Source organism: Janthinobacterium sp. CG_23.3 (assembly GCF_046115965.1).
Lineage (GTDB): Bacteria > Pseudomonadota > Gammaproteobacteria > Burkholderiales > Burkholderiaceae_D > Janthinobacterium.
The window spans coordinates 1-48,550 of record NZ_JBJXIB010000028.1 but is presented as its reverse complement, the minus strand read 5'-3'; the positions used below and the strand labels follow the sequence as shown (position 1 = coordinate 48,550).

46 protein-coding genes are annotated in these 48,550 nt (G+C 66.8%); 14 read left to right on the top strand and 32 right to left on the bottom strand.

Annotation, left to right across the window (positions count from 1 at the left end; genetic code table 11):
• Positions 1-102: 102 nt before the first annotated feature.
• From ACFDR9_RS09605 to ACFDR9_RS09550, 12 genes are all read right to left on the bottom strand, one after another.
• The gene (locus ACFDR9_RS09605; RefSeq protein ID WP_035787603.1) at positions 103-1,614 is read right to left on the bottom strand and encodes a DegQ family serine endoprotease; all 1,512 of its coding nucleotides are present in this window, start codon (positions 1,612-1,614) and stop codon (positions 103-105) included.
• 307 nt (positions 1,615-1,921) lie between these two features.
• Positions 1,922-2,251: a sigma-E factor negative regulatory protein gene (locus tag ACFDR9_RS09600; protein WP_409030839.1), complete on the bottom strand. Its 330-nt coding sequence runs from the start codon at positions 2,249-2,251 to the stop codon at positions 1,922-1,924.
• 119 nt (positions 2,252-2,370) lie between these two features.
• The gene (gene rpoE, locus ACFDR9_RS09595) at positions 2,371-2,994 is read right to left on the bottom strand and encodes an RNA polymerase sigma factor RpoE (RefSeq protein ID WP_035787606.1); all 624 of its coding nucleotides are present in this window, start codon (positions 2,992-2,994) and stop codon (positions 2,371-2,373) included.
• A 48-nt stretch (positions 2,995-3,042) separates the two neighbouring features.
• On the bottom strand, positions 3,043-3,510 hold the full coding sequence (locus ACFDR9_RS09590) for a hypothetical protein (RefSeq protein WP_017876447.1): 468 nt from the start codon (positions 3,508-3,510) through the stop codon (positions 3,043-3,045).
• Between the two features lie 124 nt (positions 3,511-3,634).
• A complete protein-coding gene (fabF, locus tag ACFDR9_RS09585; RefSeq protein ID WP_026132822.1) occupies positions 3,635-4,882 on the bottom strand; it encodes a beta-ketoacyl-ACP synthase II in 1,248 nt (415 codons plus the stop codon).
• 29 nt (positions 4,883-4,911) lie between these two features.
• Positions 4,912-5,151 (bottom strand): acyl carrier protein, encoded by a 240-nt coding sequence (acpP, locus tag ACFDR9_RS09580; RefSeq protein ID WP_008449912.1) that lies wholly within the window; start codon positions 5,149-5,151, stop codon positions 4,912-4,914.
• 179 nt (positions 5,152-5,330) lie between these two features.
• A complete protein-coding gene (gene fabG, locus ACFDR9_RS09575) occupies positions 5,331-6,077 on the bottom strand; it encodes a 3-oxoacyl-ACP reductase FabG (RefSeq protein ID WP_409030838.1) in 747 nt (248 codons plus the stop codon).
• A 45-nt stretch (positions 6,078-6,122) separates the two neighbouring features.
• Positions 6,123-7,064 (bottom strand): ACP S-malonyltransferase, encoded by a 942-nt coding sequence (gene fabD / locus ACFDR9_RS09570; protein WP_026132823.1) that lies wholly within the window; start codon positions 7,062-7,064, stop codon positions 6,123-6,125.
• 120 nt (positions 7,065-7,184) lie between these two features.
• A complete protein-coding gene (locus tag ACFDR9_RS09565; protein WP_409030837.1) occupies positions 7,185-8,171 on the bottom strand; it encodes a beta-ketoacyl-ACP synthase III in 987 nt (328 codons plus the stop codon).
• A gap of 15 nt (positions 8,172-8,186) precedes the next feature.
• Positions 8,187-9,245, bottom strand: coding sequence for a phosphate acyltransferase PlsX (plsX, locus tag ACFDR9_RS09560; protein WP_017876453.1), 1,059 nt, complete (start codon positions 9,243-9,245; stop codon positions 8,187-8,189).
• Between the two features lie 204 nt (positions 9,246-9,449).
• Entirely contained in the window at positions 9,450-9,632 is a 183-nt protein-coding gene (rpmF, locus tag ACFDR9_RS09555) for a 50S ribosomal protein L32 (RefSeq protein WP_034749653.1), read from the bottom strand.
• A 181-nt stretch (positions 9,633-9,813) separates the two neighbouring features.
• Positions 9,814-10,311: a YceD family protein gene (locus ACFDR9_RS09550; RefSeq protein WP_409030836.1), complete on the bottom strand. Its 498-nt coding sequence runs from the start codon at positions 10,309-10,311 to the stop codon at positions 9,814-9,816.
• A 156-nt stretch (positions 10,312-10,467) separates the two neighbouring features.
• Here ACFDR9_RS09550 and ACFDR9_RS09545 point away from each other — a divergent pair, with 156 nt between their 5' ends.
• Together ACFDR9_RS09545 and ACFDR9_RS09540 are read left to right on the top strand one after the other, a co-directional pair.
• Positions 10,468-11,076, top strand: coding sequence for a Maf family nucleotide pyrophosphatase (locus ACFDR9_RS09545; protein WP_409030835.1), 609 nt, complete (start codon positions 10,468-10,470; stop codon positions 11,074-11,076).
• A gap of 95 nt (positions 11,077-11,171) precedes the next feature.
• Positions 11,172-11,930 carry an SAM-dependent methyltransferase gene (locus ACFDR9_RS09540; RefSeq protein ID WP_409030834.1) on the top strand — a complete coding sequence of 253 codons (759 nt, stop codon included), beginning with the start codon at positions 11,172-11,174 and terminating at the stop codon, positions 11,928-11,930.
• Here the strand turns inward: ACFDR9_RS09540 and ACFDR9_RS09535 are convergent, their stop codons facing one another.
• From ACFDR9_RS09535 to aceA, 3 genes are all read right to left on the bottom strand, one after another.
• Positions 11,931-13,217, bottom strand: coding sequence for an EAL and HDOD domain-containing protein (locus tag ACFDR9_RS09535; RefSeq protein ID WP_409030833.1), 1,287 nt, complete (start codon positions 13,215-13,217; stop codon positions 11,931-11,933).
• A 136-nt stretch (positions 13,218-13,353) separates the two neighbouring features.
• On the bottom strand, positions 13,354-14,379 hold the full coding sequence (locus ACFDR9_RS09530; protein WP_232429686.1) for a 23S rRNA (adenine(2030)-N(6))-methyltransferase RlmJ: 1,026 nt from the start codon (positions 14,377-14,379) through the stop codon (positions 13,354-13,356).
• A gap of 420 nt (positions 14,380-14,799) precedes the next feature.
• Positions 14,800-16,098 carry an isocitrate lyase gene (aceA, locus tag ACFDR9_RS09525; protein ID WP_409030832.1) on the bottom strand — a complete coding sequence of 433 codons (1,299 nt, stop codon included), beginning with the start codon at positions 16,096-16,098 and terminating at the stop codon, positions 14,800-14,802.
• 428 nt (positions 16,099-16,526) lie between these two features.
• Between aceA and ACFDR9_RS09520 the strand changes: the two genes are divergently transcribed.
• Positions 16,527-17,126, top strand: a complete 600-nt coding sequence (locus tag ACFDR9_RS09520; protein WP_409030831.1) for a PEP-CTERM sorting domain-containing protein — start codon at positions 16,527-16,529, stop codon at positions 17,124-17,126.
• Positions 17,127-17,218: 92 nt separating this feature from the next.
• On the opposite strand, the gene rraA is transcribed toward ACFDR9_RS09520, so the two are convergent.
• Positions 17,219-17,713 carry a ribonuclease E activity regulator RraA gene (gene rraA / locus ACFDR9_RS09515; RefSeq protein WP_017876461.1) on the bottom strand — a complete coding sequence of 165 codons (495 nt, stop codon included), beginning with the start codon at positions 17,711-17,713 and terminating at the stop codon, positions 17,219-17,221.
• Positions 17,714-17,749: 36 nt separating this feature from the next.
• Positions 17,750-18,958, bottom strand: coding sequence for an MFS transporter (locus tag ACFDR9_RS09510; RefSeq protein WP_409030830.1), 1,209 nt, complete (start codon positions 18,956-18,958; stop codon positions 17,750-17,752).
• Positions 18,959-19,068: 110 nt separating this feature from the next.
• On the opposite strand from ACFDR9_RS09510, the gene ACFDR9_RS09505 reads away from it, so the two are divergent.
• A complete protein-coding gene (locus ACFDR9_RS09505) occupies positions 19,069-19,890 on the top strand; it encodes an AraC family transcriptional regulator (protein WP_409030829.1) in 822 nt (273 codons plus the stop codon).
• Here ACFDR9_RS09505 and ACFDR9_RS09500 read toward each other — a convergent pair.
• The 3 genes from ACFDR9_RS09500 to ACFDR9_RS09490 are packed head-to-tail and all read right to left on the bottom strand — an operon-like array spanning position 19,887 to position 22,034.
• Complete coding sequence (locus tag ACFDR9_RS09500) at positions 19,887-21,488, bottom strand: PepSY-associated TM helix domain-containing protein (protein ID WP_409030828.1); 1,602 nt, start codon at positions 21,486-21,488, stop codon at positions 19,887-19,889. The genes ACFDR9_RS09505 and ACFDR9_RS09500 overlap by 4 nt on opposite strands.
• Before the next feature lie 17 nt (positions 21,489-21,505).
• Entirely contained in the window at positions 21,506-21,778 is a 273-nt protein-coding gene (locus tag ACFDR9_RS09495) for a hypothetical protein (RefSeq protein WP_409030827.1), read from the bottom strand.
• The gene (locus ACFDR9_RS09490; RefSeq protein ID WP_017876466.1) at positions 21,768-22,034 is read right to left on the bottom strand and encodes a hypothetical protein; all 267 of its coding nucleotides are present in this window, start codon (positions 22,032-22,034) and stop codon (positions 21,768-21,770) included. Before ACFDR9_RS09490 ends, ACFDR9_RS09495 begins: the two co-directional genes overlap by 11 nt.
• Positions 22,035-22,232: 198 nt before the next feature.
• Between ACFDR9_RS09490 and ACFDR9_RS09485 the strand changes: the two genes are divergently transcribed.
• The gene (locus ACFDR9_RS09485) at positions 22,233-22,868 is read left to right on the top strand and encodes a glutathione S-transferase (protein WP_409030826.1); all 636 of its coding nucleotides are present in this window, start codon (positions 22,233-22,235) and stop codon (positions 22,866-22,868) included.
• Between the two features lie 87 nt (positions 22,869-22,955).
• Here ACFDR9_RS09485 and clpB read toward each other — a convergent pair whose 3' ends face one another.
• From clpB to ACFDR9_RS09440, 9 genes are all read right to left on the bottom strand, one after another.
• On the bottom strand, positions 22,956-25,571 hold the full coding sequence (gene clpB / locus ACFDR9_RS09480) for an ATP-dependent chaperone ClpB (protein WP_409030825.1): 2,616 nt from the start codon (positions 25,569-25,571) through the stop codon (positions 22,956-22,958).
• Between the two features lie 224 nt (positions 25,572-25,795).
• A complete protein-coding gene (crcB, locus tag ACFDR9_RS09475; RefSeq protein ID WP_409030824.1) occupies positions 25,796-26,176 on the bottom strand; it encodes a fluoride efflux transporter CrcB in 381 nt (126 codons plus the stop codon).
• The gene (locus ACFDR9_RS09470) at positions 26,173-26,631 is read right to left on the bottom strand and encodes a molybdenum cofactor biosynthesis protein MoaE (protein ID WP_409030823.1); all 459 of its coding nucleotides are present in this window, start codon (positions 26,629-26,631) and stop codon (positions 26,173-26,175) included. Before ACFDR9_RS09470 ends, crcB begins: the two co-directional genes overlap by 4 nt.
• On the bottom strand, positions 26,628-29,204 hold the full coding sequence (locus ACFDR9_RS09465) for a DUF349 domain-containing protein (RefSeq protein ID WP_409030822.1): 2,577 nt from the start codon (positions 29,202-29,204) through the stop codon (positions 26,628-26,630). The genes ACFDR9_RS09470 and ACFDR9_RS09465 overlap by 4 nt, the downstream gene beginning before the upstream one ends.
• Positions 29,205-29,309: 105 nt before the next feature.
• On the bottom strand, positions 29,310-29,945 hold the full coding sequence (locus ACFDR9_RS09460; RefSeq protein WP_409030821.1) for a hypothetical protein: 636 nt from the start codon (positions 29,943-29,945) through the stop codon (positions 29,310-29,312).
• A gap of 370 nt (positions 29,946-30,315) precedes the next feature.
• On the bottom strand, positions 30,316-31,077 hold the full coding sequence (locus ACFDR9_RS09455) for a GNAT family N-acetyltransferase (RefSeq protein WP_409030840.1): 762 nt from the start codon (positions 31,075-31,077) through the stop codon (positions 30,316-30,318).
• Between the two features lie 49 nt (positions 31,078-31,126).
• Positions 31,127-32,116 (bottom strand): DUF2804 domain-containing protein, encoded by a 990-nt coding sequence (locus tag ACFDR9_RS09450; RefSeq protein WP_017876474.1) that lies wholly within the window; start codon positions 32,114-32,116, stop codon positions 31,127-31,129.
• The gene (locus ACFDR9_RS09445; protein WP_017876475.1) at positions 32,113-33,384 is read right to left on the bottom strand and encodes a winged helix-turn-helix domain-containing protein; all 1,272 of its coding nucleotides are present in this window, start codon (positions 33,382-33,384) and stop codon (positions 32,113-32,115) included. The genes ACFDR9_RS09450 and ACFDR9_RS09445 overlap by 4 nt, the downstream gene beginning before the upstream one ends.
• A gap of 3 nt (positions 33,385-33,387) precedes the next feature.
• On the bottom strand, positions 33,388-33,759 hold the full coding sequence (locus tag ACFDR9_RS09440) for a YajD family HNH nuclease (RefSeq protein WP_017876476.1): 372 nt from the start codon (positions 33,757-33,759) through the stop codon (positions 33,388-33,390).
• Positions 33,760-33,968: 209 nt separating this feature from the next.
• Here ACFDR9_RS09440 and ACFDR9_RS09435 point away from each other — a divergent pair, with 209 nt between their 5' ends.
• Both ACFDR9_RS09435 and ACFDR9_RS09430 read left to right on the top strand, forming a co-directional pair.
• Complete coding sequence (locus ACFDR9_RS09435) at positions 33,969-34,154, top strand: hypothetical protein (RefSeq protein WP_017876477.1); 186 nt, start codon at positions 33,969-33,971, stop codon at positions 34,152-34,154.
• 117 nt (positions 34,155-34,271) lie between these two features.
• The gene (locus ACFDR9_RS09430) at positions 34,272-35,162 is read left to right on the top strand and encodes a S41 family peptidase (RefSeq protein WP_232429790.1); all 891 of its coding nucleotides are present in this window, start codon (positions 34,272-34,274) and stop codon (positions 35,160-35,162) included.
• A gap of 3 nt (positions 35,163-35,165) precedes the next feature.
• Here ACFDR9_RS09430 and ACFDR9_RS09425 read toward each other — a convergent pair whose 3' ends face one another.
• Positions 35,166-35,795: a LysE family translocator gene (locus tag ACFDR9_RS09425; RefSeq protein WP_026132828.1), complete on the bottom strand. Its 630-nt coding sequence runs from the start codon at positions 35,793-35,795 to the stop codon at positions 35,166-35,168.
• Between the two features lie 132 nt (positions 35,796-35,927).
• On the opposite strand from ACFDR9_RS09425, the gene ACFDR9_RS09420 reads away from it, so the two are divergent.
• Positions 35,928-36,824, top strand: coding sequence for a LysR family transcriptional regulator (locus ACFDR9_RS09420; protein ID WP_017876480.1), 897 nt, complete (start codon positions 35,928-35,930; stop codon positions 36,822-36,824).
• 357 nt (positions 36,825-37,181) lie between these two features.
• On the opposite strand, the gene ACFDR9_RS09415 is transcribed toward ACFDR9_RS09420, so the two are convergent.
• The gene (locus ACFDR9_RS09415) at positions 37,182-37,313 is read right to left on the bottom strand and encodes a hypothetical protein (protein ID WP_017876481.1); all 132 of its coding nucleotides are present in this window, start codon (positions 37,311-37,313) and stop codon (positions 37,182-37,184) included.
• Between the two features lie 74 nt (positions 37,314-37,387).
• Here ACFDR9_RS09415 and ACFDR9_RS09410 point away from each other — a divergent pair, with 74 nt between their 5' ends.
• The 3 genes from ACFDR9_RS09410 to ACFDR9_RS09400 all read left to right on the top strand — a co-directional run bounded on the left by ACFDR9_RS09410 (position 37,388) and on the right by ACFDR9_RS09400 (position 45,287).
• Complete coding sequence (locus ACFDR9_RS09410; RefSeq protein ID WP_017876482.1) at positions 37,388-40,108, top strand: PAS domain-containing protein; 2,721 nt, start codon at positions 37,388-37,390, stop codon at positions 40,106-40,108.
• Positions 40,109-40,245: 137 nt separating this feature from the next.
• Positions 40,246-41,499 carry an exonuclease SbcCD subunit D C-terminal domain-containing protein gene (locus ACFDR9_RS09405; RefSeq protein ID WP_017876483.1) on the top strand — a complete coding sequence of 418 codons (1,254 nt, stop codon included), beginning with the start codon at positions 40,246-40,248 and terminating at the stop codon, positions 41,497-41,499.
• Positions 41,496-45,287: an AAA family ATPase gene (locus tag ACFDR9_RS09400; RefSeq protein WP_017876484.1), complete on the top strand. Its 3,792-nt coding sequence runs from the start codon at positions 41,496-41,498 to the stop codon at positions 45,285-45,287. The genes ACFDR9_RS09405 and ACFDR9_RS09400 overlap by 4 nt, the downstream gene beginning before the upstream one ends.
• Before the next feature lie 77 nt (positions 45,288-45,364).
• Here the strand turns inward: ACFDR9_RS09400 and ACFDR9_RS09395 are convergent, their stop codons facing one another.
• Positions 45,365-45,517, bottom strand: a complete 153-nt coding sequence (locus ACFDR9_RS09395) for a hypothetical protein (protein ID WP_198292017.1) — start codon at positions 45,515-45,517, stop codon at positions 45,365-45,367.
• Between the two features lie 207 nt (positions 45,518-45,724).
• Here ACFDR9_RS09395 and ACFDR9_RS09390 point away from each other — a divergent pair, with 207 nt between their 5' ends.
• The 3 genes from ACFDR9_RS09390 to ACFDR9_RS09380 all read left to right on the top strand — a co-directional run bounded on the left by ACFDR9_RS09390 (position 45,725) and on the right by ACFDR9_RS09380 (position 48,355).
• Positions 45,725-45,934: a hypothetical protein gene (locus ACFDR9_RS09390; protein ID WP_017876486.1), complete on the top strand. Its 210-nt coding sequence runs from the start codon at positions 45,725-45,727 to the stop codon at positions 45,932-45,934.
• Between the two features lie 153 nt (positions 45,935-46,087).
• A complete protein-coding gene (locus ACFDR9_RS09385) occupies positions 46,088-46,960 on the top strand; it encodes a hypothetical protein (RefSeq protein WP_409030820.1) in 873 nt (290 codons plus the stop codon).
• A 216-nt stretch (positions 46,961-47,176) separates the two neighbouring features.
• Positions 47,177-48,355 carry a methyltransferase gene (locus tag ACFDR9_RS09380; RefSeq protein WP_409030819.1) on the top strand — a complete coding sequence of 393 codons (1,179 nt, stop codon included), beginning with the start codon at positions 47,177-47,179 and terminating at the stop codon, positions 48,353-48,355.
• Positions 48,356-48,550: the final 195 nt, after the last annotated feature.

Genomic DNA, 48,550 nt, shown 5'->3' with positions numbered 1-48,550 from the left:
TTGCATGATTTTCTCCTAAGTTGATTCTTCGAACCTTCACTTTAGGATTAATTTGCGTCTTTTGCCGACCCGCCTTCATTCATAGTATCTACGAAATACCGTTTACTTGCCCGCCGACGGACGCAGCGACACGAACTGCGACACGTCGCCGCGCCGCACCAGCACCACCGACGACTTGTTCGGGTCGAGCTTGGCGACGACGGCGTTGAACTGCTTGGCGTCCCGCACCTCGATATTGTTCACTTGCTGGATCACGTCGCCCGGCTGCACGCCGGCGCGCGCGGCGACGCCGTCGGCCGCTTCGACCAGCACGCCGACCTCCAGCGACAACTCCTTCTTCTTGACCGGCGTCAGGTCGCTCACCGTCAAGCCTAGCGCGTTGCTCGGCGCTTCGTCGCCCGGCGTCTTGCCGCCGGCCTTCTTGGCCACCTTGTCGCCCTCCAGCTCGACGATGGTGACCGGCACGTCCTGCTGCGCGCCCTTGCGCCACAGCGTGACGGTGGCGCGGCTGTTGAGCGCGGTGCCGCCAACCAGGCGCGGCAGGTCGGACGAACGCTCCACCGCGACACCGTTGAACTTCAGGATGATGTCGCCGGCCTTGATGCCGGCCTTGTCCGCGGGGCCGCCCGGCTCGACCATCGACACCTGCGCGCCCTGGGCGTTCTTCAGCCCCAGCGATTCGGCCACTTCCTTGGTCAGCTCGCCGATTTGCACGCCGATACGCCCGCGCGTGACCTTGCCCGATTTCTTCAGCTGCTCGCCAACGCGCATCGCCTCGTCGATCGGCACCGCGAACGAAATGCCGTTATAGCCGCCGGACAGGGTGGCGATCTGCGAATTGATGCCGATCACCTCGCCGCGCATATTGATCAGGGGCCCGCCGGAATTGCCGGGATTGACCGCGACGTCGCTCTGGATCAGTTGCAGGTAGTCGCCGGTGTCGCGCGACTTGGCCGAGATGATACCGGCGGTGACGGTGTTTTCCAGATTGAACGGCGAACCGATCGCGATCACCCATTCGCCGACGCGTATCTTGTTCGAATCGCCCATGGACAGGCGCGGTAGGTTGCCGCCGTCGATCTTCAGCAAGGCGACGTCGGTGCGGGCGTCGGCGCCCAGCACCTTGGCCTTGAATTCGCGCTTGTCGGTCAACGTCACGTAGACCTCGTCGGCGCCGTCGACGACGTGGGCGTTGGTCAGCACGTAGCCGTCGGCCGAAATGATGAAGCCGGAACCGACGCCACGCTGGACCTGCTCCTCCTGCGGCACGGCGCGGCGCCCGCGCGGGGCCTGCTGGCGCGGCGACGGCGACGGCGCCGGGGCGGCGCCACCACCGAAGAAGCGGCGCAGGAATTCCTGCATTTCCTCTTCGCCCGGCGCGCCCTGCCCGCCCTGGCCCTGGCCGCGGCCCATTTTCATGCGCTCGGTGGTGCGGATGTTGACGACGGCGGGACCGACCTTCTCGATCAGGTCGGTGAAATCGGGCAAGCCGGCGACGGCGGCTGCCGCCTGCGCGGTGGGGGCCACGCCGAGTACGGCCGGCGCGAATACCATGCCGGCGCTGATCAGCAACGCGGAAAGAGTCTTGCCACCAACGGAGATTTTATTTTTCATGGACGGTATCGTGTGAGTATATTGGGTATCTTGGGCCTGGAATGGAAGAGTGCGCTGGGCGCCCTGTCGCTGCATGGCATAAGGCTATAGCCATGGTAAGCGAAAACAGAACTTGCCGCCCACACAAGGTATTGTGCGGCGGCGTTTTTTCAAGGGGGGCAGATGGTGGAATAATTAAAACCCACGGCGCAACCCCGCGGTCAGACCTGGAGGTCTGGCCCCAGGCTCTTTGCCTTGGCTTGATTTTCGGCGTGGCCGGCCCGCCAACTGAGCGGCCTTATCCAAACCGACGTTGGCGGCCACACCGTCAGGGTAGGCTGGTAACGCGGTCCGGCGCGGCGCTGGCGCCGTCGGCGCCGCTGGCTGGCGACGGCAAGGGCGCGCGCAGCGGCGGCTCGGCCGCCAGCAGCGGCGGCTCGGCCGCCAGCGCCGTCGCCATGCGCGCGGCGAAGCCCTCGCTCAATTCGCCGCCGCAACCGTCCGATCGCAGCGTATGGCCAATTTGATGATACGCACTCCAAGCCGCACGCCCCTCGGGCGTGTCGAGCGCCGCGAAGGCCAGCTCGACTTCGCTGGCCGCCAGTTCACCGTCGGCCAGGGCCGAGATCGTTTCGTGCAGCTGTTTTTGCGTGTCCATCACATTTTTCCTGCCATCTCAAGAGCGTTTCGTGCGAAAAAAACCGGGCGCGGACCAGAATTGCCAAAGTCGCATCTCAATTGCCAATAATCACAGTCTTATTGCAAATAATCACTGTCTTACCAACGCTTGTCAACCGGCATATCCAATAAAGGTCGTAATTTTTCCGCAATGACTTCGCGGGCGCGAAAAATACGACTGCGCACGGTGCCGATCGGGCAGGCCATGATGTCGGAAATTTCCTCGTAGCTAAGACCTTCGATTTCACGCAGCACGATGGCGGTGCGCAACTCCAGCGGCAGCAGGTCCATCGCGGCGTTGACGGTTTCGGCGATCTGCTTGCTGGCGAGCATGGACTCTGGGGTATTGATGTCGCGCAGGTTGTCGCCGTCGTCGAAGGCCTCGGCCTGCTCGGCGTCGGTGTCGGTGGACGTCGGCGTGCGCCGGCCCTGGGTGACCAGGAAATTTTTGGCCGTGTTGATGCCGATCCGGTACAACCACGTGTAAAACGCGGAGTCGCCGCGGAAATGCCGCAAGGCCCGGTACGCTTTAATAAAAGTCTCCTGTACCACATCTTCGGCCTCCGCCGGGTCGTGCACAAGGCGCGACACCAAGCGCATCAGCCTGCGCTGATACTTTGACACCAGGACGTCAAATGCCCGTTTGTCGCCCGACTGGACACGCTCGACCAGCAGCTGATCACACTCACGTTCTGTCCTCACTCCCGATGTCCTTGGTGGCATGCAGCGCGGGCGCCGTTATAGTTATAGAGTTGGCCCGTTGCAAGAAGTTCAGTCATTCTGATTTTTTTCTCCCACTTCCCCAGCGCGAGCGGCTATCCAACGGCAAGCCACGGCAAGCGGACGGAACGCCGCGCCGGCCACGTTGCCGGGCCACAGCAGCAGCGCCAACACGGCACCGTCATCGCCGCGCAAGCGCAGCAGCAACAAGCCGGGCCACAAGGTCGATCCCGGCATCAGAACGGCTGCGCACGCGGCCCCGCCGGCCATGCCTAGGTATACCGTCTGCCGAATTTGTCCGACACCGGAAATGTCAATCCGGCGCGGCTTTGTGTTTTGGTCCGGAAAAAACAGGCACAACAACCCGCCCAGCACGCTGGCGCCGGCACCAAGCAGGCCCAGCCTGTGGCCGCCGCCGGCCAGCGCCGCGCCGGCCGCCAGCGCGCAGACGGCCAGTGCGGCCGACAACAGGCGCAGGCAGACGGACGGACGCACGACGGCAGACACCGCAATCGACATGGCACTCTTAGAGAAAGGGAATACGTCAGGCGCGCCGGCAACATGCCGGGCAAATTCAGGTGCTGGCGAACGCCAGCACCGAATCAGCGCTCATCCGATTTGACCGGAGTGAGCGCTAAAAAGTTCAGATCTTACCGAACACCAGGGTACCGTTGGTACCGCCGAAGCCGAACGAGTTCTTCACCGCGATATCGATCTTCATATTCCGCGCCGTATTGGCACAGAAGTCAAGATCGCAAGCCGGATCCTGGTTGAAGATGTTGATCGTTGGCGGCGACACCTGGTGGTGCATCGCCAACACGGTGAATACCGCCTCCAGGCCGCCTGCGCCGCCCAACAAGTGGCCGGTCATCGACTTGGTCGAATTGACCACCAGCTTGCCGGCGTGCTCGCCGAAGGTGCGCTTGATACCCGCCACCTCGGCAACGTCGCCCTGGGGCGTCGAGGTGCCGTGCGCGTTGACGTAATCGACGCGGTCGCGGTTCACGCCGGCGTTGGCCAGCGCGTTGATCATCGACTTGCTACCGCCGCTACCGTCTTCCAGCGGCGAGGTCATGTGATAAGCGTCAGCGCTCATCCCAAAACCCAGCAGTTCGGCGTAGATCTTCGCGCCACGGGCCACCGCGTGCTCGTACTCTTCCAGCACCATGACGCCGGCGCCCTCGCCCAGCACGAAGCCGTCGCGGTCGCGGTCCCAGGGACGCGACGCCGTCGCCGGATCGTCGTTGCGGGTCGACAAGGCACGGGCCGAGGCGAAACCGCCCAGACCCAGCGGCGACACGGTCGATTCGGCACCGCCGGCAATCATGACGTCGGCGTCGCCGTATTCAATCAAGCGGCCGGCCGCGCCAATGCTGTGCAAACCGGTCGTGCAAGCGGTCACGATCGCCAGGTTCGGGCCCTTCAAACCATATTTGATCGAAAGGTTGCCAGAGATCATGTTAATGATCGAGGCAGGCACGAAAAACGGCGAAATGCGGCGCGGGCCACGCTTCTCGTACTCGGCCTTGGTGTCTTCGATCAACGGCAAGCCGCCGATGCCCGAGCCGATGATGACGCCGATACGCTCGGCGTTTTCCTCGGTGACGACCAGACCGGAGTCTTGCATCGCCTGGATGCCGGCGGCCATGCCGTAATGGATAAAGGTATCCATATGGCGGGCGTCTTTACCGGGGATGTAATCCTCGATATTGAAGCCTTTGACTTCGCCTGCAAAGTGGGTCGTAAAGGGTTGCGCATCAAACTTGGTGATGCTGGCGATACCCGATTTACCCTCGAGGATTGCGCTCCACGCCTCGGCAACGGAATTGCCGACAGGTGAAACGCAACCCAGGCCGGTGATAACTACGCGACGGTTTTTAGAACGGCTCAAGCGATTCTCCTGAAGTCGGTCAGACAGCTTTAGGCCTTGACGTGTGCAGTGGCGTAATCAATCGCCTGTTGCACGGTGGTGATCTTTTCAGCTTGCTCGTCAGGGATTTCCATTTCGAATTCGTCTTCCAGTGCCATGACCAGTTCGACGGTATCCAGCGAATCGGCGCCGAGGTCATCGACGAACGAGGATTCGATCTTGATGTCTGCTTCAGCTACGCCCAGTTGCTCAGCGACGATTTTCTTAACGCGTTGTTCGATATCCGACATGTTATGGCTCCATTGTGTGTGTTACGGAAAGTGCGCGCATTTTATCAGGTTTGCGCGTTCCAATACTAATTTCGGTGACTGCTGCTAACTCGACCGAACCTGCTGCTAAAAGATGTGATTGCCCGAAAAGGCCCGCCGCCCCCTGCCCGGCGGAACGGCCGACCAGCCGCGCCGCCGCATCAATTCATATACATGCCGCCATTCACGTGCAGCGTGCTGCCGGTGATATACGCCGCTTGCGGCGACGCCAGGAAGGCGCAGGCGGCGGCGACATCTTCCGGCGTGCCCAGGCGCGCCAGCGGAATTTGCGTCAGCAAGCTGGCGTGCTGCTCCGCGCTGAGCGCCTTGGTCATGTCGGTGTCGATGAAACCGGGGGCGATGCAATTGACGGTGATGTTGCGGCTGCCGATCTCGCGCGCCAGCGCCCGGCTCATGCCCTCGACGCCGGCCTTGGCCGCCGCGTAGTTCATCTGCCCCGGATTGCCCGACGACGCCACCACCGAGGTGATGCTGATGATGCGGCCGGCCTTGGCCTTCATCATGCCGCGCAACACCGCGCGCGACAGGCGCCCGACCGCCGACAGATTGGTCGAGATGACGCTGTCCCATTCCTCGTCCTTCATGCGCATGGCCAGCTGGTCTTGCGTGATGCCGGCGTTGTTGACCAGGATCGACAGGCTGCCGTAGCTTTTCTGCACGTCGTCGACCACCGCGGCGCAGCGCGCCGGGTCGGTGACGTTGAGCACGACGCCCTTGCCGCAGTCGGCGCCGATGGCGGCCAGATACTCGGAAATGGCGGCGGCGCCGGCCTCGGTGGTGGCGGTGCCGACCACTTTGGCGCCCTGCCGGGCCAGTTCCTCGGCGATGGCGCGGCCGATGCCGCGCGAGGCGCCGGTGACCAGGGCGACTTGATTAACTAAATTCATGGATGTCCTTCACTAAATGTGGATACTGCATCAAGCAGGCGAAAATCAGTTGAGCGATGTCAGCAAGCGTTCCAATGAAGCCTGGTCGACGATGGCGTCACCGACCAGGGTGGCGTCGATGCGCTTGGTCAAGCCCATCAGCACCTTGCCCGGGCCGCACTCGACCACCTGGGTGATACCGTCGGCGGCGACCTTCTGCATCGTCTCGACCCAGCGCACCGGACTGGCGGCCTGGCGCACCAGCGCGTCCTTGATGCCGGCCGGATCGTTGACGACACTGACGTCGACGTTGTTGATCAGGGCGATCCGCGGCGCGTTGAAGTGCAGTTCGGCCATGTACTCGCGCAAGCGGTCCGAGGCCGGCTTCAGCAGCGACGAATGGAACGGCGCCGACACCGGCAGGCGCATCGCCCGCTTGGCGCCCCTGGCCTTGGCCAGTTCGCAGGCGCGCTCGACGGCGGCGGTGTGGCCGGCGATGACCACTTGCGCGGGCGCGTTGAAGTTGACCGGTTCGACCACCCAGGCCGGGTCGGCGGCGACCGCCTCCAGGCAGGCGGCGCGCACGTCGTCGTCGGACAGGCCGAGTACGACGGCCATCGTGCCCTGCCCGACCGGCACCGCCTCCTGCATCGCCTGGGCGCGGAAGCGCACCAGCGGCAGCGCGTCCTTGAAGGCGATCACGCCGGCGGCCACCAGGGCCGAATATTCGCCCAGGCTGTGGCCGGCGACCAGCGTCGGCAGCGCGCCGCCGGCGGCGATCCAGGCGCGGTAGACGGCGACGGCGGCCGTCAGCATCACCGGCTGGGTGTTGGTGGTCAGGTCGAGTTCTTCTTTCGGACCTTCGGCGATCAGCTTGCCCAGGTCAAACTGCAGCGCGTCGGACGCTTCGGCAACGGTTTGCGCAACCACCGGGTTGCCGGCGAAACCGTCGAGCATCGCGATTGCCTGCGAACCCTGGCCGGGAAAAACAAATGCAAATTGAGTCATGCTGGTCTCTTTCCAGTTTGGGGACAGACCACGTTTTCCAAGCAATTTATTGCTTGGAAAACGTGGTCTGTCCCCGGTTTTTTTTACATGCGGGCGGGTCCTGGCGGGAACGCCAAAACCCTACATCCTCGCCAAGACGGCGCCCCAGGTGAAGCCGCCGCCTACGCCTTCCATCATCACGTTGTCGCCTTTTTTGACGCGGCCGTCGCGCACGGCGATGTCCAGCGCCAGCGGGATCGAGGCGGCCGAGGTGTTGCCGTGCTGGTCGACGGTGACGACCATTTTTTCCAGCGGCAGGCCGAGCTTCTTGGCGGTGCTGTTCATGATGCGGATGTTGGCCTGGTGCGGGATCAGCCAGTCGATCTGGTCGGCCGTCATGTTGGCGTGCGCCAGCGCTTCGAGCGCGACTTTTTCCAGCACCGAGACGGCCAGCTTGAACACCGCCGGGCCGTCCATGTGCAGGAAGGCGCTGCCCGCCACCGCGCCGCCGGCGACGCTGCCCGGCACGCTGAGGATGTGCGACTGGCGCCCGTCGGCGTGCAACTTGGCGGCCAGGATGCCCGGCTCGTGCGAGGCCGCCATGACGATCGCGCCGGCGCCGTCGCCGAACAGCACGCAGGTGCCGCGGTCGTCGAAGTTGAGGATGCGCGAAAACACTTCGGCGCCGATCACCAGCACGTTTTTGTGCATGCCCGACTTGATGAAGCTGTCGGCGGTGGCGACCGCGTAGACGAAGCCGCTACAGACGGCCTGGACGTCGACCGCGGCGCAGTGGTTGGTGATGCCGAGTTTGTTTTGAACGATGCAGGCGGTGCTGGGGAAGCTGCCGAAGAAATCCGGGGTCGAGCTGGCGACGATGATCAGGTCCAGGTCGTTCGCCTGCAAGCCGGCCATCTGCAGCGCGCTCTTGGCCGCCGCGACGCCCAGGTCGGAGGAGTTTTGCTCCGGCGCCGCGTAGTGGCGCGCCGAAATGCCGCTGCGCGAGACGATCCACTCGTCCGAGGTTTCAATGCCCTTGGCCGCGAGTTGCTCGGCCAGGTCCTGGTTGGTCACGCGCCGTTCGGGCAGGTAGCTGCCGGTGCCGATAATTTTGCTGTACAAAGTCATGCAATTACCCGTCCACTAAATAGTTGAGCTTGGTTCTTCCTGCGTTGGCATGCGCGGCATCAGCTCGGCGATCATCGTCGACAGGTGCGCTTGCACGTCGTTTTTTGCGGCATCGAAAGCGCGCCGGATGGCCCACTCGTACGAATAGGCGTCGGCGCCGCCATGGCTCTTGATGACCAGGCCGCGCAGGCCCAGCAGGCCGGCGCCATTGTAGCGCGACGGATTGAGGCGGTTGGAAATCGACTTCAAGGCGCCGCGGCCGACCAGCGCGCCGAGCATCGTCAGCGGCGTGCGCTTGAACTCGGTGGTGACGACGTTCTTGAAGAAGCGCGCCATGCCCTCGACCGCCTTGAGCGTGACGTTGCCGACGAAACCGTCGCAGACGACGATGTCGACCGTGCCCTTGAAGATGTCGTTGCCTTCGACGTTGCCGAAGAAGTTCAGGGCGCCGCGCTCATGGTCCGCCCGCAACAGCTTGGCCGTTTGCTTGACCACGTCGTTGCCCTTGATGTCCTCGGTGCCGACGTTGAGCAGGCCGATGGTCGGGCGGGCAATGCCCTCCATGGCGCTGACCAGCACCGAACCCATAATGGCGAACTGGTGCAGATGGTGCGGCTCGCAATCGACGTTCGCGCCCAGGTCCAGCATGTAGGTCGGGCGGTCTTTTTGGTTCGGCAAGATGCTGCAGATGGCGGGCCGGTCGACCCCGGCCATGGTTTTGAGCACGTAGCGGGAAACGGCCATCAGGGCGCCGGTGTTGCCCGCCGAGACGCAGGCCTGGGCCTTGCCGTCCTTGACCAGCTCGATCGCCACGCGCATCGACGAGTCCTTCTTGCGGCGCAGGGCGACTTCGAGCGGATCGTCCATCGTGATTTGTTCGGAAGCGTGCACAATCGACAAGCGCGGATGCGCGTCGACCTTGTGCCTCTTTAATTCGGCGCGAATAACGTCCTGCAAACCGACCAGAATCAGTTCAGCCTCGGGTTCGTTACTCAGAAAGGAAATTGCCGCAGGAATGGTGGCGGAGGGACCGTGGTCGCCGCCCATGCAGTCGATAGAGATTTTGATTGTCATTGTTTTGATTCAGTACCGCTGGGGAAGTGCCGCGGCAAGATGACCATACGACTTGGGCGTATGCGAAAGCAGGAGCCAGCCAGAGTCAGCGTGATTCAAAATGACGGTATGCAAAAGAGGATTGCAGCCGATGAAAAAGAAAAAACGGCGCCACGTCGAAAAACCACGCAACGCCGCTTTCATCTTACCCAACAAAAACGTCGATTACTCGTCGTTTTTGGTTTTGAGCACTTTGCGACCACGATAAAAGCCGTTAGGGCTGATATGGTGACGCATGTGTGTTTCGCCAGTAACTGGCTCGACGCTCAATTGCGGCGCGACCAAAAAGTCGTGCGAACGGTGCATGCCGCGCTTGGATGGGGTTTTCTTGTTCTGTTGAACTGCCATGGTAATGACTCCTAATACATAAGTTCTAAAATTTTAGCACAATCGACTAGCAAATACATGCGAATCGAGTATCCCAGCGGCAAAGTAGTTACTTTACCGACATCGTTTAACACCTACTACATTGCCCTACACACTGCCATACTCGATTACTACACGCGTTTGACACGTTCTTTGTTGCTACTTATTCTGGTTTAAAGTCTTTCAGACCCGCGAACGGCAACTTCTTTTCCGTCGTGGCCGAGTCGAGCAGGGCCGAATCCGGACAGACCTCGTGCTTGGGCACCTGCGGCAGCGCCAGCAGGGCCTCGTCTTCGATCAACGCGGCGCCATCCATGGTGCGGCTGCCAACGATGACGTCGATGCTTTCGTCGTTGATAATTTCTTCGATCTCATCGGCGTGCTCGTCGTCTTTGGCGAGCACCAGGATGGTCGAGGCGTCAATGTCGTACGCATACGGACTCAGGCAGCGCTGGCATTCCAGCTGGACGGTGCCGGTGACGCTCAGCGTCAGCTGCGGATAACCCAGCTTGCTGGTGCCACCGTCGATGCGCCAGGCAAGCGAGCCCGACGAGTCAGCGCAATCCTTGATCAACCGGGTCATTTCGGCGACAGGCGTGACACCCTCGCGGCTCCCGTTGATGCGACAAAAGTCAAAGGCGTCGATCACAAAAGCATTCATTGGTAGAAAATTTCCCCGGAAAACCTGCGATAATAACAGGGTTTTGATCGCCGAGTCAAAGGCTGAACAGATTATTTCAGTTCCCGGCGCGCAGCCAGACGCCGAGTTTATGGCATTTTTCCATCCGCGGCAATCTTTGTCGCCACCGAACACGCAATGATACCAACTTCACACCCTTCCCGCTTGATTCTCGCGTCGACCTCGACCTACCGCAAGGAATTGCTATCCCGCCTGCGCCTGCCCTTCGAGGTGGCCGCGCCCGACCTCGACGAAAGCCCGCTGGCCGGCGAAACGCCGAGCGCGACGGCGCTGCGCCTGGCGCACGCGAAGGCCGCCGCGGTGCTGGCCAAGACGCCCGGCTGCATCGTCATCGGCTCGGACCAGGTCGCCACGCTGGACGGCGCGCAGATCGGCAAACCGGGCAACCACGCCAACGCCCTGCTGCAACTGCAAACGATGCGCGGGCGCCGGGTGGTCTTCCACACCGCGCTGTGCGTACTGGACGGGCGCGACAGCGTACCGCTGGTGCAACTCCAGGACGTCCAGACCATCGTCACGGTGCGCGACCTGCCGGACGCCGAACTGGACGCCTACCTGCGCATCGAACGGCCATACGACTGCGCCGGCAGCGCCAAGAACGAAGGCCTGGGCATCGCCATCCTGGAAAAAATCGAGAGCACCGACCCGACCGCGCTGACCGGCCTGCCGCTGATCGCGCTGACCGGCATGCTGCGCAACGCCGGCCTGGCTTTTTTCGCCGAATAAGCGCCAAACCAAGGGCAGGTGCCGCGCTCGGGCCAGAGGGTCCGACCCCTTGGCGGCGCCGCCGGCTTTCACCACGCTATTAGACTGAACACTCCATGACCAACACCACCGGCACTTTGTACCTGATCCCCAACACCCTCGGCAGCAGCGACGACGCCGACGACGCGCTGGCCCACATCATTCCCGAGAACGTACGGGCGATCACCGCGCGCCTCGACTATTTCGTCGCCGAAAACGCCAAGACCGCGCGGGCTTTCCTGAAACTGATCGCCATCAAGCATCCGCTCGCCAAGCCGCTGCAGGAGATCGCCATCGCCGAGCTGAACGTCAACACGCCGGCGCAGGCGCTGGCGGGCCTGCTGGCGCCACTGCTAGCCGGCCGGGACGCCGGCCTGGTGTCGGAGGCCGGCGTGCCGGCCGTGGCCGACCCCGGCGCCGACCTGGTGCGCCTGGCGCACCAGCGCGGCATCACCGTCAAGCCGCTGGTGGGGCCGTCGTCGCTACTGCTGGCCGTCATGGCGAGCGGCCTGAACGGCCAAAGCTTCGCCTTCAACGGCTACCTGCCGACCGACGCCGCGTTGCGCGCGAAACGCATCAAGGAACTGGAAAACCGCTCGCGCGGCGAAAAGCAGACCCAGTTGTTCATCGAGACACCCTACCGCAACGCGGCGATGCTCGACGCGCTGGTCGGCAACTGCCAGGCCGGCACGCTGATCTGCGTGGCAACCGACCTGAGCCTGGAAACGGAGTCGATCAAAACGATGACGGGCGCGCAGTGGAAAAGCCTGCTTGGCGCGGGCAAGGCGCCCGAGTTCCACAAGAAACCGACGGTATTCCTGCTGCTGGCGCAGTAGTCAATGCGCCAGGCTGACGCCGTCGACATAATCGTTGACCCACTCGAATGCGGCAATCTGGATCGCGTTCAAGTCGGCGGCCGACAGGCGCAGGCCGCGCAGGATGGCGACCAGCTCCGGGCCGCACTCGGCGTTCTCGACGCGCTCGACCAGGTTCAGCATGCTGCCATAGTCGCCGCGGCGGAACAGCAAGGCGTCGCGCACCTCGTTTTGCACCTTGACGGTGGCGACGACGTCGCTCATCCGTATTGAGAACAGCGCGTCCATCAGCGACATGATGCCGACGGTAAAACCGACGTCGGCGCAATTGCGCTGGCCCGGACGCAACTTCTCCATCATCAGTTCAAGCAGCTTGCCGCGCGTCGTCGCCAGCTGCAACAACGGCGACGTGAATTGCTGGGCCGCGCCCGGCTTCACATACAGCAGGATCTGCAGCCAGCGCTGCAACTGGCGCCGGCCCAGCACGATCAGGGCCTGGCCCAAGGTATCGATGCGCACGCGCGCGCCGACCGCCGGCGTGTTCACCAGGCGCAGCAGGTTCAGGCTGATCAGCGCGTCGTGCTTGATGCAGCGTTCAAGTTCGACGTTGTCGGCCTCGGCGTTGACCAGGTCGAGCAAACGCAGGATCGCCAGCTCGAACGGGGCGATTTTCTTGCCGCTCAAAATGACAGGGCGGGCGAAATAATATCCCTGGAAAAATTCAAAGCCCAGCTCCAGGCAGTGCTTGAACTGGGCCAGCGTTTCCACTTTTTCGGCCAACAACTTTTGCTTCGAGCCGCTGAGCAACAGCGCCAGCGTCGTCAGCGCGTCCGACGGCATGTGCTGGATATCGACCTTGATCACATCGACCAGCGGCGCCAGCTTTTGCACGTCCTCCGAGGCCGACACCACGTCGTCGAGGGCGAACTTGAAACCGGCCGCCTTCAGCTCGCGCACGCGCGCCAGCACCTCCGGGGTCGCCTTGACGGTTTCCAGGATTTCCAGGATAACTTTACTATTCGGAAGAAAACGGATGAAGTCGCTCATCAGAGCGACCGTATCGACATTAATATAGGCCAACTGCCGCCCCACCACCCGCTCCATACCCAGGTCGGACGCGTGGGCGATCACGGTGGCGGTGGCGGCCGCGTCGTCGACGACGTCGGCGGCATCGCAGTGCGCGTTACGAAACAACAATTCGTACGCCACCAGGCGCTGGTCGCGATTCAGGATAGGCTGTCGCGCCAGGAAGAAATGGTTGAAAAATGGTTGTCGCACTGGCACTAACGTCGCTGCATCGGTCGTCATGGGATACCCCGCCAACGATAGTCACGCTTGGCCGCATCATGGTTGCAGCTTGACCGGGGGCTGGCGGACTGCGCCCTCCCCTGAGTCAAAACTATACGCCACATTAGCGATTTAACAGGTTTTATTGATAAGCGACTTAAGGACGACGCGGTCCGGTGTTGCGTGGCGGCCTCGCGCCGCTGCCGGCCGGACGCGCGGCGCCGCCGGTGGCCGGGCCGCTCGGACGGCCGCTGGTGGCGGCGGGACGCGGCGTCGAACCGTCCTTGCGCGCCGGCGCCGCGCCTGGCTGGCGCAGCGAACCGCCCGCGCGCGGCAACGACGACAAGGCCCGCACCGGCCCGGTGCCCTTGCCGCGCATTGGACCGGAGCCGACTTCCAGCTCGAATTTCGCGCCATCGTCGCGGCCCAGCACCTTCACCAGGTACGGCATGATTTCACGCAGCATCGGCTCCAAGGTGTACGGCGGATTGATTACATACATGCCGCTGCTGTGCAGGCCGAAACCGTCCGGCGCGGGCGTGTTGACGGTCAGCGTCACGTGTAGCCAATTGGTGGCCGGCAACTGGCTCAGCTTGGGCGCGAACTGGCGCGACTCCATGCGCTGCAGCACCGGATACCAGACCGCGTAAGTGCCGGTCGGAAAACGCACCAGCGCATCGGCCAGCGTGTCCTTGACCTTGCGGTAATCCATCTTGTCTTCGTAGGGCGGATCGATCAAGACCAGCGCGCGGCGCGACGGCGGCGGCAGCAAGGCCTTCAGGCCGAGGAAACCGTCGGCCTTGGTGATCATCACGCGGCGGCCGCGCGAACTCGGGCGCTGGCCCTGCTCGGCGGCGTGCGCCTCGACCTTGCGAAAATTATCGGCCAAAATCTTGGCGTCGGCCGGATGCAACTCGAACAGGCGCAGGCGATCTTCCTCGCGCATCACCTGGTCGGCGCAATACGGCGAACCCGGGTAATAGCGCATCTTGCCGCTTGGATTCATCGCCTTGACCAGATTGACATACTCGGCCAGCGCCGGCGGCAGGTCGGTGCGGTCCCACAGCGGCGCGATACCGGTTTCGAACTCGGCGTTCTTGGACGCGTAACCGCCGTCGAGCGCATACACGCCGGCGCCCGAATGGGTATCGATATAGCTGTAGGCCGTATCTTTCTGATTCATGTACTGCAGCAGCTGGATCTGCACAAAGTGCTTCAATACATCAGCGTGATTACCAGCGTGAAAGGCGTGGCGGTAACTCAACATAAGCTTGGTAATTCCATAAAAATATAATGATCAGAGGGGCGCTGCAGATCCCGCCAGGCGAGGCATCGGAACAAAGGGATGGTCAAGAAAAAGCAAAGGGCAGCGAAAACAGCGCGTAATTACCAGCATTATCCACCAGAACGGCCGGCAACGACAAAAAAAGCCGCAGCGCGGGGCAACGCAACAACCCCGGGGGCAGGTCGCGAAATGACGGTGTTGCCGCATCGACCCCGGGCCCAGGGCTCGAAAGCGAACGCCCCGCGAACCCGCCACCGCATTTCAAGCCAACAACAAAAGCGCCATGTCGAGACCGGCCCCCGGGGGTGTAGGCTTGCCTCAGGCAACTTTTTTGACGTCGAAGAATTGTTCGGCTTCGGTCGCGCAATGCAGCGCCGGGGTCGAACTTTGCCCTTGCCGGATCGCTTGGGTGACGGCGTCGAAGTAGCCGGCGCCCACTTCGCGCTGGTGTTTAACGGCGGTGAAGCCTTTTTCGGCGGCGGCGAATTCGGCTTCTTGCAGTTCGACGAAGGCGCTCATATGTTGACGGGCGTAGCCGTGCGCCAGGTTGAACATGCCGTAGTTGAGCGCGTGGAATCCAGCCAGGGGGATGAACTGGAATTTGTAGCCCATCGCGCCCAGTTCTCGTTGGAACTTGGCGATGGTGGCGTCGTCGAGGTTCTTTTTCCAGTTGAACGATGGCGAGCAGTTGTACGCCAGCATTTTTCCGGGGAATCTGGCGCGCACGGCTTCGGCGAATTTTTTCGCGAAGGCCAGGTCCGGTTTGCCGGTTTCGCACCAGACCAGGTCGGCGTACGGCGCGTACGCCAGCGCGCGCGCGATCGCCTGGCCGATGCCGGGACGGGTTTTGTAGAAGCCTTCTACGGTCCGCTCGCCGGTGCGGAACGGCCGGTCGTTGTCGTCCACGTCCGAGCTCAGCAGGTCGGCCGCTTCGGCGTCGGTGCGGGCGATCACCAGCGTCGAGGTGCCCATGACGTCGGCCGCCAGGCGTGCCGCGGTCAGTTTTTCCACCGCTTCGCGCGTTGGCACCAGCACTTTGCCGCCCATGTGGCCGCATTTCTTGACCGGCGCCAGTTGGTCTTCGAAGTGGACGCCGGCGGCGCCGGCGTCGATCATCGATTTCATCAGTTCGTAGGCGTTCAGCACGCCGCCGAAGCCGGCTTCGGCGTCGGCCACGATGGGCGCGAAGAAGTCGATGACGTCCTTGCCCTCGGACCATTGGATCTGGTCGGCGCGGGTGAAGGTGTTGTTGATGCGTTTGACGACGCTCGGCACCGAGTTCGCCGGGTACAGCGATTGGTCCGGGTACATTTCGCCGGCGTTGTTGGCGTCGCCGGCAACTTGCCAACCCGACAGGTAGATGGCTTTCAAGCCGGCCTTGACTTGTTGCATGGCTTGGTTGCCGGTCAGCGCGCCCAGGGCGTTGACGAAGGGTTCGTGCTGAAGCAGCGTCCACAGCTTTTCCGCGCCGCGCTTGGCCAGCGTGTGCTCGATCCGCAGCGAACCGCGCAGGCGCACCACGTCGTCGGCCGTGTAGTTGCGTACCACGCCCTTCCAGCGCGGGTTGCCATCCCAGTCTTCTTGCAGTTCCGCCACTTGCTGTTCACGCGTTGCCATGGTTGCCCTCCTATTCACACAAAAAATTGAAAACAAAATCCGTTCAACAAATGATAGGCCATTTGTGCGTAGCAGCAATAGTCTTCTATAAGACATACAAGTGAAAGAATTGTCTTACTATTCATGCACTTAAAATTGCGGTTTCACGATGTGGCACTAAATTCCTGGTAGTGGGAGGTGAAGGAATATCCTCCCGCCGAAATTTTCCATAATGTGAAACAAGCCGCGCGCATCGTGAAAAAACCGCACCCGCACAAGCCCCCCCCCCCGAATAGCGCCAGCCTATGTTGCAGGAAACGCCAGCCGCCCGCGGCCCCAAAAATATTCAACAAAACTATGCTTAAGGTCAAAAAATACTGGTATCATTGCTAACATCAATTGACATACATCAACTTTTATTTACCACGGCACATTACGGGGAAAACATCATGTACAAACGAATTCAAGCTATCATCGCCTCCGCGCTGTTGATCGCCGGCTTCGCCGCCGCTCCAGCTTTCGCCGCTCCGGCAAGTTTGCCGTCATGCAGCGCCACCACGCTGACCGACACCCAGCCGGGTTATGTCGCCTGCATCGGCGCCAACAGCGGCAACATGGACAACCAGCTCAACACCATTTACGCCAAGATGGCCACCAGCGTCGCCCGCGGCGGCTTCGGCTTCTCGACCAACACCTATTTCAGCAGCGAAAATTTCAGCGCCCTCAAGAATCCATTCTCGCAAAACGAAGGCAACAACGATGACGGCGTCATCAACTTCGACAAAGCGCTGACCGGCTCGTTTGTACTGGGTCTGAAACAAGGTAACGCTTACTCGCTGTACCTGTTCAACGGCAACCTGGTCGCCGGCGGCATTTCCAGCATTAAATACGACACCAACGGCGTCAAGGCCGATAGCCGTTCGGCCCTGTCGCACGCCGGTTTCTTCGGCACGCCAGTGTCGGCCGTGCCTGAAGCCGATACCTACGCCATGCTGCTGGCCGGCTTGGGCATGATCGGCTTCGTCGCCCGCCGCCGCAAAGCCAAGTAATCATCGCTCTAGCGCGGCAGCCGCCCGGCCGCGCGAAAAAAATGCCCCGTCGTCATACGGGGCATTTTTTTGTCCGGCGCAAGCGCGCCGGCTTAGGCCAGCTTCTGTTGCGCCACCAGGATGCCGTCGGCGTCGGCGTAGATCCAGTCGCCCGGGTTGACCGGCACGCCGCAGATGTGGACCCGCACGTTGCGCTCGCCCGCACCTTTCTTGCCGCTTTTCCGCGGATGGGCGGCCAGCGCGCGCACGCCGATTTCGCAGGCGTCGATTTCCTCGCTGTCACGGATGCAGCCGTCGACGACGATGCCGGACCAGCCGTTATCCTGCGCCAGCAGGCCGAGCTGTCCACCCACCAGCGCGCGGCGCAGGCTGCCGCCGCCGTCGATGACGAGGACGTTGCCGTTGCCCTGGGTTTCCAGCATCGCGCGCACCAGCGCGTTGTCCTCGAAGACCTTCAGGGTGGTGACGCGGCCGCTGAAGCGCACTTGTTTGCCGAAATGGCGAAACAGCGGCGGCAGCACGGCCAGCCTGCCGTCCTCCAGCAATTGGCCGTTGTCGTCGCACAGGTCGGTGGTAGCAAAAGTCATGGTCAGGTCCGCTCGGTTATCAAGATGCCGACAATTCTAAGCGTTTTGCAGTTGCACCGCGCGGGTTTTGCCGCCCAGCCCCACCGCCGTGACGATCGCCAGCCCCTGGAACAGGGCGATGCAGACGAAGACCCAGGCCGGGCGGTTGGCGTCCATCAACGCGCCGAACAGCAGCGGGCCGAGCGCCAGACCGCTGTCGAGGCCGGAATACACGACGCCGTAGACGCGGCCGGTGGCGTGCTTCGGCGCCGCCGCCTTGATCATCAGGTCGCGCGACGGTCCGGCGATGCCGGCGGCGAAACCAATCGCGCCCATCAGCGCCACGGCGGCCCAGGCCGGCACGACGGCGGCGGCCAGCAACAGCGCCAGCAGCGCCGCGACGGCGAACGCGACGGCGATGGTGCGGTCGTGCTGGCCGCTGTTGGCGCCGAGGAATCCGCCCAGCGCCATGCCGAGCGCCGACGCCAGCATGTAGGCGGTGTAGGCGCTGGTGGCCCACGCCAGCGACATGCCGTACAACGCCACCAGGCTGACCGAGGCGAAGCTTTGGATGCCGCCCAGGGCGACGGCGGTGATCAGGAAGAAGGCAAAGCACATCCACACCGATTGCAGGCGCAGGAAGGCCAGCGTGCCGGCGCCACCGCGCCCGGCCGGGTGGGCGGCGACGACGTCGGGGCGCAGCGCGTCGCGGTTCAGGAACAACACCAGCAGCACGGCGAACGGCAGCAGCGCCGCGTACAGCAGCGCGTGGCGCCAACCGGCCTGGCTGGCGACGAAGGTCAGGAACAGCGGCGCCGCGGCCCAGCCGATGTTGCCGCTGATGCCGTGCACCGAGAAGCCGTGCGCCAGGCGCGCCGGCGACACGCGCTGGTTCAGCAAGGTGTAGTCGGCCGGGTGGAACACGCTGTTGCCGATCCCGGCCAGCATGGCGCCCAGCAGCAGCGCCGGGTAGCTGTTGGCGCCGGCCAGCAGCAGCGCCGACAGGCCCAGCATGGCGACGCCGGAAAACAGCACGGCGCGCGCGCCGACGCGGTCGACGACGAAGCCGGCCAGCGCCTGGCCGACGCCGGAGACGACGAAAAAAAACGTCATCAGCAGCCCCAGCTCGGCGTAGCTCAGGCCGAAGGCCGGTTTCAGCCATGGAAACAACGCGGCCAAAATCAGATGGTAGAAATGCGACACGCCGTGCGCCAGGCCGACCAGGCCGATCACGCGCGCGTCCTGGCGCAAGCTTATTGTGCTCATATTGACCCCGGCATCTAGTATGTAGGTCTAGTGTAGATAAAGTGGCATCGACTGTTTCGAGATAAAGGGACATAATTTATCGAATTTACGCCAACCCGAACAGGAAGCGCATGGCCATCCCGATTCTGACCCACACGCGCCCGTGCCCGCCCGGCAAGGCCCCGACTCCGGAGCGGCCGGTGACGCTGATCGCGCGCGACCTGCAGGCCGACGAGTTCCTCAGCCCGCACCAGCACAGCTGGGGACAGGTCACGTTCGCGCTGGAGGGCGTGCTGCGCGTGACGGCCTTGAACAGCAGCTGGATCGTGCCGCCGCTGCGGGCGATCTGGATCGCGCCGCACGTGGTGCACGAGGTGACGGTGTTGGAAAAAGCCCGACTGCGCCCGCTGTGCGTGCTGGCCGAACGGGCGCCGTTCGCCGGCACCGATTGCAAGGTGTTGGAAGTGTCGAGCCTGCTGCGCGAGCTGATCGTCGCGCTGGGCCAGCTCGATCCGGGCGAGGCGCCGGCGCGCGAGGCGATGCTGGCGGCGCTGATCCTCGACGAACTGGGGCGCTCGGCGACCCGGCCGATCCGCGTGCCGCTGCCGGAGGACAAGCGGCTGAAGGCCCTGTGCGGCGGCTTGCTCGACAACCCCGGCAGCAACCTGACGCTGGAAGACTGGGCGCGTCAGGTCGGCGCGTCCGAGCGCACGCTGGCGCGCCTGTTCGAGCGCGAGCTGGGCCTGAGCTTCGGCCAGTGGCGCCAGCAGGTGCGGCTGGCGCACGCCGCGCCGATGATCGCCCGCGGCATGCCGCTGGCGCAGGTGGCCGAGGAACTGGGCTACGCCAGCCAGTCGGCGTTCTCGGCCATGTTCAAGAAAACCTTCGGCAGCTCGCCGTCGGCGTTTTTCGCCGACGGCCACGGCGGCCGAGGCGCAACGCCGGCATGTTAGCGTTGCGGCGCCGCGCGGGCGTCGGCGGCGGCAAAAGGAAGGGCGCCGGCGGCGGCGGCGACCGGCAAGGCCCACACGCTATGCGGGTCGCCGCCCAAGCCGCGGCGCAGCGTCGCCCGCGCCATGCGCCAGTAGCAAGCAGCCGCCAGCAGCGCCACGGCGTCGACCGCGAAGACCCGCCACTGGCCCTGCCACAGCGTGCGCAGCAGATGCTCGCCGCTGGCCCAGCCGTTGGCCAGCGGAATGGCCGCGGTCAGCAGCGCGCACAGCAGCAGCAATTCGTGGCCGGCGCGCGCCGGCGGCCGCGCCAACGCCCACGCCACGCTCAGCAGGAACACGCCATAGTAGCCGCGCTCCTCCCACACGGCCAAGCCGCCCCAGCCTTGCGGCGCCAGCTTGTTGGCCAGGAAGATCGCCGAGATGCCGGCGATGCAGCCGAGGCAGACGCCCAGCGTCAACTGCGCCATCAGACGCGTGTTGCGGGCCTGCTCAAGCTGGTGGCGCTTGCGGCGCCCCTCGACCCACAGTAAATTGCCGCTATAGAACAGGAAGGCGCCCGCCAGCCCCAGCGCGAAGTACACCCATTGCATCGCGGCGCCGCCGAAATTGCCGAAATGCAGAACCGACAGGCCGCGCAGGAAAGCGTTGCCCGCGCTCATGTTGTCGGGCCGTACCACGCGCAACACCGCGCCGCTGCTGCCGTTCAAGGCCACCCCGGCCTGGTTGTTGAGGGCGCGCCCGGCGTGGCTACCGTACACTTCGACCTGGACACTGCTGTCGCCGACGTGGTCGTAGCGCATCGACTTCGCCTCCATGCCCGGCGCCGCCGCCTGCGCGCGCGCCAGCAAGACCTGCGCCGGCAGCAGCGGCGCGCGCTTGCCGGTCTCGACGGGGTGCGCCGCCAGGCTCAGCTCGGGCTGTATGATATTGAGCAATTTGCCGTCGAACACCAGGAATTGGAACGGCGCCAGCATCAGCGTGCCAATCGTCAGCACCGCCCCGCTCCAGGCAAAGATCACGTGGAACGGCAGCGACAGCATGCCGATGGCGTTGTGCGCGTCCTGCCAGAACAGTTTCAGATTCTTGCCCGCCCGCAGCGCGAACAGGTTTTTCGTCATCGCCGGCGCGTAGATGAGCACGCCGCTAAGCAGCGCCACGCCGTACAGCACGCACACCACGCCCAGCACGTAGATACCCCACGAGCGCGGCAACCCGGCGGTGTAATGCAACTGATACACCAGCGCGGCCAGCTCCGACTGCGCCGCGTGCTCGACCAGGCGGCCCTCTTGCGACAGGCTGAAGCGGTGCGTCAGCGCCGCGGCCGCCTTGCGCTCCTCGTACCACGCCAACACCAGGCGCGGCTCGTCGGGACCCGGCAGTTGCAGGCGGAAGCCGTCGGCCGCCGCGGGATGGGCTTGCAACACCGCGTCGATCAAGGGCTGGGCCAGCGCCATCGATTGCGGCGGCAGGCCGCGCGCGTCGTGGCGCTCCCACGCATGCAGCTGATCGGTAAACACCGTGATCGACCCGGCGTAAAAGGCGATGAACAGCGCCAGGCCCGCCACCAGCCCGACCCAGGTATGTACTTTGAGAAACACGCGTAAGGTCGACGATGTCATACGGGCAGACTCACCAGACCGGACGTTTTAACGAGATGCATCAGGGCGAAGCACAGCGCCGTCGCCCCGCCCATCCAGGCCCAGGCGCGCAGACCGCTTTGAAACAGGAAGGCGGCGGCGATGCAGCCGACCCAGATCGGGAAAAACAGCAGTAGCATCGGCAGCGTGCGCGCCTCCCAGCTGCCCGGCCCGAGCAGCGCGACCAGGCCAACCAGGCCGACCGCCAGGGGAAAGCCGAGCAAGCCGGCCGCCAGCGATTTAGCCCACATTGCGCGTTCTCCGGTACAGGTCCACGTACGGCAAGGCCACCAGCGCCAGCATCAAGACGGCCAGCGCGGCGAACAGGCCGGCGCAGAAACCCAGTGGCGCGGCGGCCGCGGCGACGGCGCCGGCGCCGCCCAGCGCCCCGGCGGCGCGCAGGCTGCGCGCATGGCCGAGCCCGCCGCGCCACAGCCGCTGGTGCGGCGAGGCCAGGTAAAAGCACAGGGCGGCAAGCCCGGCGACCAATAGATACGCATTGTTCATAGTCTCTTCCGCTGAAAGCCGATACCTGCGCGCGGCAGGCGGATATTGCAATAAAGTTACAATTGTAAATGAGAATGAGAACTATTGGCAATTCAAATAGCACGATCGTAGGAAATATCGATGGCGCTGCGGCTGCGTTAAGTTCGTGTCATCATTGCGTGCCACACAGATCCCCCCACCACACGACAGGAAAAAAACATGCAACTCATTGGAATGCTCGATTCACCCTACGTGCGCCGCGTCGCCGTCTCGCTGCAATTGCTCGGTCTGCCGTTCGAGCACCGTTCGATCTCGGTGTTCAGCACCTTCGACCAGTTCCAGGCGATTAATCCAGTGGTCAAGGCGCCCACGCTGGTGTGCGACAACGGCGTGGTACTGATGGATTCCTCGCTCATCATCGACTATGCCGAAAGCCTGGCCGCGCCGGGGCGCACGCTGGTCCCGGCGGGGATAGACCAGCGCCAGCGCGCGCTGCGCCTAACCGGCTTGGCGCTGGCGGCGTGCGAGAAGAGCGTGCAGATCATTTACGAACGCCAGTTGCGTCCGGCCGAAAAGCTGCACCAGCCTTGGGTGGCGCGGGTGACCGGGCAGATGCTGGCGGCATGCACCGAGCTGGAGGCGGAGCTGCTGCGCGCGCCGCTGGCGGTGGCCGACGGCGCCATCGACCAGGCCGGCGTGAGCACCGGCGTGGTCTGGCATTTCATTCAGGCGATGGTGCCGGAGTTGGTGAACGCGGCGGATTTCCCGGCCTTGCAGCGCTTTTCCGCGCAGGCCGAGCAGTTGCCGGCGTTTGCGGCGGCGCCGCACGGCGCGTCGGTGTACCGGCAGGGTTAAATTGGCGAAGGCGCCGATGGGCCGTTGGCATCATTCAAACCAAAGGCGTAGAGCCCCTGGTTTTTTGAACGTCCGCGGCGCCTTCGCTTACTGCTTGCCGATGTCGACGGCGGGGCTGTCGCCGAACACCAGCGTGCCGTTGCGCGCGCCGATGCGCACCACGTCTTTCGGGCCGAACTTGCCTTCCAGGATCAGCTTCGACAGCGGATTTTCGATCTGCTGCTGGATCGCCCGCTTCAGCGGCCGCGCGCCATACACCGGATCGTAGCCGGCCTCGGCGATCTTCTGCAAAGCCTCTTCCGTCACCTCCAGCCGCATCTCCATCTTGGCCAGGCGCTGCTCCAGTATGGTCAACTGGATCTTGGCGATGGCGCCGATGTTCTTCTCGTCGAGGCCGTGGAAGACCACGATTTCATCGATGCGGTTGATGAACTCCGGCCGGAAATGCGCGCGCACCTCGGCCATCACCGCCAGCTTGACCACGCCCGGGTCGTCGCTCTCCATCGCCTGGATTTTATGCGAGCCCAGGTTCGAGGTCATGATAATGACCGTGTTCTTGAAGTCCACCGTGCGCCCCTGCCCGTCCGTCATGCGCCCGTCGTCGAGCACCTGCAGCAGCACGTTGAAGACGTCATGGTGGGCCTTCTCGACCTCGTCGAGCAGGATCACGCTGTAGGGCTTGCGCCGCACCGCCTCGGTCAGGTAGCCGCCCTCGTCGTAGCCGACGTAGCCCGGCGGCGCGCCGATCAGGCGGGCCACCGAATGCTTCTCCATGAACTCGCTCATATCGAGCCGTATCATCGAATCCTCGGTGTCGAACAGGAAGGTCGCCAGCGCCTTGCTCAACTCGGTCTTGCCGACCCCGGTCGGCCCCAGGAACATGAACGAGCCGTACGGCCGGTTCGGGTCGCCCAGCCCGGCGCGCGAGCGGCGGATCGCGTCGGCCACGGCGGTGATCGCCTCGTCCTGGCCGACCACGCGCTCGTGCAGCTTCTCCTCGATGTGCAGCAGCTTCTCGCGCTCGCCCTGCATCATGCGCGAGACCGGAATGCCGGTCGCGCGCGAGACCACCTCGGCGATTTCCTCGGCGCCGACCTGGGTGCGCAGCAGCTTCGGCTTGCCGCTCTTGTCGGCCGCCGCCAGTACGCCGCTGTCGGCCTGCTTCAGCTGGGCTTCCAGCTCCGGCAGGCGGCCATACTGCAGCTCGGAGACGCGGCCCCAGTTGCTCTCGCGCGTGGCCTGTTCCATCAGCAGCTTGAGCCGCTCGATTTCCGCTTTGATGTGGGTGCTGCCCTGCACCACGGCTTTTTCCGCCTTGAGGATTTCCTCGAAGTCGTTGTACTCGCGCTGCAGCTTGACGATTTCCTCGTCGATCAGCGCGAGCCGGCGCAGCGAGCCCTCGTCCTTTTCCTTTTTGACGGCCTCGCGTTCGATCTTCAACTGGATCAGGCGGCGCTCCAGCTTGTCCATCACCTCCGGCTTCGAGTCGATCTCGATCTTGATCTTCGAGGCCGCCTCGTCGATCAGGTCGATCGCCTTGTCGGGCAGGAAGCGGTCGGTGATGTAGCGGTGCGACAGCTCGGCGGCGGCGATGATGGCGGCGTCGGTGATCTCGACCTTGTGGTGCAGCTCGTACTTGTCCTGCAAGCCGCGCAGGATGGCGATGGTGGCCTCGACGGTCGGCTCGTCGACCAGGATTTTCTGGAAGCGCCGCTCCAGCGCCGCGTCTTTCTCGATGTACTTGCGGTACTCGTCGAGCGTGGTGGCGCCGACGCAGTGCAGCTCGCCGCGCGCCAGCGCCGGCTTCAGCATGTTACCGGCGTCCATCGCGCCCTCGGCCTTGCCGGCGCCGACCATCGTGTGCATCTCGTCGATAAAAACAATGGTCTGGCCCTCGTCCATCGCCAGCTCCTTGAGCACCGACTTCAGGCGCTCCTCGAACTCGCCGCGGTACTTGGCGCCGGCCAGCAGCGCGGCCATGTCGAGCGACAGCACGCGCTTGCCCTTGAGCGACTCCGGCACCTCGCCGTTGACGATGCGCTGCGCCAGCCCCTCGACGATGGCGGTCTTGCCGACGCCCGGCTCGCCGATCAGCACCGGGTTGTTCTTGGTGCGCCGCTGCAGCACCTGGATGGCGCGGCGGATTTCGTCGTCGCGGCCGATCACCGGGTCCAGCTTGCCCATGCGGGCGCGCTCGGTCAGGTCCAGAGTGTATTTTTTCAGCGACTCGCGCTGGCCCTCGGCCTCCTGCGAGTCGACCTTGTTACCGCCGCGGACGGTCTGGATCGCCGCCTCCAGCGCCTTGCGGCTCAGGCCGTTTTCGCGCGCCAGCTTGCCGGCGTCGGACTTGTCGTCGCTCATCGCCAGCAACACCATCTCGCTGGAGACGAACTGGTCGGCGCGCTTTTGCGCCTCCTTGTCGGCCAGGTTCAGCAGGCCGACGAATTCACGGCTGACATTGACGTCGCCGCCGCTGCCCGACACCTTCGGCAGGCGCTCCAGCGAGGACTTCAAGGCGCCGCTCAGGCCACCGACGTTGACGCCGGCGCGCTGCAGGATGGAGCGGGCGCCGCCGTCGTCCTGGTTCAACAGGGCCGTCAGCAGATGCACCGGTTCGATGTAAGGGTTGTCGTTGCCCACAGCCAGGCTTTGGGCGTCGGCCAGTGCTTCCTGGAGTTTGGTGGTCAGTTTGTCTTGCCGCATGATGATGCTCCGCTGATGATTATCTTAGCAATCAAATTGGGCCATGCGGGGTGTTTTCAAGTGTGGCGGCATACGCCATAAGAACTAGCCGGGCGCTAGAGAGCGGCGGCAATGCCGCCAAGTGAAGCTTCCGTAGGTCGGACTAGCACAGCGTAACCCGACGCCTAGCCGCCGCCGACGCCAGTCGGGTTTAAGCTTTGGCGGGCTAACCCGGCCGACGACAATCAGGCGCCGGCGGCCAGCGCGCGCCAGGTGGCGACGCCGAGGATGCAGCAGCCGATCGAGCCGAGCAGGTGCAGCGCGCTGTGGCCGAAGGCCCAGCCGTATTCGCCGCGCTGCAGGTAGGCCACCGCTTCGCCGGAGAAGGTCGAGAAGGTGGTCAGTCCGCCGAGGAAACCGGTGATGACGAACAGCCGCCACGCCGGCGGCAGCGCCGGGTGGCTGGAGAAGAAGGCGATGGCGACGCCGACCAGGTAGCCGCCGCCCCAGTTGACGGCCAGCGTGGCCAGCACCAGGCGCGAGTGCATATTCGCCAGCCCCACCGACACGCCCCAGCGCAGCCACGCGCCCAGCGCCGCGCCGGCGCCGACCGCGAGCCAGTTCAAGCCCGGGCCCACTTCGACAACGCCGCCTCGTCGCTCACGCGGGCGTCGACCCAGCGCGCGCCGTCGGGGGTCTGTTCCTTCTTCCAGAACGGCGCCTCGGTTTTCAGGTAGTCGATGATGTACTCGCAGGCGGCGAAGGCCACGCCGCGGTGCGCCGCAGTGGTCAGCACCAGCACGATCTGCTCCATCGGCTTGAGCGGGCCGACGCGGTGGATGACCAGCGCGTCGAACAGCGGCCAGCGCCGCATCGCCTGCTCGATGATGGCCTCGATCGACTGTTCGGTCATGCCCGGGTAGTGTTCCAGCTCCATCTCGGCGACGGCCGCGCCCTCGTTCAGGTCGCGCACCGTGCCGACGAAGCTGACCACCGCGCCGACCTTCGGGTTGGCGGCGCGCAGGCGCGCCATTTCGGCGCTCAGGTCGAAGTCCCCGGTCTGCACCCGCACGCGGCTCATTTGCCGTCCCCGGCGGCGGCGCCGCCGATACGCCGCAGCAGCACTTCGATGCGGTTGGCGGTGCGCTCGTCGGCCAGCGCCGGGATCGCGCACAGCTGCAGCAGTTGCGACGCCTGCGTCATCGGCTTCTGGCCCGACTTCAGCGACGATTGCAGCACCTCGACCTGCATCTTCAGGCGCTCGCGCGCGAACCCGGCGCCGCTGTCGACGCCGGCCACGATCTCCAGCCGCAGCACCTCTTCCAACAAGGTGGCGCGCTGCGATTCGAGCACGGCGGCGTAGGCCGCGCGCCCACCGTCGAGCGCCTGGCGGGCGGCGCCGAAACGCGCCTGCAGGCCGCGTTCGAACGGCGCCTCCAGCGGCGGCAGCGCCTGCCAGCGGGCGTCCCATTCGGCGCCGTCCGGGCCGCCCTCTTCCGCGGCCACGGCGTTTTCCAGCGCCTGGCACAGGCGCAGCTTGTCGCGCAGGGCGTTGGCCTGGGCCGCGCCGGCGCGCTGGGCGATGGCGTCGGCCTGGGCCTGCACCGTGGCCACCGCGGCGTGGTAGCGCTGCTCGATTTTCTGTTCGCTGGCGCGCGGCACCGGGCCGGCGTGCTGCCAGGCGTCGCGCGCCCCGCGCAGCACTGCGGCGATGGCGGCGGCGCGGCTTTTGTCGTCGCCGCCGTCGGGGATCACGGCCGTTTCAAGGCCGGCGCAGACGGCTTCCTTGGCGTGCAGGTGCTCGCGCCGCTCGTGGTCGGCGGCGTGCGCGGTTTCCTTGCGCTTGGCGAAGACCTCGTCGCAGGCGGCGCGGAAACGCTGCCACAGCGCCTGCTCGGCGCGCCGCTCCAGCGGCAGCGCCTTGGCCAGCTCCTGCCACTTGTCCTGCAGCGCGCGCAGCATGTCGACGGTGTTGCGCTCCATCGGTTTCAGCAGGCCGACTTCGACGATGAGCTGCTCGCGCCGCGCCGTTTCAATCTGCCGCTGCTCGGCCAGCGGCGCCGCCAGCGCGTCCAGCGCCAAGCCGAATTCGCCGTCGAGGCGCTTCTTTTCCTTGCGGTCGATAGTGCCGAGGCGGCTCCACGACAGGCGCAGCCGCTGCCCGGCGGCGGCGATCTGCTTCCAGTCGTCGCTCTGGGCGGCGGCCAGCGCCTGCGTTTCGGCGATCAGTTCCTGCGCCTTGGCGGCGTTAGCGTGGCGCTCGTCGGCCAGTTGTTTGAAATGCAGGGCGGCCGGCGCGTAGGCCAGCGAGCAGGCGGCGTCGAAACGCTCCCACAGCGATTTCGGCGCGTGGCCGGACAAGGTGTCGAGCGACTTCCAGCGCTCGCGCAGGCTGCCGACCTTCTTGGCCTGTTCGGCCATCGCCAGTTCCTGCGCCGGCATGTCCTCGGCCGCCTTGACCAGTTCCTCGCGCGAGACGTTGCCGCCCCAGCGGGCCCAGTCGGCCAGGCGTTTGAATTCGGCGCGCACATGGGCCAGGCGTTCGGACTGGGCCGGCGTCAGGCGACCGGACTTGCTATCGCGCAGGACCTTGTCGTGCTCGGAGGCTTGCTGCAGCAAGCCCTGTTGCAAGGCCGCCTCCATGCCGTCGAGCGCGGCCAGGAAGTGCTGGTCGGCGTCCTTGGCCGGCGCGGCCGGGCGCGCCTCCCGCGCGGCCTTTACTACCGGGCGCTCTTCGCGCAGCGGTTGTTGCGGCGCCGGCACGCTGGCGGCGAGCGCGTCGAATTGCTGCTGCAGCCCGGCGGCCAGCTCGTTGGCCGGCAGGCGCGGCAAGGCTTGCCAGGCGCGCTTGAGTTCGTCCAGGTTCAGGCCGGCGGCGTCCTGCGCCTGCCAGTCGGCCAGCGCGGCCTGGCGCGCGTCGAAGGCGGCCTGGTGTTGCGTCAGCGCGACAACGGCGCTCTGGGCTTGCGCCATCGCGTCGGCGAAGTCGCCGTGCAAGTGCTTCGGCAGCGACGCGTAGTCGGCGGCGGCGGCGCGCGCGGCGTGCGCGGCGGCGATGCGCTCGAGCGCGGCGGCGGCCTGGTCGGCGGCCAGCGCGGCGCCCGGCAGTTGCCGCAGCTCGGCGAGCGCGTCGATGGCGGCGCGTTGCAGCGACACTTGCGCCTCCAGGCGCTGCCCCAGCGCGGCGCGGGCGGCGGAAAACTCATCGGCCAGCGCCGGCGCGGCCTTGATGACCAGCCATTGGCGGTCCAGCTCGGCCACCTGGTTAGGGCTCAGTTGCGCGTCGCGCAGCAGGCGCTGGGCGTGGTCGATGGCGTTGCGGGCTTTTTGCTGTTCGGCCTGCTCGTGGCGGATCAGGTCCAGGCGCCCCTGCATCAGCTTGGCCACGCGGCGGTCGGTGTTGCGCATCGCCTGGTGGACTTGTTCCAGCGCGCCCTGGCTGCGCACATGCTCGGCGGCGATCAGGCGCGCGTCGGCGTAGTCGCCGCCCAGGATGAGGGCGACGGCCGCCGCCTCGTCGCCGGCCAGGGCCTGGGCCGCGGCCACCTGCTCGGCGCGCCGCGAGGCGGCCTGGGCCGCGGCGGCGGGCACGGCCACGACAGGCTGCGGTTCGGACGGTTTGCTAGCGGAGCGCTTAAAGAGGAAATCGAACATGGGCGTGTTTTGAATGGATCAAAACCGCCATCATAACAAAGCCGCGCGCGTGGCACGGAGCCAAAACGCCGCGGCGCGCGTTGAAAGGCGGGTTGCGGGCCAATTTTATTCGGCGGCGGCGCGCTTGAGCGCGTGGGCGCGGCGCGGCAAAGGCAGCGCCGCCAGCGCCTCGGGCGGCTCGAAGCGCGACCGCTCGTCGGCGCCGGCCGGCTGCGGCGGCAACGGCAGTTCGAACACGGGGGCTTTGGCGCGCCGCGTTTCGACCACCCGCGCGTCGTGCAGCAGGAACTGGTTGGCGATGCTAAACCAGGCTTCGCCGCAGATGGCGCTGCGGGCGATGCCGAACAGTTCGCGCTCCTCGCGTTCGAGCCGCTGCAGCAGCGCGGTGCAAAAGGCGTCCATGCTGGCGCACAACTGCGCCACGTGCTCGTCGTTGTTGGCCGTCATGCTGCCGGCGCGCGCCTGCATCGCCTTGACGATGTCGAGCGCGGCGTTGTTGAGCGTGCTCAATTCGTCGAGCAGGCGGTCGGCCTGTTCGGTGGCCTGGCGCAGCGCCGGGATCAGGTACATTTCGATTTTGCGCCAGTGGCAGGCCTGGTACAGGCGATTCAGGCAATCGCAGGCGTATTGCAACTGCGCCAGGCTGATGCTGTTTTGGTGCCGCAGATTGGCTTGCACATAGTGTTGAAACGACTGCAGGCTGACGCGCACGCTGGCCTGTTCCACCGATAAAGCAACCAAAGTATATGTAGCCGTTAACATTCTTACTCCCAAGCAAACCGGCTGCCGCGGGGGCGGCAGGGGTGGGTGATTCGCGGCTTCGACGCAAGTGCGGCACGTGCGTCGAAACCCGGAATGGAAAGTATAAGTAAAGCTGACTACGGTGAATTTGATATCAAACAAACCACGGCCAGTGAATCGTGCGGCGCTGGACGGGGCCAAGCTTGCGTAGGTTGGATAGCCAAGCGCAATCCGCGACGCCGCGCCGCCGGCGCCAGTCGGGGTACGCCGTTCCGGCTAAGCCGACCTGCGAACATCCTTCACCGAGCGGTATGAGGGCCGGGGTTGCGCCGTACCGGAGTGTGGTTTATTTGCCACGTTTTGGGCAATATTACTCTTCTTGCGCTTGCAGTTTCAATAGCAGATTGACGGTGCCGGGGTCGGACGAGGCGTGCACCTCGCCGCCAAAGCGCCGCACCAGCTGCTGCATGCCGTCGTTCTGGGCCAGCGCTTCGCCGCGCAGTTGTTCGGTGCCGCGGCTGCCGAAGTAATCGATCAGCTTGCCAAACAGAATAGACCCAAGTCCGCGCCCTTTCAAGTCCGATCGCACCGCAATCGCGAAATCGGCGCCGACGTTGTCCGGGTCGGCCACCGCGCGCACCACGCCCAGCGTCTCCAGCGCGCCGTCCGGCCCGGCGCGGGTGGCGATGAAGGCCATTGCGCGGTCGTAGTCGATCTGCGTCAGGCGCGCCAGCTGGGCCGGCGCCAGCTCGCTGACGGCGGTGAAGAAGCGCAGGCGCACGTCCTCCGGGTCGAGCCGCTTGAAAAACGCCAGGTGCGCCGGCGCGTCCTCCGGGCGGATCGGGCGCAGCGTCAGCGCCCCGCCCTGCCACTGCAATCGCTGCTCCAGCTCGGCCGCGTAGGGGCGGATCGCCAGGCGGTCGGCGCGCCCGCCCGGTTGCAGGCGGATGCGGGCGTCGAGGGCGATCACGCCGTTGGCGTCGGCCAGCAGCGGGTTGATGTCGAGTTCGGCCAGCTCGGGCACGTCGGCGGCGCCGCCCAGCGAGACGAACTTGGAGAAACCGATGCCGTGCGCGCTGGCCCAGTCCAGCACGCCGGCGACGAGCGCGCCGGACTGCGACACGATGGCGATTTTTCCGGGCCGGGCGCCGCCTGCGACGCGCCAACCCCACGCCTCCCCCCTACCAGCGCGACTCGTGGTCCTCGGTCACGCCGACCAGTTGCGAGACGATGCGCTTGGGCGCGTCCAGGCTGGCCCGCACCCAGCCGCTGAAGGTGCCGATCGGCTGCACGTAGCGGCTTGCCGCGATCAACAAATTCTTGTCTTCGGCGCGCGCGCCCTCGGGCTTGAAGTGCAGCTCGAGCAGGCCGTCGTCGGTGTAGATGTGCCACGGCGCCAGCGGCGCGGCCGGGTTGAAGTTGAAATGCGCGGCGCCCAGCGCGAACAGCTGGCCGTCCAGCCACAGCGCGTTCTCGTTGGCGCCGAAGTAGCCGGCCTGCAGGTTGAAGCCAACATCCAGGCTGTGCGCCGAGGCCCAGCGCCAGGCGGTGTGGCGCGCCAGCAGGCCGTTCGAGTAGTCGAAGCTGGCGACGCCGCCGTCCAGCTTGTAGCGCGCCGCGCCGCAGCGCGCCTCGCCCCACAGCGGCAAGCCGGTCGACTTCTGGGTGGCGTGCACCGAGCCGCCGGCGGCCGGCCCGAACGCCAGCAGCAGCGGCATCAGGTCGGGGCCGAACTCGGCCTCGATCGCCAGGCCGGCGCCGGCCAGCTTGAGCCGGTACAGGCGCTGCCCGACGCAGGCGATGCTGATGTGCCTGGACAGGAAGCGGAAGCGGCTGGCGCCGTCCGCGTGCGCCGCCACGCTGGCGCTCAGGCCGGGCACGCCGTCCTGCGAGAACTCGGCGACGATGCGCCGCTCGCGCCGGTCGAAGGCGTAGGCGAAGGCGGTGTTGGTCCAGCCGACGTCGACGATGGCGACGCCGCAGAACAGCTCCGGCGTGGCCAGCGCGACGTAGTGCCAGCGCTTGTGGTGGAAGCGCCGCCACCAGCGCCCGCGCGCGTGCGGCGGCGCCAGCTCGTGCCAGTCGAAATGCCCGACATGGCCGGCGTAGCGGCCGAATTTGGGCTGGCCGTCGGCCGTGAGGATGTTTTCCGGCGCGGCGGGCAGCATCATGCGGTGGCTTCCGAATCAAGGTTGAGCGGGACGGCGCCGACATCGACATCGGCGGCGTTGAGCGCGGCGCGCAGGGCCGCCGCGAAAGCGTCCGGCAGCGTCTGCGTGACGCGCACGCGCGGGCAGCCGTGCCAGTTGGCCAGGCGTTGCAGCGCGCCGGCCACGTCGGCGGTGAAGCGCGCGCTCAGGCGCACGCCAGGCTCCAGCGCCAGCGACTTCAGCTCGAAAACGCCGTCGCCGCGGTGCGCCTTGGCGTCGACCCGCCCGACCAGCGCGCCGCGGCGCAGGATCGGCAGCGTGAAATAGCCGTAGCGGCGCTTCTCGGCCGGCGTGTAGCACTCCAGCCGGTAGTCGAAGCCGAACAGTTCGAGCGCGCGGCGGCGGTCCCACACCACCGGGTCGAACGGCGACAGGATCGTCGTCACGCTCGACGCCAGCGCGCCGGCGGCGGCGCTTTCGGCCAGCGCCAGGTGGTCCGGGTGCAGGTAGACCGGCTGCTCCCAGCCCTCGACCCGGGCGCGCAGCAGCGCGCCCTCCGCCACCAGCGCGTCGAGGTCGGGGCGCGCGCCCTTGGTGCGGAAGTAGTCGGCGATCCAGGACGCCTTCGCCAGGCCCAGCGCCTTGACGCTTTGCAGCGCCAGCGCGCGCCCGCTCGCCGCCATCGACGGCATCCGTTCGTCGTGCCAGCCGGGCAGCACGCGCTCGGCCAGGTCGTAGTAGCGCTGGAAGTTGTGGCGCCGCGCGATCATCAGCACGCCGGAGGTAAACAACACTTCGAGCGAGCGCTTCTCCGGCTTCCAGCCCCACCAGGCGCCACCCTTGCCGTCGCTGCGCTCGAAGTCGGCCGAGCGGGTGGCGCCGTGGGCGCGAATGTGTTCGAGCACGGCGTCGACGTCGGCGCGCCGTTCGTTCATCCACTTGACCGAATACTTCCAGCCCATCGCCGCCGGGTCGAGCATGCGGTGGCGGTACAGGCCGTAGTCCTCGACCGGCACGAAGCACGCCTCGTGGGCCCAGTATTCGAACAGCGCGCCCTCGCCCAGCAACTGCTCCAGCCACGGCTGCGGATAGTCGCCCAGGCGGCTCCACAGCACCAGGTAGGGGCTGCGCGCGACCACGTGGATGGTGTCGATCTGCAGCACGCCCATCTGGCGGATCGCCGCCAGCAGGTCGGCCTTGACGGCCTTTTTGCGGCGCGGCTGCGCCAGACCCTGGGCGGCCAGGTGCAGCGCGCGCGCCGCCGCCAGCGACAGCGTCAGTTCGGCCAAGGCCTACTCCTTCTTCTTGATCAGGCCGGCCAGCGCGGCGAAGGGATTGTGCGTGGCCGGCGCCACCTCGGCCGATTTTAGCCCGGCGCCGCGGTCTGCTTCCAGGTAGCGCGAGTGCTCGTTGTCGTGGCAATACAGGCACAGCAACTCCCAGTTGCTGCCGTCGGGCGGGTTGTTGTCGTGGTTGTGGTCGCGGTGGTGCACCGTCAGTTGCTGCACGTTGGCGCGGGTGAACTCGCGCATGCAGCGCCCGCAGATCCACGGGTACATCTTCAGCGAGCGCTCGCGGTAGCCGCCCTCGCGCAGGTCGGCGGCGCGGCGCGCGTCGGCGACGATCTTGTCCAGTTTTGCCGCATCCGGCTTTTTGCTTTGCATGACAGCCTTCAATTGAGCTTGATTAACGTTGCTTCGATCCGGCCAGAACCCGGAACATGCATAGAATAAGCGAATATTTGAAGCTATTGGGGATACTGCCTTCATTATGAAGGCACAAGTATGCAAAAAAGCTGTCGCGTTTAGATTGCCGATGCGACAACGGCCATATTGACAGCGTTTACGCCGACGCAGCGCCGCGCTGGCCGCGCTTGCAGTGCCTCGCACCAGCGAAAAGACCGTACAAGCACACGACGGCGTCGGATGGCGTCAAGCTGGAGCTGTATGCGGTGCCGAAGGCGCCTTCCGCCTACACCCTGGTGCAATTGGCGCAGATCCCGGCCAACTGCCGCGCCACGCCGCCGGCCAATCCGGCGACCACGTTCAAGACCATGTAGGACATCTTCGACCTGGATTACGCCTCCTTCAAGGAGCGCCATATCGATTGGGCCGCGCGCTATGCGGCGCTGGCGCCGAAGGCCGCGCTTGCCGCCGACGAGCTGGCGTTGCAGGCGGTGCTGGTCGAGGCGGTCCAGGGCTTCAACGACGAGCATGTGGCGCTCGCCCGTTTCGACGGGGCACAACCGGTGTTTTACGTCGAGGCGTCCGGCGCACCCACATTAACCATGCTGAAACAGGCGTACGACGCGCAGGACGAGGTCGGCAGCTACGGGAAATTCGAGTCGGCGTTGCGCGCCCACATGCAGGACGGCGTGCAGAAACGTTTGAGCGGCGGCAGCCAGGGCCGCGTGCTGAACGGCGCGATGGTCTGGGGCCAACTGGCCGGAAACATCGGCTATATCGGCATCTCGAGAATGGGCGAGTTCAGCGATAACGCCGATACGGCCACCGATCTGGCGGCGATACGCGCCGAAATGGACCGCGCCATCGCCGGGCTGGCCAACACCAAGGCCGTCATCGTCGATGTCGCCATCAACGATGGCGGCTACGACCTGGTGAGCGCCGAAATCGCCGGCAGCTTTGCCGACCGCCGCCCCGCCTTCACGGTCCGGCAACGCCGGCCGCAAGGGCGCACGCCCAGCGAGTGGTTTGTCGAGCCGAAAGGCGGCGCGCAGTACCGCAAGCCGGTGTATCTGCTGACCACCGACCGTACCGTCAGCGCCGGCGACACGCTGGCGCTGATGATGCGCGAGCTTCCGAACGTGACCCAGGTCGGCCAGCCCACCAGCGGCTCGATGTCAAACAAGCTGCTCAAGTCCTTGCCCGGCAATTTCGTGGTGTCGCTCTCCAACGAAAGCTATATTGACCCGAGGGGCAATCTATATGAGGGCCGCGGCGTTCCGCCCAAGCTCGCCCTGCCGGTCTTTTCCGCCGGCGATCCCGCCAGCCTGTTTGGCGGCCACGACGCGGCGCTGGAGCGGCTCATCGCGCTGGCCAAGCGCTAGCGTTTACGCCGGCCGCGCCGACAAGCCCAGCAGCGAGCAGCCGAGGCCGATGAACACGGCGCCACCGGCGCGGTTGGCCAGGCGCGCGCGCGACGCGCCCATCGCCCGTTTGCCGATGGCGCGGGCCAACAGCGCGTAGCACAGGTGCGACAGCAAGGTGCAGGCGACGAAGGTGCTGATCAGGAGGGCGAACAAGGCCGGCTCGTTATCGTGCATGAACTGCGGGAAGACGGCACTGAAAAACAGGATGGACTTGGGATTGGTGAGCGCTACCAGCAGGCCGCGCAGAAACAAGCCGCGGCGCGTGGCGACGGTTGCGGCCCCGGCGGCGGCAGGCTGGAGCGGCGCGGCGCGGCGGCGCCATTGGCGCACGCCGAGATAGACCAGGTAGCCGGCGCCGAGCGCCTTCAACGCGGCAAACGCGACGGCCGAGGTCTGCAACAGCATGCCCACGCCGGCGGCGGCGGTCGTCGCGACGACGACCACGCCCAGCGCGTTGCCGGCGCTGCTGTATGCGGTGCGCCGCACGCCGACAGAGGCCGACGTCGAGATCGCCAGCAGGACGCCGGGGCCGGGGCTGAAGGTGGTGACGAGCGAAGCGAGTAGAAACACGAGCCAGGTGGACATTGTCATGATATGCATTTCGAAATAGGGGTGGAGGGCTGTGGGGCCGCGCCGGCAAGGGCTCGCCACCAGTATCGTTGGCTTCCCCTCTTTGATAAATGGGCTATGATTTAGAACATTATTAACCCAGACTTAACAATCATGGACAAGCTGCGCGGTATGGAAGTGTTTGTCGGCGTGGTTGACGCCGGCAGTTTCACGGCGGTCGGGCGGGCGCTGGACATGTCGACGGTGATGGTCAGCAAGCACATCGCCGCGCTGGAGCAGCAACTGGGCGCGCGCCTGTTGAACCGCACCACCCGGCGCCAGAGCCTGACCGAGATCGGCGAGCTGTATTGCGAGCATTGCCGGCAGATCCTGGCGCAGATCCGCGTCGCCGACTCCGGCGCCCAGGCGATGCGCGCCACCGCGCGCGGCACGCTCAAGGTCAGCGCGCCGGTGGCCTTCGGCAGCGAATGCCTGGCGCCGGCGATGACGGCCTACCTGGACCAGTACCCCGAGGTCAACCTGGACCTGAACCTGAGCAACCGCAATTCCGACCTCGTCGAGGAGGGCTTGGACGCGGCCATCCGCGTCGGGCCGCTGGACGACTCGAGCATGGTGGCGCGGCCGCTGCGCCCCTTCAAGCACGCCATCTGCGCCTCGCCCGATTATCTGGCGCGCTTCGGCACGCCGCTGACGCCGGCCGATCTGGCGCGCCACCAGTGCCTCGACTTCCTGCATTGGCGGCGCCTGGTGCGCTGGCGCCTGGAGCCGTCCGAGGCGGCGCCGGCGCTGCCGGCCAGCCGCTTCCGCTCCAACAACGGGCATGCGCTGATGCAGGCCGCGCTGGCCGGCTTCGGCATCGTCATGCAGCCCGAAATCGTGCTGGCCGAGCAGATCCAACGCGGCCGCCTGGTGCCGCTGCTGGCGCAATTCGTCCCGCCGGCGCGGCCGATGCACCTGCTGTATCCGCGCGACCGGCAGTCGACGCCGAAGCTGACCACCTTTATCGAGTTCGTGGTGGCGCGCTTCGGGGCGCCGGCGACGTTGAAATAGCTCACACCAAGGGTCCGACCCCGGCTCCTTGCTTTTGCCTGGTTTCTAGCGCCGCCGGCCCGCTGGCTGAACGGCGTCCGCGCCCCGTCCAACGGTGGCGCGGCGTGGCGCCGCGGCGCGATATTTTTTCGGTGGCCGGCCCCAGGCCCGGCAAATAGGTGCAGAATAGAAACATGTCGACGGCGCCGCGCGCGGTTCTGCTGTGCGGCATGTTCGCCCGTTCAACGACCCTGGTGGCAGCGCCCAATTGATCTCTTCGCCTAGAACCGTGCAACGTTCGCTGAGCCGATTGTATCGGGTGCTACTGCTGCCCGTCTTCGCCCTGGCCCTGTTGTTGGCGATGTGGGGCGCGGTCAGCTACCAGGTCGGGCAGGAGCGCGCCGGCGCGCTGCGCGAGGCGGTCGCCACCAGCCAGTCGCTGGCGCGCACGCTGGCCGACCACACCAGCCACATCCTGCGCCAGACCGACCACGCCACCCAGTTGTTCAAATTGAAATTCGAGGAGAGCGGCGGCGCGCTGCGCGCTCAACGAGTTCACCCGCCGCGGCGGACTGCTCGACAGCGTGCTGCCGTCGAAACTGGATTTGCCGATCGCCCTGATCGGCGCCGACGGCGCCGTCGTCGACAGCGTCAACGCCTTCATGCCGGGCGCCGTAGCCGACGCGGATTTTTTCAAGGCGCACGCGGCCAACCCGTCCGACACGCCGCTGTTCGGCACGCCGGTGCTGGAAGCGAGTACGAAAAAATGGCTGATCCGCAGCTCGCGCCGCCTCAACGACGCCGCCGGCCGCTTCGCCGGCGTGGTCGTCGTCATGATCGACCCCAGCTACTTCGTCGACGACTACGACCGCCTCAACGTCGACGCCGCCGGCGCCCTGCTGCTGCTCACGCGCGACACCGGCCTGTCGGTCGGGCGCGCCGGCGAACAGCTGATCCTGAGCGACAGGATCGACTTCGTCGCGCCGGCCGGGCCAGCGTCTCCGCCCGAGCAGCTGCTGATCCGCCAGCCGTTCGACCAGGTCACGCGCATCTACAGCTTCCGCGACATGCCGCGCTACGCGCTGCTGGCGGTGGTCGGCATCTCGCAGCAGGTGGCGATGGCCAATTTCGGCCAGCGCCGCAACGTGTATTTCGGCGCGGCCAGCGTCGCCACGCTGCTGATCGTCGCCGTGGTCGCCACGCTGATGCGGCAAAGCCTGCGCCTGCGCAGCAGCATGCGCGCCGCCAGCGAGGCGCAGTCGATGCTGCGCGCGGCCGCCCAGGGCAGCCTGGACGCGGTGTTCCTGCTCAAGGCCTGGCGCCCCGACGGGCTCGACGGCGCGGTCGAGGACTTCATTTTCGCCGACGTCAACGAGCGCGCCGCCGATATGCTCGGCAAGCCGCGCGCGGACGTACTCAACAGCAAGGCCTGCCAGTTGGTGCCGATCCTGCGCCAGCCCTGCTTTTTCGGCCAGTACCTGACGGTGCTGCACAGCGGCGTACCGCTCGAGGACGAGTTCGAGGTGCGCCTGAGCTCGGGCGCCAAGCACTGGCTGCACCACCAGATCGTCGCCATCGAGGACGGCGTCGCCGTCACCACGCGCGACATCAGCGCGCGCAAGCAGGACGAGCTGGAGACGCGCAACAACCGCGCCTTCCTGCAGTCGCTGATCGAGCACCTGCCGGTGCTGGTGTACGTGAAGAGCGCGCGGCCGGAGACCTTCGGCCAAATGGTGATCTGGAACAAGGCCGCCGAAGGCGTCACCGGCTACGCCGCCGCCCAGGTCATCGGCAAGCACGGCGCCGACGCCTTCGCGCCCGGTTTCGGCCTGCACGGCGACGACGCCGGCGACCGCGAACTGGTGGCCGCGGGCGGCGTGATCGAACTGCCCGCCAAGGCGCTGCGCGGCGCCGACGGCACGCTGCGCCACCTGCACACGGTGTCGATGCCGCTGTTCGACCAGCACGGCCAGACCGAATACATCCTCTCCATCGCCGAGGACGTCTCGCTGCGGCTGCGCCACGAACAGGCGCTGCGCGAAAACCAGGCCGAGCTGGCCGCCGTCACCGACTCCTCGCCGCTCGGCCTGGTGCGCCTGGACCCGGCGCGCCAGTGCACCTACGCCAACCGCCCCTTCGAGTCGATCACCGGGCTGGCGCGCGGCGCCGCGCTGGGCCAGGGCTGGACCGCGGCGGTGCACCCGGACGACCAGGCCAGGCTGGCGGCGGCGCTGGCGCGCCTGGCGCGCAACCACCAGCCGTTCCAGGCCACGCTGCGCGGCCTGCACCGCGACGGCAAGGCGGCCTGGCTGTCGGTGAAGATCGCCGCCATCCTGGTCGACGACGCCGTCGCCGGCTACGTCGGCAGCTTCGACGACATCACCCTGCTGCGCGAGTCGGAGGTGGCGCTGCTCGAGAGCGAGGCGCGCCTGCGCACCATCGCCGACACGCTGCCGGCGATGATCGCCTACATCGACGCCGAGCAGGTTTACCGCTTCCACAACATCGCCTACGAGCGCGAATTCAGCCAGACCGGCCAGCACGTGCTGGGCCAGAGCGTGCGCGACACCGTCGGCGAGGAGCACTACCGGCGCCTGGCGCCCCACATCGCGCGGGTGCTGGGCGGCGAGACGCTCAGCTTCGAGGAGGACGACGAGCTCGAGGGCGGCGAGCGCTGCCTCGAGGTCACCTACATTCCGCAGTGGGGCGAGGATAGCGCCGGCGTGGTCGGCTTCCACGTCATGCGGCAGGACATCACGATGCAAAAGCGCGAGAAGCGGCGCCTGCTCAAGCTGGCCCAGGTCGACGCCCTGACCGGCCTGACCAACCGCGCCGGCTTCCTGCAAAAGCTCAGCGACGCGATGCGGCAATGCCAGGACGGCCAGGACGGCGCCAGCCTGATGGCCGTGATGTATATGGATATCGACCGTTTCAAGCCGGTCAACGACACCCACGGCCACAGCGTCGGCGACGCCCTGCTGCGGGCCTTTTCGACGCGCCTGACGCACACCATGCGCGCCAGCGACACCATCGCCCGCCTGGGCGGCGACGAGTTCACCATCATCATGGAGAAGATCGCGCGGCCGGAGGACGCCTCGGTGCTGGCGGCGAAGATCGTCACGGCGATGCAGGCGCCGTTCGAGCTGGACGGCGTCACCGTGGCGATCTCGGCGAGCATCGGCCTGGCCTACTACCGCAACGAGGACCTGAGCCCGGCGGCGCTGCTGAAACAGGCCGACGTGCTGCTGTACCAGGCCAAGCAGGCCGGCCGCAACACCTACCGCGCCGGCGCGCTGGCGGCGTAGGCCGGGCAATCCCCGCCGCGTCCGCGGGTCGGATGGGCGACAGCGCAATCCGACGCCCGGCCGCCGCCGACGAAAGCCGCCACCGGCGCGGCCAGATTACGCTATATTGGGCGCCTGTTCCCCGCCCCGATACCCCTATGCGCCTGCTGCACACCTCCGACTGGCATCTCGGCCAGACCCTGCACAACTTCGAACGCGGCCACGAGCACCAGTGCTTCCTCGACTGGCTGCTCGACACCATCGTCGCCGAGCAGGCCGACGCGCTGCTGATCGCCGGCGACATTTTCGACAACGCCAACCCGTCGGCGGCGTCGCAAAAGCAGTTGTACACCTTCCTGCAACGGGCCCGGCAGCGGGCGCCGCACCTGAACCTGATCGCCATCGCCGGCAACCACGACTCGCCCGGCCGGCTGGAGGCGCCGGCGCCGCTGCTGCAGGCGCACGGCACCCACGTCATCGGCCACGTGCTGCGCGACGCCGACGGCAACATCGACGTCGAACGGATGGTGCTGCCGCTCACCGACAAGGGCGGCGCGGTGCGCGCCTGGTGCCTGGCGCTGCCCTTCCTGCGCCCGGGCGACGTGCCGCGCGCGCCGGCCCAGGCGGCGGCGCCGGACGGCGCCGCCGCGCCCGACCCCTACCTGGCCGGCATCGCCCTGCTGTACCGCCAGGCGCTCGACGTCGCGCTGGCGCGGCGCCAGCCGGGCCAGGCCATCGTCGCGATGGGCCACTGCCACATGGTCGGCGGCGAAATGTCGAACGACTCGGAGCGCCGCATCGTCATCGGCGGCGCCGAAATGCTGCCCTCGGGCGTGTTCGACCCGGCCATCGTCTACGCCGCGCTGGGCCACCTGCACCTGGCCCAGCAAGTCGGCAAGCAGGCCCACCTGCGCTACTGCGGCAGCCCGATTCCGCTGTCGTTCGCCGAAGTCGGCTACCGCCACCAGATCCTGCGCGTCGACCTCGACGGCGAGGCGCTGGGCGCGATCAGCGCGCTGCCGGTGCCGCGCGCGGTGGAACTGCTGCGCGTACCGAGCAAACCGGCGCCGCTGGAGCAGGTACTGGCCGAGCTGGTGGCGCTGGCGCTGCCCGAGGCGGCGCCGGAAGCGCTGCCGTTCCTGGAGGTGCGGGTGCGGCTGGACGCGCCCGAACCGGGCCTGCGCGCGCGCGTCGAGGCGGCGCTGGAGCACAAGGCGGTGCGCCTGGCCAAAATTGAAACCTCCAGCGCCGCCCGCGGCGCCAGCGCCGCGCCGCTGACGCTCGACCAGCTCGACCAGCTGCAGCCGGACGACATCTTCCGCCGCCTGTACCTGCAAAAATACGCCAGCGAGGCGCCGGCCGAACAACTGAGCGCCTTCGCCGAACTGATGTTGGGAGATAAAGCGCCATGAGAATCCTCAGAATCGGCGGTAAGAACCTGGCCTCGCTGGCCGGCGAATTTGGCGTGGACTTCGAACAGGAACCGCTGGCGTCGAGCGGCCTGTTCGCCATCAGCGGCCCCACCGGCGCCGGCAAAAGCACCCTGCTCGACGCGCTCTGCCTGGCCCTGTACGACGCCACCCCGCGCCTGCTCAAGGTGGCCGGGCGCAACGCGCTGCCCGACGTCGGCAAGGAAACCGTGTCGGCCCAGGACACCCGCACGCTGCTGCGCCGCGGCGCCGCCGACGGCTACGCCGAAGTCGACTTCGTCGGCAACGACGGCCGCGCCTACCGCGCGCGCTGGAGCGTGCGGCGTTCGCGCACCAAGGCCGAGGGCGCGCTGCAACCGACCGCCATGAGCCTGCACCAATTGCCGGCGCTGCAGCCGATCGGCGCCACCAAGACCGAGGTCAAGGTGGAAATCGAACAGCGCATCGGCCTCTCGTTCGAACAGTTCACGCGCGCCGTGCTGCTGGCGCAAAACGAGTTCTCCACCTTCCTCAAGACCGAGGACAACGAACGCGGCGAGCTGCTCGAAACGCTGACCGGCAGCACCGTCTACAGCGCCATTTCCATGCGCGCCTACGAACGCGCGCGGCGCGAACAGGCGCTGCTGCTGCGCCTGACCGAACGGCTGGCCGACCAGAAGCCGCTGGGCGCCGAGGCGCGCATCGCGCTGGACGCCGACAGCGCGGCCGCCGACGCCGCCCTGGCCGCGCTGGAGCAGCGCAAGGCGGCGCTGGAGCAGCATGTGCGCTGGCACCAGGAAGCGGCCAAGCTGCGCCACAACGAGCAATTGGCCGAGCAGGCCCTGCACGCGAGCCAGGCCGAGATTGCGCTGGCCGGCGCGCGCCGCGCCGCGCTGGCGCACAACGACGCGGTGCAGGCGGCGCGCCCGCTGGCCGACGACATCGCCCGCATCGACGCCGAGCTGGCGCGCACCCACGCGGTGCTGGCGGCCAGCCAGCGCGACGCGGCGCAGGCCGCGCTGGCGCAGGACGCGTCGGCGGCGGCGCTGCGCCAAGGCGGCGCCGCGCTGCAGGCGGCGGAGCGGGCCCAGCGCGACGCCGCGCCGCAACTGGACCAGGCCAAGGCGCTCGACGCGCGCCTGGACGCGTTGCGCCCGAGCCACCGGCAGGCGGCGCTAATTGGCCGCGAAAGCGAGCGCGCCCACGAGGCGGCCCGCGCCGCCGCGCAGGAGAAAAAAGAGCGGTACGAGCAGTTGGCCGCCGCGCAGAACGGCAGCGCCGCCTGGCTGGAACAACACCAGCAATGGCAGGCGCTGGCGCAAGGGTGGCCGCGCTGGGACCTGCTGTTCGTCCAGGCCGGGCAAGCCGCCGCGCAGGCCGACGGCGTCGCCCACGCGGCCGCCGCGGCGCAGCAGGCGGCCGGCGCCAGCGCCGACGACGCCGCCGCCTGCGCCGACGGGCTGGCGGCGTCGGCGCAGGCCGTGCTGGCGCTGGAAAGCCAAAGACAGCAAGCCGGCGCGGCCTTGGCCGCCGTCGACGGCGACGCGCTGCCGCAACGCCGGCGCCAGCTGGAACAGCGCCGCGACGCATTGGCGGACGCGGAAAAAACCTGGACCGCGCTGGCCGGCAAACAGGCCCGCCAGGCGCTGCTGCGGGGCCAGTCGACGCAATGGCAGCGGGCCATGGCGACAGCCGAGGCGGCGCTGGCGGCGGAGCAGGCCAAGGCGGAGCCGCTGATGGCCGCGTTCAGCCAGGCCGAGCGTTCGCTGAAGGGCGCCGAGGCGGCCTGCGCGGCCAGCGTCAAAACGCTGCGCGCCACGCTGGCCGACGACGCCCCCTGCCCGGTCTGCGGCGCGCTGCAACACCCGTACCGCGACGAGGACGACGCCCTGCACGCCATGCTCGCCAGCCTGCAGGCGGAGGTGGCGCGCTGCCGCCGCGACGCCGAGGAGAACATCGCCCAGCAGGCCAGCCAGCGCACCGTCAAGGCCGGCTGCATCGAGCAATTGGGCGCGCTGAAGGACGAGCTGCGCGAGCTGGCCGAGGCCGTCGACGCCGGCGCGCCGCTGTGGCGCAAGCAGGCCGGCGCGCTGCAACTGCCGCCCGGCGACGAACCCGGCGCCTGGCTCGCCGCCCAGCTGACAGCAAGCCAGGGCGCGCTGCAAGCGCTGCAACAGCAGGAGCAGGCGCTGCACCATGCCCTGGCCGCGCGCGACCAGGCGCAGCGCGCCTGCGACCAGGCCGCCGGCGCGCACGCCGGCCTGGTGGCCGCCGCCGCCGCCGCGCAAACCCGGCTGGCGCAGTTGAACGGCGAGTTGGCCGGGCTGGAGGAAAAGCGCATCGCGCTGGCGCTGCAACTGGGCGGCCTGCTCGATGAACTCGACAGCGCCTTCAACCACGCCGACGTCGTCAACGAAGACTGGAAAGACAGCTGGCACGCGGCGCCGTCGCGCTTCCACGCCGCGCGCCACGCCGACAGCCGGCAATGGCTGGCGCAGCGCGGCGCCCACGACGAGCGCGCCGTGGCACTGGCCAGCGCCGGCGTCGAGCTGAAGGCGGCGGCCGCGCTGGCGGCCAAGGCCGAGCTGGACGCCGGCGCCGCGCAACGCGCCTTCGCCACGCTGGACGCGCAAGCGAAGGCGATGCAAGGCGAGCGCGCGGCGCTGTGGCAGGGCCGCGCCGTCGGCGACGTCGAGGCCGCGCTGGGCGCCGCGGTCGAGCTGGCGAAGCGCCAGCTGGCGGCGCAGCAGGAAAGCCAGCGCCAGGCCGAGCAGCAGCGCGCCAGGCTCGACGAGGCGCTGGCGCAGGCGCAGCGCCGGCTGGCCGACCTGGGCGCGGCCGCCGTGGCCGCGGCCGCGCGGCTGGCGGCGTGGCTGCAGCAGTATCTGCGGGGGCCGGCGGAACCAGCCGACGGCGCCGCGCAAGACCTGGAGCAATTGCGCGCACTGCTGGCGGTGCCGGCCGAGGCCATCGCGGCGGAACGGCGCGCCTTGCAGGCGCTCGACGCCGGCGCGGCCAGCGCCGCCACCGTGCTGGCCGAGCGCCGTGCGCAACGCCAGCAGCACCAGCAGCACCAGCAGCACCAGCAGGGCGGCCAGGCCGACGGACCCGGCCAGCGCGACGCCGCCGGCCTGGCCGACGACCTGGCCGCGCTGACGCTGGAGCGCAAAACCGCGCACGACGCGGCCACCGCGTTGCGCCTGGGCATCGCCCAGGACGACGCGCGCCGCCACAGCGCGCAGGGCATGCTGGCCGAAATCGGCCAGCAGGAAGACATCGAGCGGCGCTGGGCGCGCATGAACGAATTGATCGGCTCGGCCGACGGCAAAAAGTTCCGCAACTACGCGCAGCAGTTCACGCTCGACGTGCTGCTCGGCTACGCCAATGCGCACCTGAACCAGCTGGCGCGGCGCTACCAGCTGGAGCGCATCGACAACCCGGCCAACCCCTCGCTGGGGCTGATGGTGCGCGACCAGGACATGGGTGGCGAACTGCGCTCGGTGCACTCGCTGTCGGGCGGCGAGTCGTTCCTGGTGTCGCTGGCGCTGGCGCTGGGCCTGGCCTCGCTGTCGTCGAACCGGGTGCGGGTCGAATCGCTGTTCATCGACGAGGGCTTCGGCAGCCTCGACTCGGAAACGCTACGGGTGGCCATGGACGCCCTCGACGGCCTGCAATCGATGGGGCGCAAAGTCGGCGTGATCTCCCACGTGCAGGAGATGACGGAACGCATCGCGACCAAAATCATGGTGCAACCGATGGCCGGCGGCAAAAGCGCCGTCTCGGTGCAATAAAGGCCGTGCAGCGTGGCGTCGGTCGGAGGAGCGATAGCGTAATCCGGCATGGTCCGCCGTGGCGCGCCGGCCTGTCGCTACCGCTTATACGGGTCGCGTTCCATCTTCACCAAATCCCAGCCCAGTTCGCGGCGGATCTGTTTCGGGTCGGGCGGCGGGCGGCGCTGCTCCAGTTCGGCGCGCAACCAGCGCCGCACAACTTCCTTGCTAGGGGGTTTAGGCTGTTCCATTTTGTGGCCTCTTAGAAACATCACTGGCATTTGTGCCAATAACGTTAGCATAAGCCCGCCGTTGACCGTTGTTACATTTTCTGACGACATACTGCTGATCAAGCTCATGCCAACGCAAAATTTGCTGTCATACAGATAATAAATTAGCGCAGTGATAGAATTCCGCCTCGCGCGACAGCGCCGCACCGTCAACCCACCAAGGAAATCATGAAAGCAGCCCGCACTCTCACCTTCAAATGCGCCAAATGCGCGAAATCGGTCCAGGTCTACCTGCAGAAGGTATCGGCCTGCTCGCACATCCAGCCCTACCAGGGCCTGTGCCAGTGTGGCGAGCTGAAGCGCCACGCCACCGGCTCGGCCGACGCCGTCAAATCGTATCTGGAATCGGCCGACGGCAGCTGGGCGCACCACCACTGACGCTAGCGGGCCGGCAACGCTAAAAATCAACCCAAAAGTTCCGGGGTTAGGTCCTTGGTTTGAATGTTTGCGCCAAGATTTCAGCGCCAGCCTCAAGGAATCGCAGGCGCTGCCGATAACAATATGTAATCACCTTTCCCAAGGCAGCCCACCATGTCCCTCCTCCCCGCCCTGAACGCGCGCCAGTTGCCGCACCCCACGCCCGCCGCGCAAGGCGATGCCAGAAGCGGCGGCCGGGTCGCCGCCGCGCACGAGGGACATCCGAACTCGCCGCTGAACGGCGTCTCGCTGTCGCAGGGCGGGCTGGACTTGTCTGCGCAAGCGCTGCTCGAGCGCACCGACGCGCTCGGCAACGCCACCCTCGACGTCGCGCAAGGCTTCCTCAACAGCTTCACGCGCAGCCTGCTGGGCGACGCCGCCGACGGCGCCACCATCCAGTTCGATTCGGCCAGCTTGTCGGTCGAGTCCAGTTTCGCCGCCGCCGTGCGCCACCGCGAAGGGCCGAACGGCAGCTTCGACGCGGCCGCCTTCCGGCTCAGCGAAAGCGCGCACTTCATCGGCAAGGGCACCATTACCACCGCCGACGGCCAAAGCTACGAGTTTGAAATCGAGGTCGAATACGCGGCCCGCATCGAGGCGTCGACGGCGAGCCGCAGCCGCGACGACGCCGGCAGCGCCGGCGCCGGCACCGGCGCCGCGCCGGGCGCCGACATGGCCGGCGCCGACGACGCCCTGCCGACGCGGGAGCTGCCGGACGTCAACTTCCCGGGCAGCCTGAGCGACCTGTTCAAACTGCTCGGCCAGCAACTGCGCGGCGACCTGCAAGCGCCGCCGGCCGAAGGCGGCGCCGCCCAAGGCGGCTCGCTGTCGCTGCGCATGCTCAATCTGGTCAAGCAGGCGACCCAGCTCGACGCCGGCGCCACCCAGGCGCGGGACGAGGCCAGGGCGCGCGCCAAAATGCTGGCCGACGCCTACGGCGTGCCGGTCGCGGCCGACGCCGTCACGACGGACAAGCCGGCCGTTTAAAAAGACGCCGCCTAGGTCGTCTTTCGAAAAACCATGCCCGTAATCATGGAGCCCGCGCGCCACGTATAATGGCGGGACAAACCACGGGCTGCCGCACGCGACACCGCCGCGCGCCCCTCCTCCTTTTCGAATGACCGCCATGTCCTTGACCTTCCGCACCGCCGCGCCGCGCTCCGCCGCGCGCCATTTCGCCGACCCTTGCCCGCAGGTGGCGGCATGAGCGCCGCCGCGCCGTACCCGCTGATCCACTGGATCGAGGAGGGCCAGGAGCGTTCGGCGCGCTGGCGCTCTGAGAGCGGCATGCCGGCGCCGAAAAAGGTGGTGCTGGCCGACGACCGCACCAACGCCGACGTCGCCTACCGCCTGGCCTGCGAAGGCACCGCCCTGCTGTGGCGCGGCGACTTCCAGAACGCGCGCCAACTGCTGCAGGCGCTGGCGCGGCGCGCCGACCAAAAGCACGACAAGTCCGGCAAGCGCGCCAAGGCCGCCAAGGAGGCGCGCGCCGCCAAGCCGCCGGCCTCGCCGACCGAGGCTTTCAACCTGCACCGCCAGGCCCAGTCGCAACGCGCGCGCACGCTGGCCATGCTGCTGCTGCCGTTCGAGGCCGACTACAGCATTCCGCTGCGCCGCGCGCCCGACGTCCAGCTGGCCTGCAACGAGGCCTACGGCCGCGGCGAGGAGCCTTTCGTCGCGTCGCTGCGCGAACTGCTCGGCCTGATCGGCGCGCATGAATGGCGCCGCACCGGCGTCGAACTGGCCACGCTGGGCCAGCGCATCCACCCGCACTACGGCGTGTTCGCGCCGATCCGCAGCGAATACGTCGGCCTGGTGGCGGACGCGCCGATTCCGCCGCGCGCCGCCCTGGCCTTCGACATCGGCACCGGCACCGGGGTGCTGGCGGCGGTGCTGGCGCAGCGCGGCATCCAGCGCGTCGTCGCCACCGACATGGACCCGCGCGCGCTCAGCTGCGCGCGCGAAAACCTGGCCCGGCTCGGTCTGGCCGACAAGGTCGAGGTGGTGCAGGCCGACCTGTTCCCGGCCGGGCGCGCGCCGCTGATCGTGTGTAATCCGCCGTGGCTGCCGGCGCGACCCAGCTCGCCGATTGAATTTGCCGTCTACGACCCGGAAAGCCGCATGCTGCGCGGCTTCCTGGGCGGCCTGGCCGAACACTTGGAGCCGGGCGGCGAAGGCTGGCTGATCCTCTCCGACCTGGCCGAGCACCTGGGCCTGCGCCCGCGCGCCGAGCTGCTCGGCTGGATCGAGGCGGCCGGCCTGAAGGTGCTGGCGCGCCTCGACGTCAAGCCGACCCACCCGCGCGCCGCCGACGCCAGCGACGCCCTGCACGCCGCGCGCGCCGCCGAAGTGACCTCGCTGTGGCGCCTAGCCGCCGCGTAAATTAAGTTACCCCGATGTTTAGCCCTGGAATCGCGACATCATTGCGCAAGCGTATTAGCGGCACTACTGGCGTCACCTGCAGTATTAGTCAGACTTATCGCAGGGCGATTGCATGAAGGCGGAGCCGAGGCGATGAGCACAGCTTGTAGGTATCGCTTGTAAACTCTTTGAAAAAGGCGTTTACTCTCGATATTT

What these genes read in the sequence shown, in the direction of transcription:
- ACFDR9_RS09605 (WP_035787603.1), bottom strand. Translation starts at nt 1,614, where the DNA reads ATGAAAAATAAAATCTCCGTTGGTGGCAAGACTCTTTCCGCGTTGCTG.
- ACFDR9_RS09600 (WP_409030839.1), bottom strand. Translation starts at nt 2,251, where the DNA reads ATGGACACGCAAAAACAGCTGCACGAAACGATCTCGGCCCTGGCCGAC.
- rpoE (WP_035787606.1), bottom strand. Translation starts at nt 2,994, where the DNA reads ATGCCACCAAGGACATCGGGAGTGAGGACAGAACGTGAGTGTGATCAG.
- ACFDR9_RS09590 (WP_017876447.1), bottom strand. Translation starts at nt 3,510, where the DNA reads ATGTCGATTGCGGTGTCTGCCGTCGTGCGTCCGTCCGTCTGCCTGCGC.
- acpP (WP_008449912.1), bottom strand. Translation starts at nt 5,151, where the DNA reads ATGTCGGATATCGAACAACGCGTTAAGAAAATCGTCGCTGAGCAACTG.
- fabG (WP_409030838.1), bottom strand. Translation starts at nt 6,077, where the DNA reads ATGAATTTAGTTAATCAAGTCGCCCTGGTCACCGGCGCCTCGCGCGGC.
- fabD (WP_026132823.1), bottom strand. Translation starts at nt 7,064, where the DNA reads ATGACTCAATTTGCATTTGTTTTTCCCGGCCAGGGTTCGCAGGCAATC.
- ACFDR9_RS09565 (WP_409030837.1), bottom strand. Translation starts at nt 8,171, where the DNA reads ATGACTTTGTACAGCAAAATTATCGGCACCGGCAGCTACCTGCCCGAA.
- plsX (WP_017876453.1), bottom strand. Translation starts at nt 9,245, where the DNA reads ATGACAATCAAAATCTCTATCGACTGCATGGGCGGCGACCACGGTCCC.
- rpmF (WP_034749653.1), bottom strand. Translation starts at nt 9,632, where the DNA reads ATGGCAGTTCAACAGAACAAGAAAACCCCATCCAAGCGCGGCATGCAC.
- ACFDR9_RS09550 (WP_409030836.1), bottom strand. Translation starts at nt 10,311, where the DNA reads ATGAATGCTTTTGTGATCGACGCCTTTGACTTTTGTCGCATCAACGGG.
- ACFDR9_RS09545 (WP_409030835.1), top strand. Translation starts at nt 10,468, where the DNA reads ATGATACCAACTTCACACCCTTCCCGCTTGATTCTCGCGTCGACCTCG.
- ACFDR9_RS09540 (WP_409030834.1), top strand. Translation starts at nt 11,172, where the DNA reads ATGACCAACACCACCGGCACTTTGTACCTGATCCCCAACACCCTCGGC.
- ACFDR9_RS09535 (WP_409030833.1), bottom strand. Translation starts at nt 13,217, where the DNA reads ATGACGACCGATGCAGCGACGTTAGTGCCAGTGCGACAACCATTTTTC.
- ACFDR9_RS09530 (WP_232429686.1), bottom strand. Translation starts at nt 14,379, where the DNA reads ATGAATCAGAAAGATACGGCCTACAGCTATATCGATACCCATTCGGGC.
- aceA (WP_409030832.1), bottom strand. Translation starts at nt 16,098, where the DNA reads ATGGCAACGCGTGAACAGCAAGTGGCGGAACTGCAAGAAGACTGGGAT.
- ACFDR9_RS09520 (WP_409030831.1), top strand. Translation starts at nt 16,527, where the DNA reads ATGTACAAACGAATTCAAGCTATCATCGCCTCCGCGCTGTTGATCGCC.
- rraA (WP_017876461.1), bottom strand. Translation starts at nt 17,713, where the DNA reads ATGACTTTTGCTACCACCGACCTGTGCGACGACAACGGCCAATTGCTG.
- ACFDR9_RS09510 (WP_409030830.1), bottom strand. Translation starts at nt 18,958, where the DNA reads ATGAGCACAATAAGCTTGCGCCAGGACGCGCGCGTGATCGGCCTGGTC.
- ACFDR9_RS09505 (WP_409030829.1), top strand. Translation starts at nt 19,069, where the DNA reads ATGGCCATCCCGATTCTGACCCACACGCGCCCGTGCCCGCCCGGCAAG.
- ACFDR9_RS09495 (WP_409030827.1), bottom strand. Translation starts at nt 21,778, where the DNA reads ATGTGGGCTAAATCGCTGGCGGCCGGCTTGCTCGGCTTTCCCCTGGCG.
- ACFDR9_RS09490 (WP_017876466.1), bottom strand. Translation starts at nt 22,034, where the DNA reads ATGAACAATGCGTATCTATTGGTCGCCGGGCTTGCCGCCCTGTGCTTT.
- ACFDR9_RS09485 (WP_409030826.1), top strand. Translation starts at nt 22,233, where the DNA reads ATGCAACTCATTGGAATGCTCGATTCACCCTACGTGCGCCGCGTCGCC.
- clpB (WP_409030825.1), bottom strand. Translation starts at nt 25,571, where the DNA reads ATGCGGCAAGACAAACTGACCACCAAACTCCAGGAAGCACTGGCCGAC.
- ACFDR9_RS09470 (WP_409030823.1), bottom strand. Translation starts at nt 26,631, where the DNA reads ATGAGCCGCGTGCGGGTGCAGACCGGGGACTTCGACCTGAGCGCCGAA.
- ACFDR9_RS09465 (WP_409030822.1), bottom strand. Translation starts at nt 29,204, where the DNA reads ATGTTCGATTTCCTCTTTAAGCGCTCCGCTAGCAAACCGTCCGAACCG.
- ACFDR9_RS09450 (WP_017876474.1), bottom strand. Translation starts at nt 32,116, where the DNA reads ATGATGCTGCCCGCCGCGCCGGAAAACATCCTCACGGCCGACGGCCAG.
- ACFDR9_RS09440 (WP_017876476.1), bottom strand. Translation starts at nt 33,759, where the DNA reads ATGCAAAGCAAAAAGCCGGATGCGGCAAAACTGGACAAGATCGTCGCC.
- ACFDR9_RS09425 (WP_026132828.1), bottom strand. Translation starts at nt 35,795, where the DNA reads ATGACAATGTCCACCTGGCTCGTGTTTCTACTCGCTTCGCTCGTCACC.
- ACFDR9_RS09420 (WP_017876480.1), top strand. Translation starts at nt 35,928, where the DNA reads ATGGACAAGCTGCGCGGTATGGAAGTGTTTGTCGGCGTGGTTGACGCC.
- ACFDR9_RS09405 (WP_017876483.1), top strand. Translation starts at nt 40,246, where the DNA reads ATGCGCCTGCTGCACACCTCCGACTGGCATCTCGGCCAGACCCTGCAC.
- ACFDR9_RS09400 (WP_017876484.1), top strand. Translation starts at nt 41,496, where the DNA reads ATGAGAATCCTCAGAATCGGCGGTAAGAACCTGGCCTCGCTGGCCGGC.
- ACFDR9_RS09395 (WP_198292017.1), bottom strand. Translation starts at nt 45,517, where the DNA reads ATGGAACAGCCTAAACCCCCTAGCAAGGAAGTTGTGCGGCGCTGGTTG.
- ACFDR9_RS09390 (WP_017876486.1), top strand. Translation starts at nt 45,725, where the DNA reads ATGAAAGCAGCCCGCACTCTCACCTTCAAATGCGCCAAATGCGCGAAA.
- ACFDR9_RS09385 (WP_409030820.1), top strand. Translation starts at nt 46,088, where the DNA reads ATGTCCCTCCTCCCCGCCCTGAACGCGCGCCAGTTGCCGCACCCCACG.
- ACFDR9_RS09380 (WP_409030819.1), top strand. Translation starts at nt 47,177, where the DNA reads ATGAGCGCCGCCGCGCCGTACCCGCTGATCCACTGGATCGAGGAGGGC.